Origin of the sequence: Dyella sp. 2RAB6 (assembly GCF_052115385.1) — a bacterium.
GTDB lineage: Bacteria > Pseudomonadota > Gammaproteobacteria > Xanthomonadales > Rhodanobacteraceae > Dyella_D.
Map to the genome: position 1 here is coordinate 230,687 of NZ_JBFRGP010000002.1, position 57,671 is coordinate 288,357.

The window sequence follows — 57,671 nt, forward strand, 5'->3', positions numbered from 1 at the left end:
CACGCGTGGCTCGCGCGGCAACGCGGCCCAGGTGAATGGCGAGTACCGCCTCAACCCGGATCACTCGCTGTACGGCGCCTACACCTACTCGGTCGACACCACCGCGCTGTACAACGATTCCAGCCTGCTTGCGCAGACGCCGGACGGCCTGACCCTGGGCCAGCGCTGGCGCGTGAACGACAAGACCAACCTCTATAACGAGAGCCAGTGGCTGAAGTCCGGCCCGGATACCGGCATCGGTCATACCTTCGGCATGGATTTCTATCCGAGCCTGGGTTGGACGCTGGGCTTCACCCTGCAGGACGGCCAGCTCGACGCGGCCAGCGGGGCAGGGCGCGTCAACCGCCATGCGGGCAGCCTCAATGCCGGGCTGACCGATGCCTCGACCAGTTGGGCGAGCAAGCTGGAATACCGGCGCGACCGCGGTGCCGAGCAGCGCGACCAGTGGGTCACCACACATCGGATCAGCTACAAGATCAACGAGTCGTGGCAGGTGGCCGGACGCATCAACTGGTCGCGCACCAGCGACAAGGTCGACCCGACCAACAACGCACGCTTCAACGAAACCAATGTCGGCTTCGCCTGGCGTCCGTGGAACAGCGTGCGCTGGACGGTGCTGGGCAAGTACACCTATCTGTACGACCTGTCTTCGCCGGGCCAGACCGAGTCCGACAGCTACTACGACCAGCGTTCCAGTGTGTTCTCGCTGGAAGGCGTGTACCGGCTGGATACGCAGTGGGAGTTCGCGGCGAAGCTGGCCACCCGCGAGGGCGAGGCCCGCGCTGGCCGCGGCAGCGGCGCCTGGTACGACAACCGCGCGACGATGATCGCCGGGCAGGCCCGCCGCTACGTGATGGGCGGCGTCAGCGTGATGGGCGAGTACCGCGTGCTGCGCGCCTCGGAAGGCGGCACCCGCAAGGGTTGGCTGGCCAGCGTGGACTACGACGTCAGCAAGCACTTCCGCATGGGGCTCGGCTACAACTTCACCGACTTCAACGACGATATGACCAAGCTGGGGTATCGCTACAAGGGCGTGTTCCTCAACGTCGTCGGCTATTACTGAGCGAGCTTGATGCCCAGGCGCCATGCCTCCGTGCAAGGAGGCATGGCGGGAAAGACGTCCGTCCCTGTCTTCCTCGCGTGCGCCTGGGCGTCTTTTTTTTTTGCCATTCGATGCTCTCCGCCGCAGGCCTGGAGACTTGGACGTCTAATTGCCATCGGCAACGCGTCACGCATCCGCGAAATACATCGCACCACAGCTCGATGTTGCATCGCAGCTTGATCTCTCGCACCCGCCCATCCAATGTTCGGCCCTGATCATATTTGTATGATTAACTGACTAACGGGATGTCGAGGGGCATTCCAGTCCGATCGCTGGCCTCGAGCATCTCGGCCTGGTCGGGAAGCAGAGCAGGGCAATCGTTGAGCAGCAAGGTGCCGATGGCGCCGGATGAGTGGTCGCGCCTGCGGCGCGCCACCGCGCATCCGCGCATCACGGCGAGTTTCCCCGGACGGGCGGCGCGTCTCCCTCCCAGCTTTACCGCGCGCCGCCCGTCGTTTTTTTGTCGACCGTCGTCTGGAGAGATTCGATGAAAGTGTGTTCCGCAACGATGACCCGCCTCGCCGCGTGTGTCGCGGTGACCTTCGCCACCGCTGCGTTCGCCGACGAGGTCAAGCCGGAGTGGTCCAGCGCCGCCGTGCCGCAGATGGGTTTCAACAACTGGAATTCCACCCACTGCCGCGACGAGTTCAACGAGGACATGATCCGCGGCGTGGCCGACAAGATGATCAGCAGCGGCCTGCGCGACGCGGGCTACCGCCATATCAATCTCGACGACTGCTGGGCCGACTGGCAGCGCGACAAGAGCGGCAACCTGCAGCCGAACCTCAAACGCTTCCCGCACGGCATCAAGGCGCTGGCCGACTACGTGCATTCCAAGGGCTTCGCATTCGGCCTGTATTCCAGCGCCGGCACCAACACCTGCGAGCCGCACGAGGCGAACCGCGGCTTCCCCGGCGGGCTGGGTCACGAGAAGCAGGACGCCGCGTTCTTCGCCTCGGTCGGCGCGGACTACCTCAAGTACGACAACTGCAATAACGAGAAGAAGCCCGCCAAGGAACGCTACAGCGCGATGGGCGAAGCGCTGCGCGCCACCGGCCGGCCGATCTTCTACAGCCTGTGCGAATGGGGCGAGAACAAGGCCTGGCTGTGGGGCGCCGATCCCAAGGTCGGTGCCTCGTCCTGGCGCACCACCGGCGACATCAGCGACAAGTACGACTCGATGCTGAAGATCTTCAAGGAGAACGTGGTCCTCGACGCCTACGCCGGCCCCGGCCACTGGAACGACCCGGACATGCTCGAAGTCGGCAACGGCGGCATGACCGACGTGGAATACCGCTCGCACTTCAGCCTGTGGTCGATCATGGCCGCGCCGCTGCTGATCGGCACCGACCTGCGCAAGATCAGCCCGTCCGCGCTGGAGATCCTGTTGAACAAGGAAGTGATCGCGGTCGACCAGGATGTCCTGGGCAAGCAGGGCAAGCAGGTGCGCGATGCCAAGGGCATCCATGTGATCGTCAAGCCGATGAAGGATGGCAGCAGTGCGGTGGCGGTCTTCAATGAGGGTGGTGCGGCGCAGGACGTGGCGGTGAGCGCGCAGGAGGCAGGGCTGAAGGCCGGGAAGTACCGGATGCGCGATCTGTGGAAGCATACCGATGCGCAGGGCGATGGCTCGATCAAGGTGAAGCTGGAGCCGCATGCGACGGTGATGTATCGGATCTCGGCGATGTAAGTCGCCCCTATGGGCGCCGGCGTTGGCGTAGGTTGGGGTGAGCGCAGCGAACCCCAACACGGCGCCTGACGGGGCATGGCCGTTGGGGTTCGCCGCACTCGCCCCAACCTGCGCCGGTCGCGGCGGCTTGAAAAAGTTGGCAAGATCGCGCCGGATTACACCCTCGCCACCCCGCCAAGGACGCGCCCTCCATGAGGAAGTCGAACGTCGTTCGCAACTTGTATGGACACGTGATGCAGGAGATCGGCCAGCGCATCGTCAGCGGCAAGGTGCAGCCAGGCGAGGTGCTGCCGCGCGAGGAGACCCTCGCCGAAAGCCTCAACGTCAGCCGCACCGCGCTGCGCGAGGCGATGAAGGTGCTTTCCGCCAAGGGCTTGATCGAATCGCGTGCCGGCGTCGGCGCGCGCGTGCAGGAAGAGCGCTACTGGAACCAGCTGGACGCCGACGTGCTGGCCTGGCGCTGCGCCTCGATGCCCACCGACGACTTCATCGACAAGCTGGTGGAGATGCGCGAGGTGATCGAGCCGGCCGCGGCTGCCGCAGCGGCGCGCCGTCGCACCGAAGCACAACTGGCCGAGATCCAGTCCGCCTATGAGGCGATGGATACGGCGCAGACCCTGGATGCCTGGGCCGACGCCGACCTGCGCTTCCACGAGGCGGTGCTGCAGGCCACCGGCAACGAGTTGTTGTCCTCGCTGTTCGCGGTGATCGACACCGCGCTGGGCACCTTCTTCGTGCTGTCCGCGCGCAACGCCAGCAACTTCAAGTATTCGCTGCCGCACCACCAGAAGGTGCTGGAGGCGATCCGCCGCAAGCAACCCAAGCTGGCGCATGCAGCCATGCTCGCCATGATCGCCGACTCCCAGGCCAACCTGCGCAGCGCCCGCGGCAAGGCGCGAAAAACCAAGGCGTGAGCTTGGGTGCAAGGGCCGCTGGGTGGCTCGTGCGGGCGATCGACCGGTGTGCCTGAGCGTTCGGAGCAGTTCGGGTACGCGGATCGGCATCGTCGCTCCTGATGAGTTTTTATGTCATGCACGGCATGCGCTTCTGCCGCTGACCCAATGGAAATCCGCACGGGCAGGTCGAGCCGGAGCATTGCCTCGCGTCTCGCCAGCCAGTCTTTAATCGCTTTGTATCGACTTGTCGACATCCGTGCCGCTGCGCTCGCCTTAGCTTTGTGAGCGCGCCATGCCCGTCTCTAAAAAGATCAAGATGAATCGACGGATGTACCAGTAAGTGAACTTACGCACACCTTGCGACGGTAATAAATTTCGTATGATGATTGGACAAGGGACAGGGGTGTCTCGCCGCACTGGCTAACGACACCGGCATCTGCCGGCCGCCGTCCGACGTGTTTGAAGACACTGGCGCTCGTATGGAACAGCGCCGGAGGGGGACTGTGAGCTCTTCAACTGGCAAGGCTGTCGTGTTTAGACGATCCGTAACGCAGGTGTCGCGAGCCATTCGCCTCGCGGGTATTTGCGTGCGCTTGAAACGCCGCTTCACGCCGCTCGCGTTGAGCCGCGTCGACCAGGCGCGACCACCGCCGCTCCACTAGCCGGCCGTACGCCGGCACCACCACGCGCGCTGCGCCGCGCCTTCCATCTTTCCGTCGCCGGTGGCCGCAGGCCGCCGTGTGGATGCTGCTTGCTTTCGACAGGGGACAATCAATGAATCGTGTATTCCGCATCGTGTGGTCGCGGACCTTGAACGCCTGGGTCGTCGCTTCCGAACTGGCTGGCCGGCATGGCAAGGGGCATGGCCGTCCCGGTGCTGCGGGTGCGGATGCGCGTAAGCGGTCGACGCGGTCTTCCGTGGCGACCTGGACCTTGCGCCTGGGCGTGCTCGCGGCGTTGTATGCGCCACAGGTGCTGGCAGCGGATCGCTATTGGGACGTCAACGGCGGTTCGGCCGGCAGCGGCGGCAGCGGCGATTGGGACACGATTTCGCAGTATTGGAATGCCGCCAGCGATGGCGTGGCCGGTCCGTTCTATACCTGGAACAACGCCGCGATCGACAACGCGATCTTCGCCGGCACCGCGGGCACCGTCACGCTGAAGACGCCGATCACGGCGAACACGCTGACCTTCAGCCTCGCCGGCTACGTGCTCAACGGCAGCACGCTCAACCTGGCCGGCACCACGCCGACCATCGCGGGCAGCGCCACCATCAATTCGGTGATCGCCGGTACCGCGGGGCTGACCAAGTCGGCGGCCGGCATCCTGGCCTTGGGCGGGGCCAACACCTTCAGCGGCGGCATCAACCTCACCGGCGGCACGCTCGCCGTCACCAGCGACACCGCCCTCGGTGCCGCGAGCAACGGTGTCACGATGGCTACCGGTACCACGCTCTCGGCCAGCGGCGGCCAACTCGCTTCCACGCGAGTGGTGACGTTGACCGGCGGCACGGCCACCCTGGCAGGCAATGGCGTCGGCTATGCCCGTTTCACCGGCACCGGCAACGTGAACGCGAGCAGCGGCGTCGTCATGGGCAATGCCGCCAGCGATTACGACGGCGTGACCAACTTCTATAGCGGCGGCACGTATGGTTTCACCTCGATCGGCAATATCGGCGAGGCCAGCTCGTTCGGTGCGCCGACGACGGCTGCCAATGGCCTGATCATCGTCCAGTCGGGAAGTGGCCTCGGCGGCACCTTGAACTACAGCGGCGCCGGCAACACGTCCAATCGCGATTTCCGCTTCACCAATACGTCCGCCGCCGGAACGGCATTGCGCAACGTCGGCACCGGCACGCTGGTGCTGACCGGGAACATCGCCTTGACCGGCGCCTGGCTGACCGGCCACAACATGCAGGCGGTATCGGGCGACATGCAACTGCTTGGCACGATCAGCGGTACGTCGGACCGCGTCGTCGCGTACGGTGGTAGCGCGGGCCGCACCATCGCGCTGGGCGGCTCCAACACCTACACCGGCCCGTCCACCATCAACACGATCACGGTGATCGCGCCGGTGCTGGCCGACAGCGGTACCGCCAGTTCGTTTGGCGTCAATACGCTGGGCAATCTGAACCTGCAGAACGGCATCCTGCGCTACGTCGGTGCGGCGACCTCGACCAACCGCACGCTCACCTCCGACGGCACCAGCGCGTTCTACAACGATGGCACGGGTGCGCTCGCGTACACCGGGCAGATGGCTTTCGTCACCGGCGGCGTCGACACGCTCACCCTGGGTGGCAGTTACGCCGGCACCAATACGGTGAGCGGCGCCATTTCCAACACCGGCAACCTGGTGATCAACGGCAGCGGCAATTGGTTACTCAGCGGTGCCAACACCTACGTGGGCACCACCACCGTGCAGGCCGGCACGCTCACCGCGGGCAGTGCCGATGCATTCGGTACCTCGAAGGGCCTGATCGTCAACGGCGGTGCGCTGAATCTCAACAACTTCTCCGTCAGCACGCCGTCGCTGGCCGGTACGGGCGGCACGCTGAACCTCGGCAGCGGTACGCTCACCCTCAATGCCACCGCGGGCAGTGCGGCGTATGCCGGCAGCATCGCCGGCACCGGCGGCCTTACCAAGATCGGCGCGAGCACGCAGACGCTCACCGGCGCCAACACCTATACCGGCGCCACCACGATCGGCGGCGGCACGCTGGCGCTGGACTTCACGGCGGCCGGCGCACCTGCCAGCAACATCATCAGCGGCAGCTCGGTGCTCAACCTGGGCGGCGGTACGCTGTCGATCAAGGGCAAGGCCGGGGCGAACAGCCAGAACTTCAACGGCCTGACCGTCAGCGCCGGCAGCAACCGCATCAGCACCACCGCCGGCGGCACGCTGAGCGTGGGCCTGGGTGCGATCAACCGCAGCGGCGGCCTGCTCGATTTCGGTTTCAACACCGGCGCCACCATCACCACCACCCATGCGGACGGTGCGCTCGGCGGCTGGGCCACGGTCAACGGCACGGACTACGCGCAGGTTACGGGCGGCGTGATCACCGCCTTTACCTCGTATGCCAACAAGGACAATGCGGCCCTGTGGCTCAACGGTGACATCGTCAGCGACGAGGGCGGCAATGCCAACACGCCGTACTTCGGCACGGTGAACGGCGACGTTGCGCTCGGTGGCCTCAAGGTCACCGCGCCATCGAATTCGGCGGTGAACATCGGCGCAGCCAATACGCTCAGCGTGGACGGCAGCATCATCGTGTCGCCCTCGGCCAATAATGCCGCGCAGACCTTCCAGGGCGGTTCGATGACCGGCGGCGCCGGCGGCAGTCCGCTGGGCGTGCTGCAGAACAGCGGCGGCAGCTTCAACATCCTTGCCACCATCGTCGATAACGGCGGCGCCACCAGCTTTATCTCCGGCGGCTCGGGTACCGGCTCGGTGGTGCTGAAGGGCAACAACACCTATACCGGCGCAACCACGGTCAGCGGCGGCACCTTGCAGTTCAACAGCGTCGCCAACGGCGGCGCGGCGAGCGCCATCGGCGCGTCGGGCAATGCCTCGTCCAACCTGGTGATCGAGAACGGCACGCTGCGCTATATCGGCGCCACTGCCAGCAGCGATCGCGGCTTCACCCTGGTCAACGGCGGGCCGTCACGCACCATCCAGGTCGACGGCAACGCCAACCTCGCGTTCGGCGGCGTGGTCACCAGCCCCGACGATGCCGGTTTCATCAAGACCGGCACCGGCACCTTGACGCTGTCGAACGCGGCCAACGATTTCGTCGGTGCGGTCACCGTCGGCAACGGCACGCTTTCCGTCGGTACGCTGGCCAATGGCGGCGCAGCCAGCGGCATCGGTGCGGGCACGAGCGATCCGGCCAGCCTGGTGCTGCAGACCGGCGGTGGCCTGCAATACACCGGCGCCACCGCATCGACCGATCGCGGCTTCACGCTCGGCTCCGGCGTCGGCCGCGTCGACGTGGCGCAAGTGGCCACCACGCTTACGGACAGCGGCACGGTGATCGGTGTCGGCAGCTTGACCAAGGAGGGCGCCGGCACCCTGGTGCTGTCCGGGACCAATACCTATAGCGGCGGCACGACCGTCAACGCGGGCACCCTTCGCGCCGGTTCCAACCAAGCGTTCGGCGGCATCGCCACGGGCGCGGGCGCGGGCCGCCTGACGGTCAATGCCGGCGCGACCGCCGACCTGGCCGGCAACAAGGTGTGGGTGGGCGGACTGTGGGGCGCAGGCAACGTCACGCTCAGCACCGGCACGTTGCAGATCAACAACACCGGCAGCTTCACCGGTGCCATCAGCGGCACCGGTGGCGTGTCGGTGGCCAGCTCCACGCAGACCATGAGCGGCTGCGGCAATACGTATACCGGCGCCACCCTGCTCAGTTCCGCCACGCTCAGCGTCGACTGCCTGGCCAACGGCGGCCAGGCCAGCGGCCTCGGCGCGTCCAGCAGCGCGCCGGGCAACCTCGCGCTCAACACCGGTGCAGTGATCTACACCGGCGCCAGCGTGAACATCGACCGTGGCATCCAGCTCGTCGGCAACGGTGCGCTCAACATCGCCAATGCCGCCACCACGCTGGGCGTGAGCGGCATCATCCAGGGCGGCGGGCAGTTCCAGAAGCAGGGGCCGGGCACGCTGGTGCTGAGCGGCGCCAACACCTACACCGGCGGCACCTATAACCGCGGCGGCGTGCTGCGCGCCGGTATCGCCAATGCGTTCGGGCCCGGCTATATGGCGGTCGACAACAGCGCGGGCACGCTGCTCGATCTCAACAGTTTCAACACCAGCCTCAGCTATTTCTATGGCGGCGGCGCGGCCGGCGGCAACATCGACCTGGGCAGCGCCACGCTCACGGTGATCAACGGCGCCAGCAGCCAGGCCGCGGCTACTTACGCCGGCGTGATCAGCGGCAGCGGCAAGCTGGTCAAGAACGGCGGCGGTATCGAGTACCTGTCCGGTACCTCCAGCACCTACACCGGCAGCAACACCGTCAACGCCGGCCAGTTGCAGGTGTTCAAGCTCGCCGACGGCGGCAGCGCCAGCTCCATCGGCGCGTCCAGCGTCGGCGCCGGCAACCTCGTGCTCAACGGCGGCACCCTTATGTACGTGGGTGCCGGCGACAGCACCAACCGCTTGCTGACCCTGGGCGCCTCCGCCAGCAGTGCGCTGGATGCGTCGGGCACCGGCGCGGTGCAGTTCAGCAATACCGGGGCGCTGGTCTTCAGCAGTCCCAACACCACGCAGACCGTCACCCTGACCGGTACCAGCACCGACAACAACAGCCTGGCGCTGCAGCTTGCCGACAACGGCAGCGGCAAGACCTCGGTGCGCAAGACCGGCACCGGTACCTGGATCCTGCGCAACCCGGCCAGCACCTATACCGGCGTCACCACCATCATCGGTGGCGTGCTGGGCGTGGACAAACTCGCCAACGGCGGCCAGGTCAGCAGCCTCGGGCAGTCGTCCAACGCCGCCGCCAACCTGGTGATCGGCAGCGGCGCCACGCTGCGCTATACCGGCGCGGGTGACACCACCGACCGCCTGTTCACGCTGTCCACCGGCTCCAGCGTGATCGAGTCCTCCGGCACCGGCGCAATCGTGTTCGCCAACACCGGCTCGGCCGCCTACGCCGGCACCGGCAACCGCACGCTGGGCCTGGGCGGCAGCAACACCGGCCTCAACGTGATGGGCGGCAGCATCATCGACGCCTCCGGCGGCATCACCACGTTGGCCAAGAACGACGCGGGCACCTGGGCGCTTACCGGCACCAATACCTACACCGGCAATACGGTCGTCAACGGCGGCATCCTGCAGCTCGGCGCCGGTGGCACCACCGGTTCGATCGCCAGCGCCAACGTGATCGTCGCGGCCGGCACGCTGGCGTTCGACCGCTCCGACAGCTCGACCGTGCCCGGCACCATCTCCGGCGCCGGCAATGTGCTGCAGCAGGGCACGGGCACCACCGTGCTCACCGCCGCGAATACCTATACCGGCGGCACCACCATCGGCGCCGGCACGCTGCAGCTCGGCAACGGCGGTGCCAACGGCAGCATCCTCGGCGACGTGGTCGACGACGGCACGCTGGCCTTCAACCGTTCGGACGTCTATACCTTCGGCGGCCTGGTCTCCGGTATCGGCGGCGTCACCCAGCTCGGCAGCGGCACCACCGTGCTCACCGCTACCAACAGCTACAAGGGCGCCACGGCGGTGCAGGCCGGCACGCTGCTGGTCAACGGCGACCAGTCCGGCGCCACCGGCGCCACCAGCGTGCAGAACGGCGGCACGCTCGGCGGCAAGGGCATCATCGGCGGCGACGTCAACGTGGCCAACGGCGGCGCACTCAATCCGGGCGACGCCGGCGCGGCGGGCACGCTTACCGTCAACGGCAGCCTGGCGCTGAATGCCGGCGCCGCGATGAATTACCAGTTCGGCCAGGCCAATGTGGTGGGAGGTGCGCTCAACGACTTGACCGTGGTGCACGGCAACCTCAACCTGGACGGCACGCTCAACGTGGCCGCCACGCCGGGCGGCAGTTTCGGCCCCGGCTTGTATCGCATCATCAGCTACGACGGCACGCTGACCGACAACGGCCTTGCGCTCGGCAGCACGCCGTCGGGCACCTTCCAGGTGCAGACCTCGGTCGCGCACCAGGTGAACCTGCTCAACAGCGGCGGCCTCACGCTCAACTTCTGGGACGGCCCGGCCGGCCACGCCAACAGCACCATCGATGGCGGCACCGGCGTGTGGCAGAACTCCGCCGGCAACGACAACTGGGCCGACCAGACCGGCCAGTACAACGCGCCGTATACCGACGGCGAGTTCGGCATCTTCATGGGCGCGCCGGGCACGGTCACCGTGGACAACAGCCTGGGTGCGGTGACCAGTTCGGGCATGCAGTTCGCGGTGAACGGTTACACCATCGCCGGCGGCACGCTGACCTTGAGCGGCGTGTCGAACATCATCCGCGTGGGCGACGGCACCGCCGCCGGCGCGGGCATGACCGCCACCATCGCCGCGACGCTGGCCGGTACCGATGGTGTGGTGAAGGACGATCTCGGCACCCTGGTGCTGAGTGGCGCCAACACCTATACCGGTGGCACCACGGTCAACAGCGGCGTGTTGCAGGTCGCTGCCGATGCCAACCTTGGCAATGCCGCGGGTGGGCTTGCCTTCGATGGCGGCACGCTGCGCAACATCGCGGCGATCGCTTCCACGCGTGCGGTGACCATCAACCAGGGCGGCGCGACTTTCGAGACGCAGGCGGACCTCGGGCTTGCCGGCACCGTCACCGGCGCGGGCGCGTTGACCAAGACCGGCGCCGGCAAACTGACGCTATCCGGCAACAACAGCTACACCGGCGGCACCATCGTCAATGCCGGCCGCGTCGTGGTCTCCAGCGATGCGAACCTGGGTGATGCGAGCGGCGCCCTGACGTTCAACAACGCCACGCTGGAGAACACCGCCGCCTTCACCTCCGGGCGCAGCGTGACGCTGAACAGTGCGGGCGGCAGCTTCCAGACCGACGCCGACCTGACGCTCAACGGCGCCATCGGCGGCGCGGGCTCGCTGACCAAGACGGGCGCCAGCACCCTGGTGCTCGGCGCCGACAACAGCTACACCGGCAATACGCTGATCCAGGCCGGCACGCTGCAGGTAGGCAACGGCGGTACCAGCGGCTCGGTCCAGGGCGCGGTGGTCAATAACGACACGCTGGTCTTCAACCGTAGCGACACCTTTGCGCTCGCTGGCCAGATTTCCGGCAGCGGCTCGCTGGAACAGCAGGGCAGCGGCACCACCGTGCTGAGCGGCAACAACAGCTACGGCGGCACCACGGCGGTGCGCGCCGGCGGCCTGTTCATCAACGGCGACCAGAGCGGCGCGACCGGTGCCACCTCGGTGGATGCCGGCGGCACGCTGGGCGGCAAGGGCAGCATCGGCGGCGACGTGACGCTGGCCGACGGCGCCACGCTGAGCCCGGGCGACCTGGGTAGCGCACCGGGCACGCTCACCGTCAAGGGCAAGCTCGGCATGAGCGACGCCAGCAATCTCAACGTCAACCTCGGCCAGGCCAACGTGGTCGGCGGACCGCTCAACGATCTCGTGCAGGTCAACGGCGATCTCTCGCTGGACGGCACGCTCAATGTGGCGGTGTCCTCCGGCGGCAACTTCGATCCGGGCATCTACCGCATCATCGGCTACAACGGCACGCTCACCGACAACGGCATGAATATCGGCGCGGTGCCGTCGCCGGATTACTTCCTGCAGACCTCGATCGCTCACCAGGTGAACCTGGTCAACACCGCCGGCCTCAACGTCAACTTCTGGGACGGCAACGGCGCGCGCGGCGACGGCCAGGTGCAGGGCGGCAACGGCATGTGGCAGAACAACAGCGGCAATGACAACTGGACGGTGACGGACGGCAGCATCAACGCGCCGTACCAGGATGCGTCGTTCGCGATCTTCAGCGGCACCGGCGGCACGGTGACTGTGGACGGCAGCCTCGGCGCGGTAAACAGCGGCGGCATGCAGTTCGCGGTGGACGGCTATCGCGTGCAGGGCGACAGCATCGCACTGGGTGCAGCACCGACCATCATCCGCGTCGGCGACGGCACCACCGCCGGCACCGGCATGACGGCGACCATCGCCTCGGTGCTTACCGGCACCGGCGGCATGACCAAGTCCGATCTCGGCAGCCTGGTGCTGGCGGGTGACAACACCTACAGCGGTGGCACCACCATCACCGGTGGCGTGCTGCAGTTGGGTGAAGGCGGCAGCGCCGGCTCGATCGTCGGCGACGTGGCCGACAACGGTACGCTCGCATTCAATCGCTCCGACAGCTACGCGTTCGGCGGTCTCGTGTCAGGCTCCGGCGCGCTGGTGCAGAAGGGCAGCGGCACTGCCGTGCTGACCGGTGCCAACAGCTACACCGGCACCACCGCGGTGCAGTCCGGCACGCTGCTGGTGAATGGCAACCAGGTGGCCGCCACCGGCGCCACCACGGTGCAGAGCGGCGCCACCCTGGGCGGCATGGGCACGATCGGCGGCGATGTCACCGTCGCCGACGGCGCCACGCTCAGCCCGGGCGATGCCGGTGCGGCCGGCACGCTCACCATCAACGGCAACCTCGCGCTGGGCGCCAACAGCAAGCTGGCCTATCAGCTCGGCCAGGCCGGCACGCCCGGTGGCGCGTTGAACGACCTGGCCGTGGTGCATGGCAACCTCACGCTGGACGGCACGCTCGATGTCACGGCCGCACCGGGCGGCAGCTTCGGTGCCGGCGTGTACCGTCTCTTCAGCTACGACGGCGCGCTGGCCGACAACGGCCTGGCGCTCGGCAACGTGCCCAGCACGGATGCCTTCGTGCAGACCTCGATCGCCCACCAGGTCAACCTGGTGAACAGCGCCGGCCTCACGCTCAGCTTCTGGGATGGCCCCGGCCATGCGAACGATGGCGCCATCTCCGGCGGCACCGGCAGCTGGCGCCTGGCCGACAACGACTACTGGACCGATGCCAGCGGCGCGCTCAATGCGCCGTACACCAACGGCGCATTCGCCGTGTTCGGCGGCACCGCCGGCACGGTGACGGTAGACAACGCCAACGGCCAGGTGAGCGCATCCGGCTTGCAGTTCCAGGCCGACGGCTACCGCGTGACGGGTGGCGCGCTGGCGCTGGCCGGTGGCGCCGCCACCATCCGCGTGGGCGACGGCACCGCGGCCGGCACGGGCATGACCGCCACGGTCGATGCGGCGCTCACCGGCAGCGGCATGCTGGTGAAGGACGATCTGGGCACCCTGGTGCTGACCGGCGCCAACACCTATGCCGGCGGCACCAGCGTGCATGCCGGCACGCTGCAGGTGGCGAGCGACGGCAACCTCGGTGCGTCGTCGGGCAATCTCTCCATCGACGATGGCACGCTGCACACCACCGGCAGTTTCGTCACCGGCCGCACGGTTGGCCTGGGTGGCGCGGCCACGATCAATACGGACGACGGCAGCACGCTTGCGCTCAACAACGGCATCGGCGGCACTGGCAGCCTCACCAAGGCGGGCAGCGGCACCCTGGTGTTGGGCGGTACGTCGAACTACGGCGGCGCCACGACGGTAGCGGCGGGTACGCTCGCCGCTGCCGTGGACAATGCATTCAATGCTTCCTCGGCGTTCACTGTTCTGGGCAATGCCACGCTTGATCTGGCGGGTCACGCGCAAAGCGTCGGCGCGCTGAGCAATGCGGGCACGGTGCATTTCGGTACGGCGCCGGGCACCACGCTGACCGTAAAGGGCGATTACACGGGGCAGGGCGGCACGCTGTTGTTCAACACCGTCCTGGGCGACGACAGCTCGGCCACCGATAAGCTGGTGGTCGCCGGCAGTACCTCCGGCAACACCACGGTGCGCGTCAACAACGTGGGCGGCGCCGGCGCGCAGACCACGCAAGGCATCAAGCTGATCGACGTGCAGGGCAGCTCCAACGGCACGTTCGCCTTGCAGGGCGATTACGTATTCCAGGGCCAGCAGGCGGTGGTGGCCGGCGCGTATGCGTATCGCCTGTACCAGGGCAGCGCCAGCGCGAACGATGGCGACTGGTATCTGCGTTCGGCGCTGGTCAATGGTTCCACCGGTCCGACGGATCCGGGCAATCCCGGCAATCCGCAGCCGCTGTATCAGCCCGGCGTGCCGCTGTACGAGGCTTATGCCGGCATCCTGCAGCAGGTCAACACGCTGGGTACGCTGTTCCAGCGCACCGGCGATCGCCTGTGGACCGGTGTCCAGTCGGAAGACAATATGAAACCTGGCGAAGGCCTGTGGATGCGCGTCGAAGGCGGCGACCAGAGCTTCAAGCCCCAGACCAGCACCAGCGCCACGCGCTATGACCTGTCCAGCTGGAAGGCCGAGGCCGGCATCGACACCACGCTGAGCGAAGGCGAGGGCGGCAAGCTGGTCGGCGGCGCCACGCTGCAATACGGGCGCTATCAGTCCAGTGCAAGCTCGGTCTATGGCCAGGGCCGCCTGAAGACGAACAGCTATGGCATCGGCGCCACGCTTACCTGGTATGGCGAGAACGGCTTCTATGTCGATGGCCAGGCGCGCTGGTCGAGTCTCGACACCGATCTGCGTTCCACCACGCTTGCGCAGTTGTTGAAGGACGGCAACAAGGGCAACGCGTATGTGGTGGGTGCGGAAGCCGGCCGGCGTTTCCGCCTGGGCGACCAGTGGTCGCTGATTCCGCAGGCGCAGTTGAGCTATGGCAAGACCAGCTTCGACAGCTTCGACGATGCGTTCGGCGCGCACGTCGCGCAGCAGAAGGGCACGACCACCACCGCACGCGCGGGCGTGATGGCGGATTACCGCAGTGCGCGCCAGGGCGAGTCCGGCTCCGTCGCCACCCATGTCTATGCGATCGCCAACCTGTACAGCAACTTCGGCGGCGACGCGCGCGTCAATGTGGCCGGCACCGACTTCACCACGCGCAACGAACGACTGTGGGGTGGTTTTGGTCTCGGCGGTTCGCTGGACTGGGCGGATGGCCGCTATTCCGTCTACGGCGAAGTGCAGGCTTCGACCGGCCTGAAGCATTTCGGGGATTCGCATGCACTCAATGGGACGTTGGGTTTCCGCATGCGCTGGTGATGGCCCGAAGCCCCTCTCCCGGATGGGAGAGGGGCTGTTCTTTGCGGCAGAGGCGGGCGGCGCAGGGTTCTTCATAAGCCGCGCCCGGATGCCCTGATCGAACGCAGCCCTCCCGCCTTTGCGATCCGCATCACGGTCGCTGGCGTCATAACGGCGCAACGATAGACAACGTTGTCATCGCCGTTCGACGGGCGCTGTTGTTGGTATTCCTGCTTATCCCATCCATGCCCCGAGCGGCATGGGTGCGTGAGGCTGCGCGCGGACAACGGGAAAGAGGGGAATCGTTGTCATGCCGCCGGTGTCCAGCACCGCCCATCAGCCTTTATCCGGAGATACGCCCATGCCTGGGAAGCAGCATCTGGCGAAGTGGTCCACCCTGAGCTTGCGCGCGATCGCCGCGGCCGCCATGGCCGTGTCGTCCGCCGCCGCGCATGCGCAAGCGCAACCGGCCTGCAGCGCCGCCTGGAATGCCTCGACCATCTACGTCGGCGGCGACCAGGCGAGCGAGAACGGCGTCAACTACAGTGCCAATTGGTGGACCCGCGGCGACGATCCCGCCACGCATAGCGGCGCATCCGGCAGCGGCCAGCCGTGGACTGTCGTTACCAACTGCGGTGGCTCGACGAATCCGCCGCCCCCGCCTCCGCCCCCGCCGCCGCCGGTTGGCAGCACCTCGGGCACGCTCAATTTCCATCTGCTGCTCGGCGTGGGCAGCGCGCAGGATCAACTGGTCCTCACCGGCGACAACTACACCGACCTGATCGTGTCGAACCTCATTGCCGGCGTGATGTACGGCCACCTGGTACAGCAGTACTACCCCGGCCTGCAGTTCAACAAGGACTACGTCTACGGCTCGGTGCTGGCGCAGCTGCTGCAGGAGAACCTCGCGACGCAGTACTACGTCGGCACCGGTCCGTTGATCGATCCCTCGCCCGACCAGCAGGCGGTGATGGGCGTCGGGCAGGGCGGTCCGTACCAGATCAACAACTATGCCGCCGACATGGTGTCCGGCAGCTATGCGCCGGCCGGCCATTCGCTGATCAACTACATCGCGATCCAGAAGAACATCGGCTACACCATGGCCACGGCCGCCACGCAGTACAGCAAGCCGACGCCGGCTTCGTTCAACAACAAGTACTACGGGCCGATCCTGACGGCGTATTTCCATTACAACGATTTCGTCGCGTTGATCGTGACCGGCACCGGGACAGGTGGGTGGGTCACGCCCTGGCAGCCGGCATTCAACAATGCGCTGGCCAACTTCAAGAGCTTGCCAAACAACTTCTTCGACGTGCTGTTGAACGTGGCCTACAACCAGGGCTATTACGGCGGCCTGGTAGGCAGCTATAGCCGCCTGGGCGCAACGGCCACGGCGGCGACGGTGGCCTCGGTGGATGCCTACAGCTCGATCTGGGGTGTGCAGGATACGTATCGCCAGTATCCGTATCAGGTGCGCTATTACCTTGATCAGCTATACGACAAGCCGATCCCGACCACGAGCGCCACTACCCTGGTGACGCCCACCAACCACGTGTATGTCAGCGCCGGCACGCTGGGCAGCGTGTTCTCCAACGTATTCCAGACCCTGGCCTACGCGAACCAGGCCGGTACGTCGTCGAGCTATATCTCGGCGGCGCAGGCGCAGGCGGCGTTCAATACCGCGCTGGGCCAGGCCGGTGTGGCGGGTACGGCGAGCCTGGACATCAGCAACGCGACGGATCGGGCGAAGCTGTTCAGCGTGCTGGAGTTTGCCATCGGCAATCTGGAGAGCAGCCTGGGCATGAAGTTCAACGCGACGACGCAATCGCAGTTGTAAGGCGCAAGCATGCTGTCGATCCACGCTCTCCCTGGCGGGAGGGCGTGGTTTTTCAGCGGGAGCGTGACGTGCGAGGCGGCTTGGGCGTCGCTTCCCGTTCGACATACGGCGTGCCGGCGAGCGCGGCATTGACGCCGGCAAAACCCCGCTCCATCACCCCTGCGAGCGCCTCGCCAACCTTGCGCTTGGTACGGAACGCACGCAGCGCCTCGCCATAAGCCACCACCAGCGTGCCCATCAGCATGCTCGCCGCCAGGCGCGCCTCCGGATCGGTATGCGGCCGGCCCAATGCATCGGCCAGTATCGCTGCCAGGTCGTCGGCCAGCGTTCCCTGCAGTTCGCGCGCGCGGATGGTGAGCGCGGGGCTGTCCGCGACGGCGCTCCAGAACTGGATGGGACGCCGGTTGATGCGGAACATCGGGTGCTGCTCATCCACCAGTGCGCGCATCAGCGCCTGGAACACCAGCACGGGTGGCTGCTCGCCACGCGCGGCGATCGCCTGGCGCACCAGTTCGCGGCCTTCGTCCTCGCGATCGAAGACCAGGTCTTCCTTGCGCGGGAAGTAGTTGAACACGGTTTTCCTGGCGACCCCGGCTTCGAGCGCGATCTCGTCGATCGATACGTTTTCGAAGCCGCGTTCGAGGAACAGGCCGGTGGCCACGTTCGAAATCATCAGGCGCGTCGCCGCTTTCTTGCTGTCCCGCAGACCGGGTGGATTTGACATGGCCGGGTGCTCTCCGTAAAACTTACACTCAGTGTAACAATTTGCCGGGGCGATCGATACCCCCGATCGGCTTGGCGCTCATTCGAGGACATCGCTTTGATCCATGACGTCATCATTGCCGGAGCAGGCCCTGTCGGCCTGTTCCTCGCCTGCGAGCTGCGCCTCGCGAAGCTTTCCGTGCTGGTGCTGGAGCAGGCCGGCGACCCGCGCTCCCCGCTGAAGCGCCTGCCGTTCGGCATGCGTGGCCTGTCCGCGCCCACCATCGAAGCGTTCTACCGCCGCGGCCTGCTGGACGAGCTGCCGGCGCTGCAGCTGTCCAAGGACGGCGCCAACCACACCGCCGCTGCGCATTGGCTGGGCCAGTCCCGCCGGCCGGCCGGACACTTCGCCGGCATCCAGTTCTACCAGGACCGGATCGACAGCTCGAAGTGGCCTTACCGCTTGCCTGGTCCGGCCGGTACCAACGTGATGGCCGAGATGGAATCCCTCGAAACCGTGCTGGCCGCACGTGCAGACGCCATGGGCGTGGAGATCCGGCGTGGCGCCGGGGTCGAAGGTTTCGATCCGTCGGATGAAGGCGTAGCCGTTCGCGCCGGGGGCGAAACCGTGCATGGGCGCTGGCTGGTCGGTTGCGACGGTGGCCGCAGCCTGGTGCGTAAAGCCGGGGGTTTCGAGTTCGTCGGCACCGCTCCGGAATTCACCGGTTACTCCATTGCAGTCGAGCTGGCCGATCCGGAGCAACTCCAGCCCGGCCGCCATTACACGTCCACCGGCATGTACACCTATACGCCGCCCGGGACGATCGCGATGGTCGATTTCGATGGCGGTGCGTATCACCGCACTCAGCCGATTGCACTCGAACATGTGCAGGAGGTGTTGCGTCGCATCTCCGGCACGGACGTCACCGTGACGTCCCTGCACCTGGCCAGCACCTGGACGGACCGCGCCAACCAGGCCACGAGCTACCGCAAGGGACGCGTGCTGCTCGCCGGCGACGCCGCGCATATCCATTCGCCTCTCGGCGGGCAGGGACTCAACCTGGGGTTTGGCGATGCCATGAACCTGGGATGGAAACTCGCCGCCACGATCCGCGGCGATGCGCCGGACGGACTGCTCGACACCTACACCACCGAGCGGCACCCCATCGGCGCCCAGGTGCTGGACTGGTCGCGCGCGCAGGTTGCATTGATGCGGCCGAGCCGAAGTTCGCGGGCGCTGGAAGCGATCATTCGCGACCTGATCGATACGCGCGATGGTGCGACGTATTTTGCCGAGCGCGTGTGGGGTGTTGCGCTTCGCTATGAGCTTGGCGATGGGCATCCGCTGGTGGGGCGCAGTGCGCCGGATATCGAGCTGGTGGATGGAACGAGGCTTGGCGAATACCTGAAAGCAGGGAGAGGCTTGCTGCTCGATTTTGACGCCAGCGCATCGCTGCAAGCGCTGGCGCAGCGCTGGAGCGGCCAGATCGATTATGTCGCCAGCGCAGCGCAGGACAGTCTGGGATTGACGGCGGTGCTTATCCGGCCCGACGGCTTCGTGGCATGGGCTGCCGAGGGTGTGCCGATCCCTGACGAAGCGGCGAAAGCTGCGGCCCGATGGTTCGGTGAGTCCGGTACGGGACGGCCGGGTTAATTCATCGCCGCTGAAACGCTGCCCGCAGGGCCGAGGCGGCATTGCCCGACTCGGCTTCTTCATCAAACGACTTTCGGGCGGCGGCGATGAGTTCCTTGTTCGCCTCCGCCCACATCACCAGCTCCATCACCGGCCCCAGCAACCCCTTCGCCAACTCCGTCAGCTCGTAATCCACCCGCGGCGGAATCGTTGGATACATTGTCCGCGTCACCAGCCCGTCGCGCTCCAGCGCCCGCAATGTCAGCGTCAGCATGCGCTGCGAAATCCCCGTCACATCCCTGCGCAGTTCATTGAAGCGCCGCGGCCCGTCGCGCAGCATCGCGATGACGAAAACGCTCCATTTGTCGGCGATGCGGTCGAGGATGTCGCGTGTCGCGCGGCAGTTGTCGATGGTGGGGCGGGGCGTTTCGGTGAATTCGATGTGCGTCGGTGACATGCATGTGCCTTCTTGTGGGACGGGGAGCAGCGTCCATACCATCCACGGTGTGGTTCGGTAACTCACGAATCATTAGTTACCTGGTTCCCATTCTATACCGAAGGAATATTCAATGACTTATAAGAAGACTATCGCCATTTTTGGCGCTGGTCCGGGCCTCGGCGCGTCTCTGGCGGCCCGGTTCGGAAGCGAGGGTTATCGGGTGGCGCTGGTGGCGCGCCGGGCCGGGCCGCTGCAGGAGCGAGTGGCTCAATTGGCAAGCGCTGGTATCGAGGCGGCGGCGTTTGCCGCAGACCTTGGCCAGCTCGATGGCATTCCCGCGCTGGTCGGGGCCATCGAGGAGCGCTTCGGCGGAATCGATGTTGCCGTGTACGCGCCGTTGCCGACGATCTTGAGTTTCGTTGCGGCGACGGAAGTGTCCGCAGCGGCCCTGCAGTCTGCCGCTGACCTCTTGATGTACGCGGCGGTCGAGGTTTCGCGTGCGGTGCTTCCCGCGCAACTGAAACGTGGCGATGGCGCGGTGGTCATCGTCGGTGGACTCTCGGCCGTGCACCCGGTGCCCGGGCTCGCGGCGATCGGCCCACTGATGGCGGCGGCGCGCAACTACGCGCTGGCGCTGAATGCGGAAGCGAAAGGCCAGGGCGTCTACGCCGGCTCGGTAAGCATCGGTGCGATGATCGACCGTTCGGCTGGCAAGCTTGCGCTGGAAGCGCGAGGGATCAAGCTCGAAGGGGATATCCCCAGCATGGATCCGGACGACATCGCGCAGGAGATCTGGACGCTGGTCACCCGGCGCGATCGAGCCGAAGCGATTCTGCCGCCACTGCCTTCGGCGTGAGTTGGATGGCTGGTTGCTGAAAGCGAAGCGCAGGGCGGGCCCGCTTGTTTGGCGTGGCTCGCTCTGCAAACTCTTGCCATTACTCAACGCACGGCAACGCCACGTGCCAGCTTCGCCAGCGTACGCAGCAGCGGTTCGTACATATGTTCCGGTGTGTTTCCGTAGCCCAGCACCAGACCGTTGTCGGTCGACTTGGGCTTCATCGCGAACGACGACAGCGCGAGCGCACCCATTCCATGTGCTCGCGCCGCGCCCACCAGTTCGCGATCCGGGTAACGCGGGGGCAGCCGGATCATCAGGTGCAGGCCGCACGGTCCACCTTCGACGCGATGCTCGATGGAGAAGAAGCGTTCCAAGGCCTCCAGCAGCGCATGCCGCCGATCGCGGTACAAGCGCCGCATCCGGCCGAGATGGCGCGCGTATTCGCCGCTGTCGATAAAATCCGCGAGCGCAAGTTGCGCATGGCGTTGCGCGCCGCGCTGCAGTTCGCGCAGTGCGGCGGCGACGGTCGGCATCAATGCGCCCGGCAGTACCACGAAGCCGATCCTCAGCGCAGGGAACATGGTTTTGCTGAACGAGCCGACGTACAGCACCGGCGCATCGGAGACCAGGCCTTGCATCGCACCAACCGGTTCGCCGGTGTGGCGGAACTCGCTGTCGTAATCGTCTTCGATCACCCACGCGCCATGGCGGCGCGCCGCCTCGATCAGTGCCAGCCGGCGGGCGACTGAGAGTACGGCGCCGGTCGGGTATTGATTCGATGGCGTCGTATAGATGATCCGCGGCGACGGCATGCGTGCATCGGCGTCGTCGACGCATAAGCCTTGTGCGTCGACGCGGACCGGCACCACCGCCAGATCGCCGGCATGCATCGCGGTCCGCGCGCCGCGGTAGCCAGGATCTTCGATCCACGCCAGATCGCCTGGATCGGTCAGCAGTTGCATGCATAAGGTGAGCGCATCCTGCGCACCTTCGGTCACCACGATCTGCGCGGGCTCGCAGTGCACGCCGCGGGTCACGGCGAGATGCCGGGCGATGGCTGCGCGCAAGGCGGGTTCGCCGGCCGGGTCGCCGTAGCCCAGCGCAGCCGGACCGGCGTGCCGCGCCGCGCGGTCGAGCGCACGGCGCCAGGCGCTGGCCGGAAATTGCGCGAGCGCAGGTACGCCGGGACGGAAGTGACCGCCTTCGTGCGCGGGTGGCGTGGCGGCGCGTGGCTTGAGGTTCGCCACCCGGCGCGCGACCACCGGCAGCGCCGGGGCCTGTCTGGCGCGCACCGGCCGGGTCAGTTCGGTGACGCGCGTACCGCGTCGATCCGACTGTACGAATCCCTCGGCCAGCAGCTGCTCGTACACGGCCATCACCGTATTGCGCGAGATCCCCAGCGCATCCGCCAGCGCGCGCGTGCCGGGCAGCGGGCTGCCGGCCGGCAAGGTGCCGCCGAGCACCGCCTCGCGCAGCCGCTGCAGCAGTTGGCGTTGCAGCGACGGCGCGCTGGCGGCGCGCGACAGCGGAGCGTCGAGCGGCTGTTGCCGACTAAGACGGGGCGTGCGGGCGGGCAGGGAAGGCATCACGGGCTGGCACCATAAAATGGACTTGATCTGGCACTTTTCATGGTACCTATGGCTGCCTACGATCTCCACTCGCGCCGGCCTGCCGCCGGCTCCCATCGAGCGAGACCGCGCCTTGCCCCACACCACCAACGCCTACGGACAACCCATCGGACTGCCGCTGCCCGACTGGACGCCGCGCCCGCGTCCCGAACGCGTAACGCTCGACGGCCGCTACTGCCGCCTCGAACCGCTCGATGCGCCACGCCACGCGGCCGAACTCCATGCCGCCTATGTCACCGCGCCGGACGCACGCGCCTGGACCTACATGGCCGCCGGCCCGTTCGAGGACGAGGCGAGTTACCTCAGCCATGCGCACAAGGCGGCAGCGAGCACGGACCCGATGCATTACACGGTGATCGACCGCGCCACCGGCCGCGCGATCGGCACCTTGGCGCTGCTGCGGATCGATCCCACGCATGGCGTCATCGAGGTGGGCTGGGTGGCTTTCGCGCCCGCGCTGCAGCGCACGCCCGCGTCGACCGAGGCCCAATACCTGCTGATGAAATACGTGTTCGACGCGCTCGGCTACCGTCGCTACGAATGGAAATGCGACGACCTCAACGCACCCTCGCGCGCCGCCGCGGCGCGCCTGGGCTTCCAGTACGAAGGGACGTTCCGCCAGGCCATCGTCTACAAGGGGCGCAACCGCGACTCCGCCTGGTTCGCCATGCTCGACCGCGACTGGCCCGCACTGGCGGCCGCCTTCGACGCATGGCTGGAGCCTGGCAACTTCGATGAGCATGGAGCCCAGCGCCGCTCGCTGGCGGCGATTCGCGCGGAGCGGGCGTAAGGCAGGCATCACCCGCAGGCGGTGGTGGATCCATCGGCCCCTCTGCGGATTAGCAACACTCCTGTGACAAAATCCGCCCACGCCTGCCTCGCCCCGAGGCACCTGGGGCTTCCGCACGAATGAAACACGCTAGTCACGCCTTGCTCGCGCGCTGTGCCCTGCTGGCGGCCCTGCTATGCCTCAACGCCTGCGCCATGGTGGGCGTCAGCCGCATCAATGCCCACGATTCGGTCAGCGAACAGCGCGGCGACGTGATCAGCACGGGGCGCCTGAGCGACCAGAGCGTGCAATCGCTCAACGTGGTGGCGCTGGCCGCGCGCGACTGCGAGCGCGCGTTTCCGGCCTGCGTGGACACCGTGCTGCATTCGCCGGGGCTGGACGACGAGCAGCGGCTTTCCGCGCTGTCCGAGCTGTGGCTGGGCCTGGCCATCCGCACCGACCGCAGCAGCCACGACACCCAGATGAGCGACCAGGCACTCGATGCCTATCTGCAGGCGGGGCGCTATGCCTATGCCTATCTGTTCTATACCAGGCGCCAACCCTCCGAGCGCTCGTTCGAATTGCGCCAGGTGCGGGTGATCGGCTTCTACAACTTCGCCGTGCAGCGGGCGATGACGCGCTTCTTCCAGGAGCTGCCGCGGCTGGAGCGGCATGCGAGGTACGCCCAATTGGCCGGCTGGAACGTCACCGGCAACGAGCCGGCGGTGCGCTGGGCGGGGGCGGCTACCGATCCGGCCGAGTTGATTCCCGCCTCGACGCTGCGCTTCAACGGCGTGCGCAACGTGTACCGGCGCGACGGTTTCGGTTCGGAATTCGTGGCGGTGGCGCCGCCGGATGCGCCAGGCAACGACGTGCCGTGGCGCGATCCCGACTATGTATCGATGACCGGCGCGATCCTGTTCGACGGTGCCAATTTGAATGACGTGCTTGCGACCAAGCAGGCAACGGTGCAGGTCGAAGACCCTTACCACGAAGACTCGATGACCATCGCGGGGCATCAGGTGCCGCTCGCCGGCAACTTCACCGCTGCGTACGGCGTGTGGCTGGCGCGTTCGGGTTTTGCCACGCAGTCGATCCGCTCGCTGCTGGGCCGGGAAGGCGGCATCCAGACGCCGCGCGTGCTGCTGATGCAGCCCTACGATCCCAGCCGCATGACCATCGTCATGCTGCACGGCCTGGCCAGCAGCCCGGAGGCATGGATCAACGTGTCCAATGAAGTGATGGGCGACGAGGATCTGCGCCGCAACTATCAGGTGTGGGAAATCTATTACCCGACCAATGCGCCGATCGCGGTCAATCTTGCCAATATCCGCAAGGCGCTGGACACCACCTTCCAGCATTTCGATCCAGGCGGCCAGGCGCGCGCTTCCAACAACGTGGTGCTGATCGGTCACAGCATGGGCGGCGTGCTTGCACGCCTGCTGGTGTCGTCCAGCGGCGACAAGTTGTGGAGCCTGATGCCGGCGCGCGACAACCTGTCGAAGGCGAAGCAGCAGCGCCTGCGCGAGCGCCTTGCAACCTACCTGCAGTTCACGCCGATGCCGCAGGTATCGCGCACGGTGTTCCTGGCCTCGCCGCACCGCGGCACGCCGTATGCGCAGAACACCATCGCGCGCTGGATGGCCAACCTGATCCGCCTGCCGGCCAATGTGCTCAAGGAAGTGGCGAACATCACCGACCTGCTGAAGGAAGGCGAAAGCGGCACGCCGGTGCGTATTCCCAACAGTGTCGACAACCTCAGCGACAAGGATCCTTTCATTGTCGCCGCGGCGGATCTGCCGATGTCGCCGAAGGTGCGCTACCACACCATCGTTGGCGTCTATACGCCGCCGGGGCCGTTGGCCGACAGCAGCGATGGCGTGGTGCCCTACAAGAGCGCGCACCTGGACGGCGCCGAATCCGAGCTGGCGGTGCCTTCGTGGCATAGCGTGCAGGAGACGCCGGCGGCTATCCTGGAGTTGCGCAGGATATTGCGGGTGCACGTCGCGGCGACTGGCGGTTCGACGCCATAAGCGCTGCCGCTACAACCTTCCGTAAGAGAGGATCGAGCATGAGCGCGAACTTTCCCGCCGCGGTCCCTGAAATGCCCGTCGGCGATATCGCAAAGGCCATCGATTATTACCGGCGCTGCCTGGACTTCACCCTGGACTGGGGCGGCGTGGACCACGGCGGCATTGCCGGCATCTCGAAAGGCGAATGCCGCCTTTTTCTGACCGACGCCGATTTCCGCCAGGCCTACGGCAATGCAGCGCCCATCCTGCTGTGGATCAATCTGGAAAGCAGGGAGGCGGTGGATGAACTTCACCGTGCATGGAACGCCAACGGCGCCACGATCGTGGCGCCGCCGGAATCGAAACCATGGCAGTTGCACGAGTTCACGGCGGCCGACCCGGATGGCAACCTGCTGCGGGTCTTCTACGATTTCTCGTGGGAGAGCGCTTGACGGCTGCTTGAGCGCAGCCGTCGATATCGCGGCGGCGCGACGGGTCAGCCTCTGCGCGCGGGCAGGAACCGGCTGTTGCGCAGCAAGCCTGCCGACACCAGCGACACCAGCACTCCGATCGGGAAGATCTCGACAAAGGTCATCGGCAGGCGGAACAGCGGGTTCGCGTACTGGACCTTGAACGCCTCCATCTCGGTAGTCAGTTTCGCCAATGCCTCGTCGCTCGCGCCCTTGGCCTTCTGGCTCGCGATGATGGCGTTTGCGTAGGAGCTGGCAAAATCCATATGCATCATCGACTGCACCGCTTCCCACGCGGCTACGTAGAAGATCCCGGCGATGAAGCTGATGCCCAGCCCGACCCCGAGCGCCGGCCAGAAGCCGATGACTCCGCCCCGGTCCACGTCGCGGTGCCGCTTGATCCCCACGAACACCGCGCTCAGGGCGATCAGCATCGTCGTGTAGCCGACCACCATGCCGTATTTCAGCGGCGGCATGCCGGAGAACAGCACGAAGGTGGCCAGCTCGAAGCCGCCGACGACCAGGCCGGCGATCACGCCATATTTCAGGATGGTCCGTAACACGGTGCTGCTCCTCAGCGATGAATGGTGCCGCCATTGGCCGCGATCCGGCGCCGCCGGGCAATCGCCCGAATGGATGATTTGCGCCTGCTCATGCGAAATAAGCCGGGCTCAGGGCACGAGGCCCAGCTCGCGGGCTCGCCGGATGGCGTCGGTGCGCCGCTTCGCGCCCAGCTTCTCGAACAGGCGCGCGACGTGCGTCTTGACCGTGTTCGGCGAGACGTGGAGGTGCGCGGCGATCTCCTTGTTGGAGTGGCCGGCGGCCAGTTCGTGCAGTACTTCCAGTTCGCGCCCGCTCAGCCCCAACGCCATCTGCGCCTTGGGGTTGCCGTCGAAGGCGGCCGCCGCCGGCGCCGCGAAGACCCGCACGCCCAGCACGATGCCGAGCACCAGGAAGGCGGCGGCGACCAGGAACAGGTAGATGTCGCCCGAATGCATCCGCGCCAGGCGCTGGTAGTCGAGCCATTGCAGGGCGAGCGTTCCCGCCGCCAGCAGCGCCCCATAGCCGAGCACCCGCTTCCACATCGTTGTCCCCCGTCTCCCCGGACGGGGCATCTTAGCGCCGGTCCACGGGTGGCAAGGCCCGGGCCGCGGTCACTTGCCCGCGATCACTTGCCCGCGATCATTTCCCCAGGGCGAGCAGCAACTGCTGGCGTCCGGCTTCCAGGATCTCGCTGGCCAACGCGGGATCCGTTTCGGCTACCGCGCGTGACAACACCAAGGCGCCCACCAGCTGGCTGAAAAGCGCGGTGGCCTGCTTGCGCCGCTGTTGCGGGTCGTCGTTGTCGAGCAGGCTGGCCAACTGCTCGATATTCCACTTCAGGCCGTCGGTATACGACTGCCGCGCTTCCTCGCTCAGCCGGCGCACGTCGCCGGCGTACGCGGTCAACGGACAGCCCTGTTCGATATTGGCCAGGTGTTCCTGCGACAGGTACCACTCGACATGCCGCTTGATCGGCGTGGCCTTGGCGGCTTTCGACGCCTGCACACCGGAGTTGAACAACGTAGCGCCGTCCTCCATCGCCTTCTCCATCACCGCGGCGACCAGGGCGTCCTTGGATTTGAAGTGGTTGTAGAAGCCGCCCTGGGTGAAGCCGGCGGCCTTGGTCAGCTCGGTCAGCCCGACCGCAGCCACCCCGCGCCGGCGGAACAGCTTTTCCGCAGCTTCGACAATAGCCTTTTTGTTTTCAATGGCTTGCTGCTTGGTAACGCCCATGGGCGCGCTCCTTGGCGGTGGCTGTCTATCGGACCGATTCAAAAATACGATGGTGATCGCCATTGACAATCGGTCGGACGGGGCCCAGTCTGATCAACATCAATGGTGATCGCCATTGAGATTCTACTCCGGCATGGGCCGATTCCTTCAAGGCATGGGGACATGCCAGGAGACGAAGCGACCGAAGCCGAATCCCCAAGCCAGTTGCCGATGTCCGGCGACGGTTTCCCCGCACAACTTCCTGCAAGGACTTTCCCCATGAAACTCACCGGCAACACCATCTTCATCACCGGCGGTGCCTCGGGCATCGGCCGCGCGCTGGCCGAAGCACTGCATCAACGTGGCAACAAGGTCATCATCGCCGGGCGCCGGCGCGGACATCTGGATGCGGTGATCGCCGCCAACCCGGGCATGGAGGCGATCGAGTTGGATATCACCGATCCGGCCAGCATCGAACGCGTGGCGAAGCAGTTGATCGCGCAGCATCCCGCTTTGAACGTGTTGATCAACAATGCCGGCATCATGCAGATCGACGAGGTCGGCGGGAAAATCGACGACGCCTTGCTCACTGCCACCATCGATACCAATGTGCTCGGCCCGATCCGCATGACCTCGGCGTTGATCGAACACCTGAAGACGAAGCAGGGCGCCGTCGTCGCGTACACCAGTTCCGTGCTTGCCTTCGTACCGCTGGCAGTAAGCGGCATTTATTCCTCGACCAAGGCGGCGCTGCACTCCTACGTGCTGTCGCAGCGCTTCATGCTGCGCAACTCCGGCGTGCGCGTGCTGGAAATCGCACCGCCGTGGGTGCGCACCGAGCTGTTGAACAGCCAGGAGGCGGAGCAGGCGATGCCGCTGGACCAGTTCATCGCCGAAACGATGGAAGTGCTGGGCACCGACGTGGACGAAGTACTGGTGGAAGGCGCCAAGCCATTCCGCGCCAATGTCGGGCCGAACGAGCATGGCTTCGTCAATGGCTTCAATGAGCAGGCGCTGGCGCTGTTCGGCGCAGCCTGAGTCGGCGTAGCTGCGTAAATGCAAAGGGCCGGATTCTCTTCATCGAGGATCCGGCCCTTCGTCGTTTTATCCGGATGGCGCATGCTGCGCTTCGCCTTGCCCACTGACTTCTGGCCCATAGGCGCGGGCAAGCGGCGAGGTGTCCAATGCCGGCTTCAGCTTCCCCCGATTTCCGGCTGTCGTGCTCGTGAACATCCACTTGGGAGGGGATATGCGTTCATCACTCGGATTCGCGGCGATCTGCGTTGCCTTGATCGCCGGCTCGGCGCAGGCGAAGGAAGTCGGCGACTACAGCAAGTTGCCGAAAGACCTCGCTGCCGCCGCCACGGCGTATGACATCGCGCAATTCAAAGCCGACAAGGCGGAACTCGAACGGGTTCTCGCCGACGATTACACCTTGGCCGGCACCAGCGGAAAGAACCAGACCAAGGCGCAATTCATCGCCGACCAGACCGCACCGGGCAACAAGACCATCTCGGTCGATCTCTACGACCAGGTGAGCAAGGTGTGGGCCGACGGTGCGGTGCTTGCCGGCATGGTGGATGCGAAGGGCAGCAACCAGGGCAAGGAATTTACCTTCCGCGGGCGCTTCGTCGACGTGTGGGCCAAACGCAATGGGCGTTGGCAGGTGATTTATACGCAGATCCATCCGGTCCAATAAGCACGCTTTCATCCGCGCGACGTCATGCAAGGCCCGCTGCAAGAGCGGGCCTTTTTTTATCTCGCGACGTGATCCAGCCAATCGTTTCCGGCATGGCTTGTATTTAAATATACTGTATGTATAGTCAATATAATTCCCGTGCAGGAGCGAAGCGATGTACTACGTACTGGTGATAGCCATAGCTCTCCATGTCCTGTCCGCCGTGTTCTGGGCAGGCAGCACCGCCGCGCTGGCGCGCACCGGCGGCAGTGAAGCGCGGCGGCTGTTTCGCCCGCAGATGGGCGCGGCCATGGTCGCCATCCTTACCGGTGGTTATCTGTGGCATGTCATGCACCAAGCTGCGGTCGGCCCGATGGAGCGCAGCCTGATGATCGGTGCGTTGAGCGCGCTTGTGGCGCTGCTGGTGCAAGTAGCCGTGGTGGGCGGTGCTTTGCGCAAGGCGCAAGTCGACGGCGGCATGGCAGCGTTGCCTGCGCGTGTCGCCATCGCTCATCGCATCGCCGCCGGCCTGCTCATGATCGCTGTCGTGACGATGGCCGTAGCACGTTACGTCTGATCTGCTCTAATCTCGCCGCCCATGCGCTATCCCACTCTCGTGTCATTTCAAAAGCTCGGGGCGGCAACAGCCGCCCTGTTCGTAACGGCGTTGGTTCTTGCGGCACCGGGCCAGGCGATGCCGGCGCCGGGCCAGCTCGATGCGCCATGGCAAGCGGGCAAGGCCGATTGCAGCCGCGATGCGCCGCCGCCGATCCAGGTGCAGCGCTACAACGCCGATTGCAGCCGCGATGCGCCGCCGCCGATCCAGGTGCAGCGCTACAACCAGGACACCTACGTCCTGCGCGAAAACCCCTGCATCACCGACGAAGCGCCCTTCATGTACTTGCTGGTGGGCACGTCGAAGGCGCTGCTGATCGACAGCGGCGACGTAGCGGACGCCAAGGTCGCGCCGCTTGCATCGACCGTGGCGTCTTTGCTGCCCACGGTCGGCGGATCGAAGCTGCCGCTGGTCGTCGTCCACACGCATGGCCATCTCGATCACCGCGAAGGCGATGCGCAATTCGCGTCGATGGCTGACGTGCAGGTCGTCGGTTCGGACCTGCCGAGCGTGCAGCAGTACTTCAAGTTTCAGCATTGGCCGGACGATGTCGCGCAGCTCGATCTGGGCGATCGCATCGTCGACGTCATCCCGACACCAGGACATCACCCGGCGCACGTGAGTTATTACGACCGCTCCACCGCGCTGGTCTTCTCCGGCGATGCCTTCCTGCCGGGCCGGCTGCTTATCGACGACACCGCAGCGGCGCGCCGCAGTGCCGAACGGCTGGTGGCCTTCCTGCAGGAGCGGCCGGTCGCGCACGTCATGGGTGGCCACGTCGAAATGGACAAGCACGGTGAGCTGATCCTCGGCGGCACCGAGCGCGTCGATGAAAGGCCACTCGAACTGAGCAAGCAGGATCTGTCGACGCTGCCGCATATGCTGGCGGACTACAACGGCTTCTACAGCCGGGAAGGCAACTACGTCATCTACAACCAGAACCGCGTGCTCGGTGTGCTGCTGGTGGTGGCCTTGGCGCTGCTGGTTGCGGTGGCCGCCGGCATCCGCACGCTGTTCCGGCGACGCAGGCGCCGTCTCGCCGCCGCATGACCTGCAGCAGAAAACCCGCCTCGCAGCGGGTTTTCTTTTAGCCATCTATCGGCTCACTCGATCGAGCTTGTTGATATCGCGCGATGCCCGTCGAAGGCTTGGCCAGCGTCAGCCGTGCGCAAGAATTTGGATCGCTCTAATCGAAAAAGCAGGTTTTCTCGCTGCTCCGCAAGATTCACAACCAAGTTCGCACTTCTTTGCGTAAACCGCAGATTGTCACGTTTCATTGACCAGCCCGCGTGATAGCGTCCCCCCGCTGTCGAATAGGGGCTCGACGGCATCTCAAGTAACTCGTTTTGCACAGAAGCGCATCGCCGGTGCGGCGTAGGTTCTTGCCTATTTTCCACTAGGCAGGAATGGGGAGGGTTTGCTTCTCACAATCGTATTCGCAAGCAAACGTTCCTGTTTTGGGGAGTGTTTCGCGCTGCCCGGTGGTTTCTCATAACCCTTTGGAGAACACCGCAAATGAATAGTGCAAAGATGGGGCAAAAGCGTGCATGTCTGTGGCTCGCCGTGATGGGGCTGATCGGCGTAACCAGTGTGCATGCGGCAGATATGAAGAAACTGCAGGCGCAAAGCCTGGGCGTCACGCCGAGCAATCAGCTCGCCGCGAAGCTGGGCCTGAGTGCCGACAACACCTTCGTCGCGCAGGGTGCGGCCAAGACCGTACGCGGCACGCAGATGGTGCGCATGCAGCAGTACTACAAGGGCGTGCCGGTGTATGGGCGCAGCATCGCGGTCGAGCAGGACGTGGCCGGCAATGCGCTCACCGCCGACGGCGCCGTGTTGCAGAACGTGCAGGTCGATCTGGGCTCGGTCACCCCGCGCCTGAACACGACGCAGGCGCTGTCCGCGCTGCGTGCCACCAAGGGCTTCCTGCCGACCACGGCAACCGCCCCGCGCAATGAGCGCGCCGACCTCTACGTGTATCCCGATGCGAGCGGCCGCGCGCGGCTGGTCTATCTGACCTCGTACGTGGTCGACAGCCCGAACGCCTCGCGGCCGACGGCGCTCATCGACGCCAATACCGGGCAGGTCATCAAGCAGTGGGAAGGCCTGACCAATGCCAATGCCACCGGTCCCGGCGGCAATGCCAAGACCGGCATGTACCACTACGGCACGGAGTATCCGTACCTCGACGTGACGCAGTCGGGCACCAGCTGCACGTTCCAGAATGCGAACGTGAAGACCTACAACATGAACCATGCCACCAGTGGTGCGGGCACGCTGTGGAGCTTCACCTGTTCGAACAGTGACGAGGCGGATATCAATGGTGCCTATGCACCGATCAACGACGCCCACCACTTCGGCGGCGTGGTGCATGACCTCTACCAGAGCTGGTTCGGCGCTCCGCCGCTCAACCAGGTGCTGGTGATGAAGGTGCACTACGGCAGCAGCTACGAGAACGCGTTCTGGGACGGCAGCTCCATGACCTTCGGCGATGGCGCGACCACGTTCTATCCGCTGGTGTCGCTGGACGTGACCGGTCATGAAATCAGCCATGGCTTCACCGAGCAGCACTCCAACCTGGAATACAGCGGCCAGTCCGGCGGCATGAACGAGGCCTTCTCCGACATGGCTGGCGAAGCGGCGGAGTACTTCGACCGCAGCGGCAACAACGACTTCCTGGTCGGTGCCGAGATCTTCAAGTCCAGCACCGGCGCGTTGCGCTACATGTGCAACCCGACCCAGGATGGCTCCTCGATCGACAACGCCGCCGACTATTACGACGGCCTGGACGTGCACTACTCCAGCGGCGTCTACAACAAGGCGTTCTGCGTACTGGCCAAGACCACCGGCTGGAATACCCGCAAGGCGTTCGAAGTGTTCGAAGGCGCCAATGCGGTGTACTGGACCGCGACCTCGGACTACAAGGACGGTGCCTGCGGCGTGGAGAAGGCGGCGGTCGACAAGGGCTACACCAAGGCGGACGTGACCGCGGCGTTCACCGCCGTGGGCGTGAGCTGCTCGGGTGGCGGCGGTGGCGGTACCGCGCTGCAGAACGGCGTGCCGGTCACCGGCCTGTCGGGTGCCACGGGTGCGCAGCTTGCCTACACCGTGGCGATCCCGGCCGGTGCGAAAAACCTGAAGGTGGCGATCTCCGGTGGCAGCGGCGACGGCGACCTGTACGTGAAGTTCGGCTCCGCGCCGACCACGTCCAGCTACAACTGCCGTCCCTACAAGACCGGCAACAACGAGAGCTGCAGCTTCACCACGCCCTCGACCGGTACGTACTACGTAATGATCCGCGGCTATACGTCCTTCTCGGGCGTGACGCTGAAGGCGACCTGGACTCCCTGATGGGCATGACGCGATCACCGCACTGGTGGCGGTGAATCATGCGCTGAAGTGAGTTGCGCGGCCGGTGGGTGCCATGCACCCACCGGCTTTTTCGTATACGCGGTCCGGCTCAGCTGCGCGCGCGGCGCAACCTGTAGGTCAGCACGAATACGATGATCGACACGGTCAGCACCACCGCCGCCGGGATGGCATGCGGGGATTCACCGGCGGCGATGATGGTGACGACCGCCGTCCCCATCACCACCGCGCCGATCGTGGCGCCCACGAGGCGCGTGGCGGGGATCAGCAGCAGGATCGTCGCGGTCAGTTCGCACGCCGCAGTCAGATAGTGGAACCAGGAGGGATAGCCCCAGCGCTCATAGCTGGCCGTGGCCTTGGACGAGATAAACAGGTTTCCCCAGGCGCCGAGAGTAAAGCCTGCCGCGAGGAGCCAGGCCAGCCCGGTGCTTGCGATCCGGGTGAATTTATTCATGGGTAGATAATCCAGTGATCTGCCGAGGCGCCGCGATTATGCGGTAGTGCATCGGCAATTCAATGCTGCGATCCGCGGCGCCTGCGGCCGGTCACCTGGAGTTGGCGGCGACCACGGCGGCAACGACACTGTCCACGCGGTTGCCGTCGACGGCGATAGCGGTGCCGTCGAAGCTGCTCTGCGCCAATCGGGTCAAGCTGCTGCCCGGCGGCATTTCCACGGCCAGCCGTGCGCCGCGCTCCCACGCCGCGCGCATGCTGTCCAGCCACAGCACGGGGCGCGCCATATTGCGGGCGAGGTCGGCGGCGATGTCGTCGGGGCGCAACAGCGGGCGCGCCAGGTTGCCGCTGAGATAGGTGATGCGCGGCCGTGTCAGCGGCAGATCCTCGAAGGCGCGCGCGAAGGTCTCGGCCGGCGCGTCGAGCAGCGCGCAGTGCGAAGGCACGGCCACGCACAGGCGCCGGCTGCGTCGTGCGCCGCGTTCGCGCGCTCGTTCGGCGGCGATGGCCATGGCTTCCTCGCTGCCGGCAATGACGAGCTGGGTGTCGCTGTTGATATTGGCGAGATACACCGGCAGGCCATCCGCACGCAGCTCCGCGAGCAAGGGTTCCAGCGTCGGCGGCATCAGGCCTTCGATAGCGGTCATGCCATAGCCGTGCGGGTAGGCCTGCTCCATCAAGCGTCCGCGCAGGGCCACCAGGCGCAACGCATCGGTGAAGTCCAGCACGCCTGCGATGACAGCCGCGGGAAACGCTCCCACTGACAGGCCGCACACCATGCCTGGCAACGTGCCCATCGTGGCGAGCAGGCGTGCCGCGGCGACGCCGGCGATCAGCAGGCACAACTGCACGGCCTCGGTCGATTGCAGGCTGGTTTCGTCGTCGAGCGAGTCGCTGGAGCGCCCGAGCACCTCGGCGGCGTGATCCAGCGTTTCCCGCACGCTTGGCGCAGCGGGCAGGCGATGCAGCATGCCGGGTCGCTGCGCGCCTTGGCCGGGGAAGGTGAAGAGCACGCTCATGGCGCGGCTGCGCTCCAGGGATCGGCGACCAGGCGCGGGCCGTGCCGGGTCTTCAGCATCACCAGGCCACCGCGCAGCCATTCGGCCAGCGCGAAGCCGCCGTGGCCGATGTCGATCTGTACATCCACCCGCAATGGCAACTCGTCGAAACGGCGCGACAGTCGTTGCAGGATGGCCGGATCCGGCGCGTGCGGAATGCGCAGCAGCAGATCGAGGTCGCTGGTCTCGCGCAGCACCGGCAAGCCGGTGGCTATGGCGAAGCCGGCGCCGCCGGTGATACCCCATGGCCACGGCAGTTCGTCGAGCAGCGGGGCCAGCGTGCGCAGGGCGCGCCGGCAGACATGCCCGGCCGCATCGCCCCAGGGCTCCCACGCGCGCGTGCGGGCCAGGATTTCCGGCGGTGTGCGTCGCGTAATGGCGCTTGTCGGCAGATAAGCCGCATGCCGCTGATGACGCTGCATGCCGCGCAGCCCCACCGGCACCAGGCCCGGTGATGTCTGTTCGCGGCGCACCACCAGCGGTGCGCTTGAAAGCCAGGCCGCATCGACCCAGCCGGGCAGGGGCGAAGGCGATCGCAATGCATCGAGCGCGCCGGTAGTCCACAGCAAGTCGTGCGGGCGCGGCGCTTCGCGTTCCACCACCACCGATGGGCGCACGACGGCCATCATCTGGTCACTCCACCAAGGCCTTGGTCGCCAGGAACAATACCGATGGTCCCAGCAGGCAGCCGAGGCCGGTGTGGAACGTGGCGATCAGTGCACCGTACGGAACCAGCCGCCGGTCGGTCGCGGCCAAGCCCGCGCTCACGCCGCTCACGGTGCCGGCCAAGCCGCCGAAGATCATCGCCGAGCGCGGCGTGGACAAGCCCAGCGCACGCGCCGCCACCGGAGTGAAGATCATCACGATGATCGCCTTGACCAGCCCGGTGGCGATGCTCAAGGCCATCACGTCCGAACTGGCGCCGATCGCCGCACCCGTCACCGGGCCGACGATATAAGTGACCGCACCGGCACCGATGGTGGTCATGCTCACCGCATCGCGATAACCCATGGCATGCGCGATCGAGGCGCCCACGATAAACGGCAGCAAGGTGCCCAGCAGCAGCGAGACCACGCCGATCAGTCCCGCCTTGCGCGCCTCGTCCACCTGCACCTCGAAGGCGGTGGCGACGATGGCGAAGTCGCGCAACATGGCGCCTCCCATCAGGCCGATGCCGGCGAACTGCGTCAGGTCGGCCAGGCCCTGCCGGCCGCCGGTCTGCGTGCCGCCCCAATAGGCCAGCAGCAAACCGATCAGAATCGCGATCGCCGAGCCGTGCACGCGCCCGAAGGTAAGCTTGCGCGACAGCAGCACGGATGCCCACATCACCAATCCCACCATCGCGAATGCCGCGACGAGCCCGTTCTTGTTGAGCATCTTGTCCAGCATCTCGATCATGGGCGCGTCCTCAGCTGAGCCGTTGTTCGGTGGTGGTTTCGGGCAGCGAGGTGTCGTCGCGGCCCATGCGGGTGAGCAGCGCGATACAGCCGCCGCACACCAGTACGGCACCCAGTGCGGCCAGCACTGCCACCGGGCCGCCACGCAGCGCGGCAACCACGTCCTGCTGTGCGGCCATCGCCACCACCACGGGGATGTACATCGCGCCCCAATAGCCGACACCGGCCTCGGTTTCCTTGGGGAGGGCACCGCAGCGATGCAGATAGATGCGCGCGGCAATCAGCAGCAACATGGCGATGCCGACGCCGCCGACATTGGTGCCTACGCCGATCAGCCGTCCGAGCACTTCGCCGAGCAGCAGGCCGATCAGATAACACAGGGCAAGCAGGGTGGTTCCGTAGACGATCACATGTACCTCCACGCGCCGCGGCGCGCCATGAGTGGAAGACGAGGCGCTAGCGCCACTGCGCGCGCAGCCGTGCACGCACCTCAGCCGAAGCCTTGCGCAAGGGGCCGTGCAGGCGGCTTTCCAGGCCGGTGGAGGCGTCGTTGCGGATATCGGCGACGGCGTCGCGCAATGCGCCTGCCACCTTGGCGATGGCGTCCGCGCCTGGCTCGCCGGAGTCGGCGACGTCGAGCAACTTCCATAACAGGCCCAGCGACGCATAGCTGTGGATGTCGTAGGCCATCGGCGGAATATCGGCGGCGAGCGCGTCCAGTTCGTCGACGCTGCGCAAGGTGATGCGCGCCGCTGCGTCGCGGCCCATGGCATGCACCATCACCTGCGGGTCGTTCAGCGCGATCAACCGGTTGGCCTGATAGCCGTGCGCGAGGAAGGCGCCGGACATGGCCTTGCCGACCAGCAGCGCGACGATCGGGTGGCCGTGCAGGCGCGCCGTGGCGTAGGCATCTGCCGCGGCGGCCAGCGCCTGGTGGATGCCGTAGGCTTCTTCGTTGCGGCCATAAGCCTGGCTCGGTGTGTCGATCACGGCGACGATCGGGCGCTGCCGCTCGCGTTCGCAGTCGGCTTCGATGGCATCGCGTACGGCCTTCGCCAGCGACCATCCTTCGATCAGGCCGGTTTCGCCGTGGCGGGCGCGGGGGAACGGGTTGTGCGGATCGGGCACAACGGCGATATAGCGTGCGCTGTCATCGCCGAGCGGTGCGTCGGCGACGCGCAATGACGGCGCGTAGGTGGCGAGCGGTTCGGCGCCGGCGGTCAAGGCCTGCCACCATGCGTTGCCGCGTTGACCTGGGGTGTTCATGCGCGCAGCTCCTGGCCGAACACGGCGATGACGTCGGCGGGTGTCGCGGGGCGGCTGCCATCGATCTTCGACAGCGGCGGCAGGAAGGCTTCGTGGCGTTCGCTGCGGCAATGCGTCGGGCACCCGTCGCGCATGCACGCCAGCAAGGCCTGGCGAATATCCGCCGCATCGTCTTCCACGTAACGATCGGCCAGCCCGCTGCGATAGCGCTGCTCGCCGCCGGTCAGGCCCCAGATCGTGGCGCGGTCGCGCGCATCGAACTCGGCGACACCGGCCTCCTGTTCGATCACGGCGGGGCCGTTGAGGCCAAGACGCGCTTCGCGGGTGACCAGCAGATAGCTGCACAAGCCAGCGGCGATCGACATGCCTCCATAGCAGCCGACCGGCCCGGCGACGATGCCAACCACCGGTTGGTAGCGGCGCAGGTCGACGATGGCGGCCTGGATCTCGGCGATGCCGGCCAGGCCGAGGTTGGCTTCCTGCAGGCGCACGCCACCGGTTTCGAACACGATCGCGGCGCGGGTAGGTATGCCTTGGCGGTTGTCCTCGGCCGCCAGTTCCAGGCTGCCGGCGATCTTGGCGGCCGAGACTTCGCCCATGCTGCCGCCCTGGAACGCGCCTTCGATGGCGAGCACGACGGCCGACGTGCCATCGAGCAAGCCGCGCGCCACCACCAGGCCGTCGTCCGCCTGGGTGACGATGCCTTGCCGCGGCAGCCACGGCGAAGCCAGTCGCTCGAACGGATCGATCAGTTCGCGAAAGCTGCCCGGATCGAGCAGCGCGCGGGCGCGAGCGCGGGCGTTGAGTTCGGTAAAGCTGTTGCGGGCCAGCAGGCGTTGCACTTCCATCGGGTCAGCCCTCCTGTTCGAGCGCGTCGAACGCCTGCGCGATGCGCAGACCCACCACGCCGGGCGTGGCGCCGAAATCGTTGATCTGCAGGCGCACCGCCGGCCGTGTCGGTTCGGCGAACAGGCGCGCGAACAGCGCGGTCCAGGTGCGTTCCATGCCTTCGACCGACGTGGTGACTTCGATGGTGATCCGCCGGTCGGTGGCCGGTTCGAGCAGCACTTCGAGATCGCCGGAGGCGACCACGCCAGCCAGCGCCCGGCCACGCGGCGGCGGAGCGGCAGGGAAGGTAAAGGCGAGGGTTTGCATGGACAGTCCTCTCAGTAGCGGGAGATGCGGTCCAGCAGCAGGCTGGCGGCAAGAAGGTCGGCGGCACCGCCGGGGGAGACGTGGCGATGGAGCAGTTCGCGATCGAGGCGGCGCAGTTCGCGGCGGCCGGCGAGCGTGGCGCAGCCGTGCGCGAACGCTTGGCGCGCGCCGGTTTGCATGGCTTGCAGTGCGGCTGTTCCGCCGCGCGACAGCACGCAGGTGTCATCGAGCGTGGCCATGATCGCCAGCAGTGCGTCGAGGCGTGCCGCAGGTTCAGTGCCGCCTTGCGCGCGCGTGTTCCGCAACGCCGGCAAACCATGCTGGATCACATGCGGAAAGCCGGCTTGCGCTTGTCCACGTGCGCCGCCGACACCGTAGCGTTGGCAGGCGCGTTCGCCGGGGTGGCCGGTGAGTTCCGGCGCGTGGCGGTCCGCCATGCGGGCGAGCAAGCCGGCGCGCGCGGCGATGGCCGTGGGTTCGAGATCGTCGGGTGCCTGCGCCGCGGCCACGCTCAGCAGGCCCAGTGCCCAGATTGCGCCGCGATGCGTGTTGACGCCGCCGGTTGCAGCGAGCATGGCGGCCTCGGCTGCGCGCCCCAGCACACCGATGCGTTCGCGCAAGTCGATGCTTGCGGGTTGGCGATACGCAGCAAGCGCCATCGCCTGAAAACCCGGCCGCAACGCATGCGCCGAGCGGCTCAGCAGTTGCCAATGCATATCGCCGTGCGCGCCGCGATGACGCGGATCGACCAGCCCCGGTTTGGGCGCAAGCATCACTTCGTCGATCAGCGCGCCAGTCACCTGGTCAGCCAGCCAGCCGGTGAATTGCGCTTCCGTCGTCGAAGCTGCGGCTATCGATGAGCGGATGGCGATCTCCATCACCAGCTCCGATAGCGCGCCGGCGGCTGATAAAGCCCGTCGGACCAGGCGACCAGCTCCGCCATGTTCTTCGCCGCGAGCAGCGAGCGATCCGCTTCGCCGGGATGGATGCCCAGATCCTCGGGCAGCGCGACCAGCCCGTCGCTGCGGAACTGCGCCAGCGCCTGCGGATCGCTTTGCAGTCCGATCGGCGTCACGCCGGATACCGCGGCGATCATTGCCTTGCGCTGTTCCACCGACTCGGCCTTGTACAGATAGGCAATGCCTTCCTCGGTCAGCACGTGGGTGACGTCGTCGCCATAGATCATCACCGGCGCCAACGGCATGCCCGCATCGCGCCCCACCGCCACCGCATCCAGCGACTCGACCACGCTGGGCCGCCCGCCCGCCTGGAAGGTTTCCACCACCTGCACTACCAGCTTGCGGCCGCGTTCGAGCGGATCGTCGCCCTGGATCAGATCCAGCCAGGCCGGCGTGGCATGGCGGCGGCCGTGCGGGTCGTGGCCCATGTTCGGTGCGCCACCGAAGCCGGTCAGGCGGCCGCGCGTCACCGTCGACGAATTGCCCAACCCATCCATCTGCAAGGTGGAGCCGATAAACAAGTCAACCGCGTACTGGCCCGCCAACTGCGCCAGCAACCGGTTGGAGCGCAAGGAGCCGTCGCGCCCGGTGAAGAACACATCCGGCCGCGCCGCCACATAGGCCTCCATGCCCAGCTCGCCGCCGAAGCAATGCACGCTGTCCACCCAGCCGCTTTCGATCGCCGGGATCAGGGTAGGGTGCGGATTGAGCGCCCAGTGCCGGCAGATCTTGCCTTTCAGGCCCAGGCGTTCGCCGTAGGTGGGCAGGATCAATTCGATCGCCGCGGTGTTGAAACCGATGCCATGGTTCAGCGACTGCACCTGGTGGCGTTCGTAGACGCCGCGGATCGCCATCATCGCCATCAGGATCTGGATCGGCGTGATCAGGCGCGGGTCGCGGGTGAACAGGGGTTCGATAAAGAACGGCTTGTCCGCCGGCACCACGAAATCCACCCAGGAGCCGGGAATATCCACACGCGGCAGCTCGTCGACGATCTCGTTGACCTGGGCGATCACGATGCCGTCGCGGAACGCCGCCGCTTCCACCAGCGCCGGCGTGTCCTCGGTGCTTGGGCCGGTATAGAGATTGCCTTCGCGGTCGGCGCTGTAGGCGGCGACCAGCACCACGTTCGGCGAGAGATCCACGTAGAGCCGCGCGTACAGCTCGATATAGGTGTGGATCGCGCCGATCTCCAGCAACCCGTCTTCCAGGCATTGCGAGATGCGCAGGCTTTGCGTGCCGGCGAAAGCGAAATCCAGCTTGCGCGCGATGCCGCGCTCGAACAGGTCCAGATGCTCGGCGCGGCTGACGCTGGGGATGATCATGTGCAGGTCGTGCAACTTCGCCGGATCGACCTGGGCCAGCGCGCGCGAAAGGAAATCCGCCTGCTTCTGGTTATTGCCCTCCAGCACCACGCGGTCCCCCGGGCTGATCAGTCGTTCCAGCGCCTCGGTCAATCGCGCGGTGGGCAACTGGTTGCCATCGGCCAGGTCGCTCACGGCGGCGAGGCGGCGCTGCTTCTCGGTACGGCGGGTGGTCCAGCGTGTCGGGGCTGCGGAGGGGGCCGTCATCGGGTGGCTCTGGCGGAAAAGGCGAGGGCGACTTTAGGTGGCGCCCGGTTGCGCTTCAATCAAGCTAAGCGTAATTTCATTAGCTTGAGGCTAATGATTGCCGATGGCTGGGAGCTTGGCATGGCCATCGACGATGGCTTCACCCTGAAGAAGCTCGAGGTGTTCCTGGCCTTCATGCAGCTGGGCAATATGCCCAAGGTGTCGGAGCGGCTTTCCTACAGCGTGGTCAGCGTGCATCGCGCGTTGCACTCGCTGGAACAGGCGGTGGGGTGCCCGCTGTTCAAGCTCGACGGTCGCAAATTGATACCACTGCAGACGGCCTATGCGTTGGCGGAGCATGCACAGCGGGCGTTGCATGAAGCGGAGGAGGGAGTGCGGCGTGTGCGGGAGATTGCCGGATTGTCGGCGCCGCGCCTGAAGGTCGGTTCGCTCTATTCACTCACCACCCGCACGATGCCGCCGCTGCTGGTGCGCATGAAGTTGCGCAACTCGGCGTTGGATATCGATCTGACACTTGGCTCCAACCGGTTGTTGCTGGAGCAACTGCGCGAAGGGCGGCTGGATGCCATCGTGATTGCGCTCAGCCAGCCGGTGGACGACGACCAGTTGCTGGCCGTGCCTTTGTTCGAGGACAGCATCTTCTTCGCCGTGCCCGCCGATTCACCTTATGCGCGACGGAATTCGCTCGATCTGGCCGAGGTGCGCAACGAGAAGTTTGTCTGCCTGGAAGACGACTTCGCCACCGCCGCGAGCTTCCAGCAGGCGTTTCGACGCGCGGGCTATGAACCGCAAGTGGCAATGCGTGTAGGTGACATCTTCTCGCTGACCAACCTGATCAGCGGCGGCGTCGGCTATAGCCTGCTGCCGGGCCGGATGGAGTCCTTCAATCCGCGCGTACGGCTGATTCCGCTGGTGCCGCCGTATACCTCGCAGCAGACCATCACCTTGCTGCTGCCGCGCAAGCGCGAGGGCGATCCATACTTGGTCACCTTGGCGGAAGAATGCCGGCGCCTGGCCGCGCTCGGGGGTGCATAACCCTCGTCGGCTTGCCTGCCATTCAATAAAAGCTGTCCCCAGCTTCCAGCTATGTCATGCGCATTCGAAGCTTGAGGGGATTACTTTCTTGTCTTTCCTACAAAGCCGAGCGCCCGCACCCATTCCGCATCCCTCCGCGTCGTCTCCACCCGCTGCTTCCGATAATGCCGCTCGGCCCGGTCCTGCACGTAGGTCACCCAGCGCCGGAACCAGCGGTCGCTGTGCTGCATATCGCGTATCAACCAGGCCATGACGCGGCGGCTGGCCGCCGGTGCGAAGCGTTGGAACAGATCGTCTTCCACGCTGATGATGGCTTCGGTGGTGCCAGGGTCGCCCTGGCGCGCACTGCGGCCGAAGAGCTGCCGGTCTACCCGTGCCGACTCGTGAAACTCGGTAAGGATCACGTGCAGGCCACCGCCGGCCTCGACGTCCTTGGTGAGCTTGATGTCGGTGCCACGGCCAGCCATGTTGGTGGCAACGGTAATCCGCCCGGGCTGTCCGGCGTCGCCGACGATCTCCGCCTCGCCCTTGTCCTGCCTGGCATTGAGCACGATGTGTTCGACGCCTTCTTGCTCGAACAGACGCCCTAATATTTCCGAAGCCTCGACCGAACGCGTACCCACCAGCACGGCGCGGCCGTTCTTCGCCAGTTCGATCGCGCGCCGCGCCACCTCTTTCCATCGCTGCGGGCTGTCGGCGCAGACGCGGTCGGCCAGGCGCTGGCGGCGGCTTGGCTTGTGGGTGGGGATGCGCGTGACTGGCAGGCCGTAGGTCTGCTTTACCTCGGTGGCGACTTCCTGCGCGGTGCCAGTCATTCCGCTCAGCAACAGATAACGCCCGAAGAAGCGCTGGTAGGTGATTTGCGCCAGGGTCCGCCGCTGCCCGGTGATCTCGCAGCCTTCCTTGCACTCGATCATCTGGTGCAGGCCGCGCTCCCAGGTACGGTCAGGCATCACGCGACCGGTCGATTCGTCGACGATCTGCACCTTGTTCTCGGCCAGGATGTAGTCCTGGTCGCGAGTGAAACAATGGACGGCCGACAGCGCCTTCTGCACGAACTCGTCGCGCCACAGCGGCGAGCGCCACAGCCCGCCGAACGAGGCAGTCAGCTCGCGCACGCGTTGCCGTCCCACCTCGGTCAGCCAGATATCCCGCCGCGGCCCCTTGATGTAGTCGGTCCCGGCATCGAGCGTATGGGCCAGTTCGACGGACTGCGTGTAGACCGCCGGATCGAGATCGTCCGGCAAGGTCTCGGAGATGATCAGCGGCGTGCTGGCCTCATCGATGAGCACGCTGTCGGCCTCGTCGATGATGGCGAAATGCAACCCGCGCAGGATCGGCGGCTCGCCGCGCATACCACCGGCAAGCTCGCGCAAGCGCTGCTGGGTGGCGGAGATCTCGCCCAGCGCAATGCAGTCCTTCAGATAGTCGAAGGTCAGTTCCTTGTTCGACACATACGCGATGTCACAGGCATACGCCTTGCGCCGGTCCGCCACCGCCATGTCCTGCAACACCACACCGGCACTCATGCCGAGAAAATCGAACAGCGCGCGGTTGTGCTCTGCATCGCGCTCGGCAAGGTAGTCGTTCACCGTGACCACGTGCACCGCCGCGCCGGTCGCCGCCGCGGCGCAGGCGGCGAGGGTGGCGGCCAGGGTCTTGCCTTCGCCGGTGGACATTTCCGCCAGGCGCCCCTGCAACAAGGCACGGCCGGCGAGCAACTGCACATCGTGGTGCCGCATCCCCAGGGTGCGACGGGAGGCTTCGCGGATCAGCGCGAACGCATCCGGCAGGATCGCGTCGGTAAAGCCTTCGAGATGCATGCGATGGGCAACCGCGCGCAAGCGCTCGCGCACGACTTGATCGGTGGCGGCACGTGCGGCTTCTTCGCGCGCTGCAGTGGCCGCGAGGAAGTCGCGCACGCGCCGCCGGTCGAAGCGGGGCAGGCTGTCCAGCATCGCGCGCAAGCGGTCTTCCCAGCGCGAGCGCTTGGCATCCAGCCGCTCCAGATAAGGCCCATCGCCCAGCCGCAGATCGCGATCCGCCAGCAGGGCGCGGACGTCAGACACCGAAATGCCCCAGGAAGACCTGGCGCAGGCGCCGCAAACCTTGCCGCGCCAGCGATTCGCTGCCGTGATCGAAGCGCACGTGGACGCGCTCGCCGAACGGCGGCGCCGTGCCGGCGGGCAGGGCGACATCGACGATGAATACGCGTTGCAGCGTCTTCAGCCCATTGCTGTCGTTCGGATTGGTGGGAATCGCGCCGCCACCATTGAGCCCAAGAGCCGCCGTGGGCAACTCGTCCACCGCCCCGGGAAAGCTGCGCACGACATGGGACTCGCGCATGTCGCTCAGCGAATCGGCCAGGCGCAGTTGCACCCCATGCAGGCGCTGATGCACCAGGTCGATATCGTCCTGAAGCACCACCACCCGCACCATCAGGTCGCGCGGCGTCAGCACATAACCGAGCAGCTCGCCCTTCTTGTAGTAATGGCCGGGCATGTCCTGCGGCGTCGCCGCGATCAGGCGGCCATCGCCGCCGGCATGGCCGATCAGGCGTGCCGCGCGCAGCTCGGCGCGTTCGAGCACTTCGCGTGCCTCGGCCAACTGCCGGCCACTGACCTGGGCTTTCACCGGATCGATGAATGCATCCGCGTCATAGCGCGCCTGCGCTTCATCCAGCTTGGCCTGGTCGACCGCCAGCTCCGCCTGCAACTGCGGGTTGTCCATCAGATAGACCGGCTGGTCGCGCCGCACGGACTGCTCCGGCGCCGTCATCCAGGTATGGAAGAAACCGTTCTCCTGGGCATGCAGCATGGAACGGTCCGGCAGCCACACCACGCCCTCGGCGCGCGTATGCAGCGGCACCGGCACGAACAGCAGCACGGCGAGCACGACGCTAACCGCGAGGGCGGTCCGGCGATAGGCGCGGGTGCGCACACGATGCAACGCACCGGCGCTGCGCAGATGCTTCAGCCCCTTGCGGATCGGTCCCACCAGCAGTCCGTACGCACTCCAGCACGCCATCAGCACGCCGACGATGAAGTACTTGCCCGCCACCAGGAAGATCACCGAGAGCGTGACCGTGGTGCGGTAGAACCAGGCCAGCGGCGCGTAGAAGAACAGCCAGCGCTGCTCCGAAGGTGTTTCGTCCGGCTTCACCGCATCGGTGGAGCCGAAGGCATAGCGGTCCAGCAGCCAGGTCCACCACGCAGTGCCGCGCTGGGCCAGGTTGGGCATCTCGATCAGGTCGGCCAGGATGTAGTAGCCGTCGTAGCGCAACAGCGGGTTGCCGTTGACCAGCAGGGTGGAGACGCCGCCGATCACCATCACGTTGAACGCCACCGCGCGCAGCACGCCGGGTTCCGCCGCCAGCCAGACGTACAGCGCCAAGGCCGCCAGGAACAACTCCACCAGCATGCCGGCGGCCGCGACCAGCGCACGGCGATACTTCGACGGGAACGCGGCAGAGGACGAAGCCTCCACATACGGCACCGGCGCGAAGATCAGGAACATCACGCCCAGCTCGCGCACCGCGCCGCCCCAGCGCTTCACCGCGAAGCCATGCCCCAATTCGTGCAGCAGCTTCACCACTGGATACACCGCCAGCATCACCAGCAGGTTGCTGGAGGACAGCACGCGATCGGACAGGTTATGCGTCAGCTCGCCCCAATGCTGCGCCGCCAGCACCATCGCCGGCAGCATCACCGCCAGCCACAGCAGCGCGCCGATCGGGCCGAAGCACCACGAGGTGTAAGGCGACAGGCGGGTAAGGAAGCGGTCGGGATTGAGCAGCGGCAGCTTCACGCTCATCGGGTTGGTCAGCCACTGCCGCACGGTTTCGGTGCGCTTGCGCTTGTGCCGGTCCAGTGCATCGGCGGAATCCGGCGCCACGTCGGTCTGCAGCAGATCCGCGCCATGCAGCTGCACCAGCAGATCGACCACTTCCGGTTGCGTGCAGGCATCGCGCGATTCGGACGTGTTGGCGCGCTCCCACAGTGCCTGCACCGTCTGCCGCCCGTCCATGCCGGCGATCAACGCATACGCCGCGGTGGACAGGCGATAGACGCGTCCGCCGGTCTGGTCCTGCACCACGTACCAGGGCCGCCCGCGAAACACCACGCGCTGCACGGTGGCATACGGCATCAGCCGCGGCCGCAACTGCGCCACGCTATGCCAGGAGGGGCTGAATGGACTGCGCGCCATGGCCTAGAGGCCCCAGCTCCACAGGTTCAGGCGCAGCCAGTCGAACAGGCCGTGCAGCAGCACCCAGCCGAGCTTGTGCTGGCCGGCGCCGATCTTGCCGACGCCTTCCATGCCCGGCAGCAGCAGCGGCGAATCCTGCTGCAGGCGCGCTTCGACGCGGTAGAAATTGCGGCCGTCCTGCGCGGTGGCCACCGGCATGATCTTGGCCACGGTAAAGGGCATCGCGTCGCCGGCCAGTCCGGTGATCATCAGCTGGCCGTGCTGGCCTTCGCGCACCTGGGCGATATCGCGCTCGTCCACCTGCAGGATGATGCGGTAGCTGTGCAGCGGCGCGATCTCGAACAGCTTCTTGCCGGCTTCCAGCGGCGTGCCGATCTGCTGGCTCAGGTCGCCGGTGACCACTACGCCGTCGTAGGGCGCCAGTATCTTTACGCGCGACAGCTTGTCGTCGAGCAGATCGAGCTGCGCCTGCGCCTCGCGCATCTGCGCGCCGACCACTTGCATTGCGGTGAGGTCGTGCCCGGCCATCGCTTCGCGCAGCTTGTTGTCGTACTGGTCACGCTCGCTGGCCCACTTGGCGCGCTCCACGCGCAGGTCGTGATCGTCGAGCTGGGCCAGCGGCTGGCCCTTGGCGACGGTGTCGCCGGCGCGCACGAAGCTGGCAGAGAGAAAGCCTTCGAATGGCGCGGCGGCGACGCGCTGGATCTCGCCCTCGGTAACGGTCTTGGCGGAGACGCGATACGGCACCGGCAGGAACACCAGCAGCGCCAGCACCAGCGCTGCGGCCAGCGCGCCGACCTTCCACAACAGATAACGCGGCCCCAGCAAGGCGGCCAGGAAGCGCCGCGCTTCGTCGCGCAAACGCTGCCACGAGCCGCGCTCCGCATCCACGCGTTGGGCGATCACTGACGCCAGCAGCGCGCCGAAGGTTTCCATCCACTTGCGCTCGTCCTCGCCGAACGGCGTGGGCGCTTCGCGCTCGATGGTCACCACCGCCACGCACTTGGCCTGCTGGGTGATCGGCAGCGAGAGCAGGCGGCCGGCGCCGGTGCGCTGCAGGAGGGCGGTATGCGCGCGGAAGCTGTCGGGCGCATCGTGCTCGGGTGCCGCCGCTTCCACGGCCTGCGCCAGATCGCAGGCCTCGTTCATGGCGGCGATATAGGCATGCACCAAGGGCGAGGATTTTTCGAACGTAGCCGCCTCCGACAGTGCCGCCAGCTTCACTTCGCCATGGCGCATCAGGCCGATCGCCACGCGCGTGCCGCCGAAGCGCCGGCGCAGCTCGTTGCTCAAGTCGAACAGCGCCTGCTGGAAGCGCTCGTGGCGCAATGCGATGGCGACGGCCTCCAGCACGCCCAGCGAACGCACGCTGGCGGCCAGTGCGGCATCGTGCTCGCGCCGCGCGAACAGATTGCTGAGCCAGGCGCTGCCCCAATGCAATTCGCGCAACAGCAGCGGCAGGGTTTCATCGTGCGCGCTCAGCTCCAGCACCACCGAGCCGGCCATGCGGTCGTGCACCGTCAGCGGCGCGGCCACATGCCACAGGCCGGCCGGCTCCGCGCAGGGCTGCACCACCACGCGCCGTTCGGCCAGCGCGCGTTGCACCGCTTCGCCCATGCGCGCCATATCGCTGTTGGCCTGCGGAAACACCGCGATCGGCACGAAGTTCTGCCCGTTCGCGGATTCCACCAGGATCGCCGCCTGCGCGATCACCGCGAACTTGTCGCGCAGCACCGCCAGCCAGGCGTCGCAGAATTCCGCCGAGGTGCGCGCGGTGATGAAGCGCGTCCAGCCGTCCAGCGGCAAGGGCGTCGGCGCGGAAGGATCGGGCGTGACGGGCAGGGCGTTCATCGCGGCGCGCGCTCCGGGTTGAGCGAGGCGGTGGTGTTCATGCGCGCCGGCACGAAGCACTGATCCAGCTCGTCGATATCGGCCACGCTCAGGCCGCCGAGCGTGGCCCTGAGCTTGATGTACGACGTGAGCTGCTGGTAGCGGCCCTTGCGCATGTCGCGGCGCGAGGCGGCGATCTGCTGCTGTGCGGCCAGCGTGTCGGCCGCGGTCTTCAAACCGCGCTCGCTGCCGCGCTCGGCCACCGCCAGCGCACGCTGGGCGGAGGCGATGGCGATGCGTGCGGCATGCGCCTTGGCCAGGCCCGCGCGCCAGGCGAGAAAAGAACTTTTCACGTTGAGGACGGCCTGCCGCCGCGCGGCTTCCAGGTCGTCGCGCGCCTTGTCGCGCAGCGCCAGCGCCTCGGCCACCTTGGCCGACTGCGTGCCGCCGGAATAGATCGGCACGTTGAGCTGCAGGCCCACGGTGAAGGTGCGAATGCCGTAGCCGGCCTGGCCGGGAAAGTTGCCGACGTTCTGGTCGGTGTTGCCATAGCTGGCCACCATGTCCAGCGTCGGCTGGTGGCCGGCGCGCTGCTTGCTCACTTCGTCTTCCGCCGCGGCGACGGCGCGCGAGGCGGCGCGCAGGGCCGGGCTGCTGCTGTCGACCTGGCTGAGCCAGGCGTCGAGGTCGCTGCCGATCAGGTCGGGCAGTTCGAGCTGGTCGTCCAGGAAGGGTTGCTGCAGGTCTTCCGCCGGACCTACCCATTGTTCGAGCGCGGCCAGCTTGGTGGCGTGATCGGCCAGCGCCGACTCGGCATCGGCCGCGGCTTCCTCATACTTGGCGTGCGCATCCTCGGCTTGCGGCTCGCCCTGCGCGCCGAGTTCGACGGCGCGGCGCGAGATATCCCACTGCGCACGCAGGGCATCGCGCTGCGCGGCGGTGAACTCCACCGCATCGCGCGCTTCCATCAGGTCGAACCAGGCCGAGGCCAACTTTTGATAAAGCTGCTGCTCGGTGTCCTTGAGCTGGTACTCGGTCTGCCGTTCCACTTGCTCGGCCTGGTGCAGGCTGGCGGTATTGGCCGGGCGCCACAGCGGCTGGGTCAGGCTGAGCTGGCCGGTGTCGCCGTGGTAGCGGTCGTGCAAGGTGTGGGTGACCTTGTCCAGCGTGTCGTAGCGGCGGCGGTTGCCATTGCTGCTGGCGGTGGCGGAAATCTGCGGCAGCATCGCGCCGAAGGCCTGGCGCGTGCGCGCCTGCGAGGCGTCGAGGCTGGCCTTGGCGGCGCGGTAGCCGGGCTCGCTGTCGTGGGCGATCGAGAACAGTTCGCCGAGCGAAGTGACGTTGTTGGCCGCGAAGGCAGGCAACACTACGAACAGACTTGCGCACAGCAGGGCCAGGGGCAGCGCGCGGCCGGGCATCGGCGATCTTCCGAGACGTACCGGAACCTGCTCTCTCGCATCATGACTTTCGCGTCGCACCTCAAATCCCTTCGCTGTGCCCTGAGGGAGAGGACGGTCCGTCATGGACCGCAACGGCCAGGCGCGCACCGGAAATCGCACGGTGCGGGCTGACGTTATTTCCAACGATTTCCCCCTGAAGCACGGGCATTTTGGCATTGGCCCGGGGGTGTGCCAAGGGCTGGGATGTTCAGGTTTTCGCAAGGTCTTGCGGTGGTGCCTCGCGGCACTTCGCACGCACGGACTTGCGCTACCATCCCGCCTCATTCACCAGCGCGCGGCGCATCCAGCGCCAGTCTCAGGGGGAGTCATGAAGCGCATCATGGGAGCGGCCGTACTGGCGGTCGCCTTGGCCGGCTGTCACACCACCGGCCAGAAAATCACTTCGCTCGATCCGGGCAACAACCGCGACCAGGTGGTCGCCACGCTAGGCCGTCCGGACGCCTTGAGTACGATGGGCGACTTCGAGGTCTACACCTATCTGGCGCGCCATCGCTCACGCGTGTCGGTGACGCACACCGACTACACCGTGGTGATGAAGGAAGGGCACGTGGTGCAGTTCGGGCCGGGCCTGGCGCGGCGCGAGGGTTTGCACAATGTGGTGATCGTGCCGCCGGAATCCTGAGGGCAGGGCGATGCATTGGCATCGCCGCGCCGCGTTTTCTCAATGCGATGGTTGAGCCGCCGGCCCAGGCGATGGTTGAGCCGACGGTTCGGGCGATGCCTGGTCCGTCGGCTGCGGCGACACCTGGTAAGTGGGAAAGCCTTCGGGCACCCGCTCGTCGCGTGGCACCGCCTTGCCGATCAGCTTCGGATCCGACAAGCCTTCGACCTGGCCGGGCGTCTGCCCGTCGCACAGGTGCGTTTCGCTATGGCCGCGGTTCTCGACCAGCACGCCGCTGCTTTCGTAGCCGCCGGGAGAGCTCGTCTCCGAGAAAACCGTGAAACGGGTCCGGCCGTCGCTGAGATGCAGATAGTTCAGCGTGCCGCCTGCGCCATTGCTCGCACGGTTGCCGCTGGCGAACAGCCGCGGCGGCACGGGTTCGGCCTCGTTGGGGAAATCCGCTTCCAGATTGCGCTCGGTACCGTAGCGGTAGCGCAGTTCGTCGTAGGTGTCGTTGCCGGGTTTGCCACAGACGGCGATCTGCTTCTGGCCGGAGGAGCAGGCGAACAGCGTGGTCTGGCCGGCGGGGCAGAGGCTGCCTTGGGTTGGCGTGTCGGAAGGAGATTGGGCACGCGCATCCGGGAAGGCTGCCAGGGCCAGGCAAATCAACGCGGGTGCAAGTGCTCCCGGGTGATACTTGCGATCCATTTTCATGGCGTGCTGTCCTTTCCTCGTGTTTCAGCAATGCTGAAGGTTTGCCTGCCGGCACGTGCCGAGCGCGCTGCTCAACCGCCTTCGCCGGCAAACATCTGCGCCTCGACCCGAGGCCAGGTCGAAAACACCTGGATGACCCGTGCCTCGCCCTGACGGTTGACGATCGCTTGTGGCACGCCGCCAATGTTGATCAGTTTTTCCGGCCAGTCGGGCAGCTTGCCCGCATAAGCAAGCTTGCCGTCGGCGACCGAGAATACATAGGTCGGCCGATTGCCGTCGCGATCCTTGCCATGGGCTACGAACACCAGAGACCAGTCCTTACCGTCCACCGCCCTGGCGTGGCCAAGCTCCGCAGCAGTGAGATGGAGGCCGGCCGCTGCAGCTGCTGCGATGCCGGCATCTGCAGACATGGCCCCTCGCTCCAGCTCGTTCAGTTCGCGCCATGCCGCGTTAGCCGCCGGCTTGGCCGACACCAGGAAATAGGTGTCGGATGAGGACTTGATCGCCTCCTGCGGAACTTCCACTTGTATCGCCGAACCGTTCTCCATGGCCTTGGCGGAAAGGCAGGGACTGGAGCGGCCATTGATCCATATCTGCTTGCCGTGCGCGCAGGCCTCGACGAATGCGGCACGCGTCAGCGGCGTGACCTTGAACGAGCGTAGGACCAGATGGTCATGGACGATATTGCCGGAAAGCACCAGGAACGCGCCGTCGAAGCCGGAGTCGCCATCCATGTCGGCGGCATGCAGGCCGCAGGTGCTCATCATCAACCCCAGGGCGAGTACCCATCGCATCACCTGCCGCCTGACTGTACTTGTCACGAAACGTTCCTCTGGAAAGCCTGATGGTAAGCAGCGAGGCCGCGGGTATGCACCCGCGGCCTCCTTCGCTCAGTTCACTCGCTTGATCGACAGCCCGCTTTGCGCTGCGAGGTCGTCCGGCGCCAGCAGCGGATCCGCGAGCAGGGTGTTCCACCAGGCACTGCCGACGTTCTCCGCGTTGCCGATCGCCGATGTGCCATAGCCCTGCCAATCGATCGACTGTGCCGTGTCGCTGGTGGTGCTGGCACGCAGGACCACGATATAGCCGCCGGTGTTGGCAGACCATCCATAGGTTTGCGCACTTGCGGCCACCATCACGCTTTGCCCGTTCCAGCAACCGCCGCTGGCCACCACGTTGAGGCTGACCGTCGCCGTGGCACTGAGCTTGCCATCGCTGACCGTGTACGAGAACCCGTCGGTGCCGGTATAGCCATGGGCCGGACGGTAGGTGTAGCTGCCGTCGTAGTTGCGCGTCAGCGTGCCATGCGATGCCTTGCCCAGGGTCAGCGTCAGGCAGTCGCCGTCCACGTCGCCGATCAGGCAGCCGAAGTCGATGCACACGCTGCCGTCCTTCTGCAGCTGGAAGCTGGCGTTGCGGGCGGTCGGCGCGTGGTTCACCGGCGCCACCGTGATGCACACCATCGCGGTGTTGGAATCGACCGTGCCGTCGTTGTCGCGGTAGCTGAAGCTGTCGGTGCCGTACCAGCCCTTATTTGGCGTGTAGGTGTAGCTGCCGTCCGGGTTGAGGCCGAGCGTGCCGTGGCAGGGGCCGCAGACGATGCGTGCGGTGAGCTTGTCGCCGTCCGCGTCGCTGTCGTTGGCGAGCAGGTCGATGCGCACCGGCGTGCCGGCATTGGTGGTGGCCTGGTCGTCGCGGGCGACGGGCGCGTGGTTCGGCGCCAGCACCGTGATGGTCACGGTGGCCGGGGCCGACTTCAGCTGGCCGTCGTCGGCGACGTACACGAATGTATCCATGCCCACGAAGCCCGCCTGCGCGGTGTAGCTGAAGCTGCCGTCCCAGTTGCGCGCCAGTGTGCCGTGCCTGGGCGTGGCGGTGACCGTGGCGTGCAGGCTGTCGCCGTCCACGTCGGTGTCGTTGGCGAGCACGTCGATGCGCGTGGCCTGGCCGGTGCGGGCGATGACCGCATCGTTATTGGCCACCGGTGCCTGGTTCACGTGCGCCACGCGGATCCACACCATCGCCGGATTGGAATCGAACTGGCCGTCGTTGGCGGCGTAGGTGAAGCCGTCCAGGCCGTACCAGTTCGCATCCGGCGTGTAGGTGTAGGTGCCGTTGGCGTTGAGCGCCAGGCTGCCATGGCTCGGGCCGCACAGGATGCGCGCGGTGAGCGGGTCGCCGTTGATGTCCCAGTCGTTGGCGACCGGATCGATCTTCACCGTGCTGTTCTCGTTGACGTAGGCCGCGTCGTCGAAGGCCAGCGGCGGCAGGTTCGGGCCCAGCACCGTGATGGTCACGGTGGCCAGGTTGGAATCCGCCTTGCCGTCATTGGCGACGTAGGTGAACGTGTCGGTGCCGGTGTAGCCGCAGTCGGCGGTGTAGCTGAAGCTGCCGTCGGCGTTGTGCACCACCGTGCCGTGTTTCGGCCCGTTGACCATGCGCGAGCCCAGCGCGTCGCCGTCGGCGTCCGTGTCGTTGGCAAGCACGCGGATGTTGGCGGTCTGGTTGTTGTGCACGCGCGCCGTGTCGTTCGCTGCCACCGGGGCCTGGTTGGCGGAAGCCACCACCAGGCGCACCGTTGCCACGTTGGACAGCGACTTGCCGTCGCTGGCCTGGTAGGTGAGCGTGTCGGTGCCGGTCCAGTTGCCGCTGGACACATAGTTCAGGCTGCCGTCCGCGTTGCGGGTAAGCGTGCCGTGCGCCGGACCGGACACGATCACCAGCGACAGTGGATCGCCATCGGCATCGGTGTCATTGGACAACGGATTGAAATTCAGCGGCAGGTTCTGCTTGCCGTCGAACGTATCGTCGTTGGCCACCGGCGCATGGTTGGTGGCACGCACCGTGATGGTCACCGAGGCCAGCGCCGAATCGACCACGCCATCGTTGGCGACGTAGCTGAAGCTGTCGGTGCCGCTGAAGGCCGCGTTCGGCTTGTAGGTCAGCGTGCCATCCGCATTCACGGTAAGCGTGCCGTTGGCCGGCTGGCTGACGATGCGTGCGCTCAACCCTGCGTTGGCGGCGCGGCCGGAACCGGCGTTGACGCCCGTGCTGTTGTCGATGTCGCTGTCGTTGGCCAGCACGTCGATGGTCACCGGCACGCCCTGGTCGGTGGCGGCGGTGTCGTTCACCGCGACCGGCACGTGATTTACCGGCGTCACCGTCAGCACGATGGTGGCCACGTTCGAATCGACCGTGCCGTCGTTCACCTTGTAGGTGAAGCTGTCGCCGCCGGCGTAGTACGTGGTCGGCGTGTAGGTGTAGCTGCCATCGGCATTGCGTACCAGCGAGCCATGCGCCGGACCGCTGACGATCGCCACCGACAGCGGATCGCCGTCCACGTCCTTGGCATGGCTGCGCGGATCGAGCGCGACGGCGCCGTCCTCGGCCACCGTGGCGCTGCCGTCCTGCGCCGTCGGTGCGTGATTCACCGGCGTCACGGTCAGGGTGATGGTGGCCACGTTGGAATCAGCGGTACCGTCGTTAACCTTGTAGCTGAAGCTGTCGCTGCCGCGGTACAGCGCATCCGGCACGTAGGTGAAGCTGCCATCCGCGTTCTGGGTGAGCGTGCCGTGCGCCGGGCCGGTGACGAGGATGGCGGTGAGTGCATCGCCATCGACGTCGTGGGCATCGCTGCGCGGGTCCAGCGTCAGGCTGCCGTCCTCCAGCAAGCTGGCGTTGGCATCGGCTGCGGTCGGCGCGTGGTTGATCGGCGTCACGGTCAGCTTCACCGTGGCGACGTTCGAATCCACCGCGCCGTCGTTCACCTTGTAGCTGAAGCTGTCGTCGCCGCGGTACAGCGCGTCCGGCACGTACTGGTAGCTGCCGTCGGCCAGGCGGGTGAGCGTGCCGTGCTGCGGGCCGCTGACGATCACCGTGGTCAGCGCATCGCCGTCGACATCGCTGGCGGCGTTGCGCGGATCGATCGCCAGCACGCCTTCCTCGGCCACCGTGGCGTTGATGTCGGCAACGGTGGGTGCGTGGTTCACCGGATCCATGGTGAAGGTCAGCGTCGCCACCGCCGAGCTCAGCTGCCCGTCGCTCAGCTGGTAGCTGAAGCTGTCGGTGCCGCGGTACAGCGCATCCGGCGTGTAGGTGAAGCTGCCGTCGGCGTTGAACTGCAGCGAGCCGTGCAGCGGGCCGTTGACCAGGGTTGCCGTCAGCGCGTCGCCGTCGACGTCGGTGCCGTAGCTCAGCACCTGGCCGCTGTAGGCCTGTTCCTCCGGCGTATGCAGCTGGGCGTTGACCGCGATCGGCGCGTGGTTGACGTGGATCACCACCAGGCTGACGGTGGCCACCGGGGAATCCGCGGTGCCGTCGTTGGCCACGTAGGTGAAGCTGTCGTCGCCGTAGAACAGCGCGCCCGGCGTGTAGGTGTAGGTGCCGTCAGCGTTCTGCGTCAGCGAGCCGTGCTGCGGCTGGTTGACGATGCGGTAGGTGAGCGTGTCGCCGTCCACGTCGGAGCCGAGCGGACGCAGGTCGATGATCGCATTGCCATCCTCTTGCAGCGTCACGTTGAGGTCGTTCGCACCCGGCGCATGGTTCACGTGCGCGATGGCGAGATCGACCGTGGCGAGGTTGGACTGCGCCTTACCGTTGTCGAGCAGGTAGGTGAAGCTGTCGTTGCCGTAGTACAGCGCGTCGGGCACGTAGGTGAAGCTGCCGTCGGCGTTGAAGGTGAGCGTGCCGTGTGCGGGCCCGGTGACCACGGTGGGCGTGGCGCCGGTGGCGTTGACGTCGTTGCCCGTCACGTTGAAGTTGACGGCGCTGTCCTCCTGGTCCTGCACCAGGTCGTCGTTGGCCTGCGGCAGGCCCATCAGGGCCACGTCGCTGACGGTGACGTGGCTGCCGGCGGGGCCGAAGCCGATCAGATCGAACGACAGGTTCACTGCGGTGCCGGCGGCGATGCCGCGCAGGTCGACCAGGTAGGTGCGGCTGCCGTCGGCGTTGGTGACGTAGCTGACGCCCTGGCCGAGATACGCCGTGCCGTCGCCCTGCAGGTTGAGCATCGATGCGGTGTGGCTCAGGCCGATCGCGCCGCCGAGCGAGGCGCCCGTGGCCGCATCGAGCAGGGCGGCTTCGAAGGCGTCTTCGGGCATGTCGCCGGGATTCTGCAGGGCGATGCCGCTGACGGTGAAGCGCAGGAAGGCGTTGTCCGCAGTGACCACGAAGGCCTGGTTGATGCGGGACTGAGTGGTACCGCTCTCGTAGAGAGTGGCCTGGCCGGTGCCGACCGACACATTGCCGCTCGCGGTCCAGTCGGACGAATCGGTGAACTGCCCGTTGCCCAGTGTGGCGTAGACGACGGGCTGCTGGCCCGCCTGGGGAACGGACGAAGCCGCTGCGCCGCCAGTACCGGGGGCAACTTGCTGGGTGCCGTTGACGGTTGCCTGCAGGGCGGCGGCCGCTGCCGCCTGCTTGGCGATCAGTGCCTGGATCGCCTGCAGCGACAAGCCGGCCGGGAGACGGCGCACGCCGGGTTGCAGCGTGGTCGACATGATGTCGTCCGCCGCATCGGATACGTCGCTCAGGCCGAGTAGGTGGCCGTACTCGTGCAGCACCACGGTCAACAGGTCGTACTTGCCTACGGCAGCGCTGCCGGGCCTGGCGACCCACACGCCCGGATCGGAAGTCGGCAGGAAGTCGTCGTTGTTGCCTATGTCGGTGTAATACCAGCCTACGTTAGCCGCGGTCGGATCGATGCTGATGGCATGCTCGATCGTCTGGCCGAGGAGGCCGCCCTGCAATGGCGCGACCTCGCTCTGCGACTGCGCGGCGGCGCTGGCCAAGGCGGTGCCACCCACGCCCCACAGTTGCGAGGCCGAGCCGAGGATCTGCGTGATGTCGTGCTGCAGCTGGTCGGCGTCGATGCCGACCGTTGCGCCGGAGCCATCGGGCTGTCCGATCGTGCCCGCTTCCTGATGGCCGCCCCAGGTCGCCGTGAATGCCTTCGCCGCGGGCGGGGAGGTGGTGACGTGGAAGTGGTTGTAATGGCTTTCCGTCACGCGCACAAAATCGCTGCCCAGGCCGAGCGTGGCAACCAGCTCATTGATGCCGATCTTGATGTCGGCGAACTGGTTGAGCGTTTCGCCGATGAACATGAAGTCCAGAAGGCCCGAGAAGAGCGAGGACTTCATGGCCTCGTTGACCATCGGAATGGCGTTGTAAAGGAAGTTGTTGCTGGACGACAGCAGCATCAGCGAGGCGATGTCATTCCACATGGCCTGCTTGTCTGCGTTTACTCGCGCATTGCTCGACCACGTCACGCCGTTCCAGTACGTAATGATCTGCTGGACCGTGGGTTTGATGACATGGCCCTGGGCGTCGTGCTGCACCGGCATGTCCTGCACATTGGCATTGGTGTATGCGCCAGGATGGGCGTGAGCCGAAACAGAAATGGCCTTGATGTCCTCGGCCATGCCCACGTCAAAGGCCATGCCTACGTCGTGGCTGCCGTGCGCTGCGGGCGTATGGAAGTAATTGGAATCGGCTACGCCGTTGTAATAGAGCTGCGGATTGATCTGCATTCCCGCATTCGTCTGCGCCTGGGCCGTTTTGTGCCACGCCAGCATGTCGTCGCGGATCCAGCTGGTGCCGAAATGCTCGAGATTGTCCTCGCGCTCGTCGGTCATCCAGCTGGTGCCGGCGCTGTCCCGGGCGCGGCCAGTTGTCGGGCTGTTTACATCGTAGGAGCCGCCCAGCGAAGTCCAGATGTCCATCCAGTGCGGAGCGTTCCACGCGTTGAGATAGCTGAAGAAGTGGCTGTCGGACGCGCCGATGGAGAAATTAGTCAGATAGGCATGAAGCTCTCCACGCGCATGCGCACCACCGGCCCTGTCCCGCCCATGGTGATTGTCGAGATGGGCGGCCGTATCGCCGTTGTAATTGACGACCTTGT

40 protein-coding genes (2 of these 40 running past the window's edge) are annotated in these 57,671 nt (G+C 66.4%); 17 read left to right on the top strand and 23 right to left on the bottom strand.

What is annotated here, in order from left to right; genetic code table 11:
- From AB4083_RS04970 to AB4083_RS04990, 5 genes are all read left to right on the top strand, one after another.
- Positions 1-1,063, top strand: the 3' end of a protein-coding gene (locus AB4083_RS04970) for a hypothetical protein (RefSeq protein ID WP_441606645.1). It extends 2,489 nt beyond the left edge of the window; only the last 1,063 of its 3,552 coding nucleotides appear in the window; its start codon lies off the left edge, out of view; the stop codon is at positions 1,061-1,063.
- 526 nt (positions 1,064-1,589) lie between these two features.
- The gene (locus AB4083_RS04975; RefSeq protein WP_441606646.1) at positions 1,590-2,792 is read left to right on the top strand and encodes a glycoside hydrolase family 27 protein; all 1,203 of its coding nucleotides are present in this window, start codon (positions 1,590-1,592) and stop codon (positions 2,790-2,792) included.
- A gap of 191 nt (positions 2,793-2,983) precedes the next feature.
- Positions 2,984-3,706, top strand: coding sequence for a FadR/GntR family transcriptional regulator (locus AB4083_RS04980; RefSeq protein WP_441606647.1), 723 nt, complete (start codon positions 2,984-2,986; stop codon positions 3,704-3,706).
- Positions 3,707-4,462: 756 nt separating this feature from the next.
- A complete protein-coding gene (locus AB4083_RS04985) occupies positions 4,463-15,343 on the top strand; it encodes an autotransporter-associated beta strand repeat-containing protein (RefSeq protein WP_441606648.1) in 10,881 nt (3,626 codons plus the stop codon).
- Positions 15,344-15,683: 340 nt separating this feature from the next.
- Positions 15,684-17,159: a carbohydrate-binding protein gene (locus AB4083_RS04990; protein ID WP_441606649.1), complete on the top strand. Its 1,476-nt coding sequence runs from the start codon at positions 15,684-15,686 to the stop codon at positions 17,157-17,159.
- A gap of 52 nt (positions 17,160-17,211) precedes the next feature.
- On the opposite strand, the gene AB4083_RS04995 is transcribed toward AB4083_RS04990, so the two are convergent.
- Complete coding sequence (locus AB4083_RS04995; protein WP_441606650.1) at positions 17,212-17,883, bottom strand: TetR/AcrR family transcriptional regulator; 672 nt, start codon at positions 17,881-17,883, stop codon at positions 17,212-17,214.
- A 96-nt stretch (positions 17,884-17,979) separates the two neighbouring features.
- Between AB4083_RS04995 and AB4083_RS05000 the strand changes: the two genes are divergently transcribed.
- Entirely contained in the window at positions 17,980-19,515 is a 1,536-nt protein-coding gene (locus tag AB4083_RS05000; protein ID WP_441606651.1) for an FAD-dependent monooxygenase, read from the top strand.
- Between the two features lies 1 nt (position 19,516).
- Here the strand turns inward: AB4083_RS05000 and AB4083_RS05005 are convergent, their stop codons facing one another.
- On the bottom strand, positions 19,517-19,951 hold the full coding sequence (locus tag AB4083_RS05005) for a winged helix-turn-helix transcriptional regulator (protein ID WP_441606652.1): 435 nt from the start codon (positions 19,949-19,951) through the stop codon (positions 19,517-19,519).
- A gap of 112 nt (positions 19,952-20,063) precedes the next feature.
- On the opposite strand from AB4083_RS05005, the gene AB4083_RS05010 reads away from it, so the two are divergent.
- Positions 20,064-20,789, top strand: coding sequence for an SDR family NAD(P)-dependent oxidoreductase (locus AB4083_RS05010; protein ID WP_441606653.1), 726 nt, complete (start codon positions 20,064-20,066; stop codon positions 20,787-20,789).
- A gap of 83 nt (positions 20,790-20,872) precedes the next feature.
- Here AB4083_RS05010 and pdxR read toward each other — a convergent pair whose 3' ends face one another.
- Positions 20,873-22,456 (bottom strand): MocR-like pyridoxine biosynthesis transcription factor PdxR, encoded by a 1,584-nt coding sequence (gene pdxR, locus AB4083_RS05015; protein WP_441606654.1) that lies wholly within the window; start codon positions 22,454-22,456, stop codon positions 20,873-20,875.
- 16 nt (positions 22,457-22,472) lie between these two features.
- Between pdxR and AB4083_RS05020 the strand changes: the two genes are divergently transcribed.
- The 3 genes from AB4083_RS05020 (at position 22,473) to AB4083_RS05030 (ending at position 25,632) form a co-directional block, all read left to right on the top strand.
- Complete coding sequence (locus AB4083_RS05020) at positions 22,473-23,189, top strand: GNAT family N-acetyltransferase (RefSeq protein ID WP_441606655.1); 717 nt, start codon at positions 22,473-22,475, stop codon at positions 23,187-23,189.
- A gap of 119 nt (positions 23,190-23,308) precedes the next feature.
- Positions 23,309-25,201 carry an esterase/lipase family protein gene (locus AB4083_RS05025; protein WP_441606656.1) on the top strand — a complete coding sequence of 631 codons (1,893 nt, stop codon included), beginning with the start codon at positions 23,309-23,311 and terminating at the stop codon, positions 25,199-25,201.
- A 38-nt stretch (positions 25,202-25,239) separates the two neighbouring features.
- The gene (locus AB4083_RS05030; protein ID WP_441606657.1) at positions 25,240-25,632 is read left to right on the top strand and encodes a VOC family protein; all 393 of its coding nucleotides are present in this window, start codon (positions 25,240-25,242) and stop codon (positions 25,630-25,632) included.
- A 44-nt stretch (positions 25,633-25,676) separates the two neighbouring features.
- On the opposite strand, the gene AB4083_RS05035 is transcribed toward AB4083_RS05030, so the two are convergent.
- From AB4083_RS05035 to AB4083_RS05045, 3 genes are all read right to left on the bottom strand, one after another.
- Entirely contained in the window at positions 25,677-26,213 is a 537-nt protein-coding gene (locus AB4083_RS05035; RefSeq protein ID WP_441606658.1) for a DUF4199 domain-containing protein, read from the bottom strand.
- A 108-nt stretch (positions 26,214-26,321) separates the two neighbouring features.
- Positions 26,322-26,735: a response regulator transcription factor gene (locus AB4083_RS05040; RefSeq protein ID WP_441606659.1), complete on the bottom strand. Its 414-nt coding sequence runs from the start codon at positions 26,733-26,735 to the stop codon at positions 26,322-26,324.
- A 97-nt stretch (positions 26,736-26,832) separates the two neighbouring features.
- A complete protein-coding gene (locus AB4083_RS05045) occupies positions 26,833-27,426 on the bottom strand; it encodes a TetR/AcrR family transcriptional regulator (RefSeq protein ID WP_441606660.1) in 594 nt (197 codons plus the stop codon).
- Between the two features lie 258 nt (positions 27,427-27,684).
- On the opposite strand from AB4083_RS05045, the gene AB4083_RS05050 reads away from it, so the two are divergent.
- The 5 genes from AB4083_RS05050 to AB4083_RS05070 all read left to right on the top strand — a co-directional run bounded on the left by AB4083_RS05050 (position 27,685) and on the right by AB4083_RS05070 (position 33,050).
- Positions 27,685-28,443: an SDR family oxidoreductase gene (locus AB4083_RS05050; RefSeq protein WP_441606661.1), complete on the top strand. Its 759-nt coding sequence runs from the start codon at positions 27,685-27,687 to the stop codon at positions 28,441-28,443.
- Between the two features lie 211 nt (positions 28,444-28,654).
- Positions 28,655-29,104 (top strand): nuclear transport factor 2 family protein, encoded by a 450-nt coding sequence (locus AB4083_RS05055; protein ID WP_441606662.1) that lies wholly within the window; start codon positions 28,655-28,657, stop codon positions 29,102-29,104.
- A gap of 154 nt (positions 29,105-29,258) precedes the next feature.
- Positions 29,259-29,660, top strand: a complete 402-nt coding sequence (locus tag AB4083_RS05060) for a hypothetical protein (RefSeq protein ID WP_441606663.1) — start codon at positions 29,259-29,261, stop codon at positions 29,658-29,660.
- A gap of 117 nt (positions 29,661-29,777) precedes the next feature.
- Complete coding sequence (locus tag AB4083_RS05065; protein ID WP_441606664.1) at positions 29,778-30,749, top strand: MBL fold metallo-hydrolase; 972 nt, start codon at positions 29,778-29,780, stop codon at positions 30,747-30,749.
- A 555-nt stretch (positions 30,750-31,304) separates the two neighbouring features.
- Positions 31,305-33,050: a M4 family metallopeptidase gene (locus AB4083_RS05070; protein WP_441606665.1), complete on the top strand. Its 1,746-nt coding sequence runs from the start codon at positions 31,305-31,307 to the stop codon at positions 33,048-33,050.
- Positions 33,051-33,159: 109 nt separating this feature from the next.
- On the opposite strand, the gene AB4083_RS05075 is transcribed toward AB4083_RS05070, so the two are convergent.
- The 10 genes from AB4083_RS05075 to mdcA all read right to left on the bottom strand — a co-directional run bounded on the left by AB4083_RS05075 (position 33,160) and on the right by mdcA (position 40,927).
- Positions 33,160-33,522, bottom strand: a complete 363-nt coding sequence (locus AB4083_RS05075; RefSeq protein WP_441606666.1) for a DoxX family protein — start codon at positions 33,520-33,522, stop codon at positions 33,160-33,162.
- A gap of 91 nt (positions 33,523-33,613) precedes the next feature.
- Positions 33,614-34,540, bottom strand: coding sequence for a malonate decarboxylase subunit epsilon (gene mdcH / locus AB4083_RS05080; RefSeq protein ID WP_441606667.1), 927 nt, complete (start codon positions 34,538-34,540; stop codon positions 33,614-33,616).
- Positions 34,537-35,208 (bottom strand): malonate decarboxylase holo-ACP synthase, encoded by a 672-nt coding sequence (locus tag AB4083_RS05085; protein WP_441606668.1) that lies wholly within the window; start codon positions 35,206-35,208, stop codon positions 34,537-34,539. The genes mdcH and AB4083_RS05085 overlap by 4 nt, the downstream gene beginning before the upstream one ends.
- Before the next feature lie 4 nt (positions 35,209-35,212).
- Positions 35,213-35,977: a malonate transporter subunit MadM gene (gene madM, locus AB4083_RS05090; RefSeq protein WP_441606669.1), complete on the bottom strand. Its 765-nt coding sequence runs from the start codon at positions 35,975-35,977 to the stop codon at positions 35,213-35,215.
- A gap of 10 nt (positions 35,978-35,987) precedes the next feature.
- The gene (gene madL / locus AB4083_RS05095; RefSeq protein ID WP_441606670.1) at positions 35,988-36,386 is read right to left on the bottom strand and encodes a malonate transporter subunit MadL; all 399 of its coding nucleotides are present in this window, start codon (positions 36,384-36,386) and stop codon (positions 35,988-35,990) included.
- 46 nt (positions 36,387-36,432) lie between these two features.
- Positions 36,433-37,242 carry a biotin-independent malonate decarboxylase subunit gamma gene (gene mdcE / locus AB4083_RS05100; protein WP_441606671.1) on the bottom strand — a complete coding sequence of 270 codons (810 nt, stop codon included), beginning with the start codon at positions 37,240-37,242 and terminating at the stop codon, positions 36,433-36,435.
- Positions 37,239-38,090, bottom strand: a complete 852-nt coding sequence (locus tag AB4083_RS05105) for a biotin-independent malonate decarboxylase subunit beta (protein ID WP_441606672.1) — start codon at positions 38,088-38,090, stop codon at positions 37,239-37,241. Before AB4083_RS05105 ends, mdcE begins: the two co-directional genes overlap by 4 nt.
- Before the next feature lie 4 nt (positions 38,091-38,094).
- Positions 38,095-38,397 (bottom strand): malonate decarboxylase subunit delta, encoded by a 303-nt coding sequence (locus AB4083_RS05110; RefSeq protein ID WP_441606673.1) that lies wholly within the window; start codon positions 38,395-38,397, stop codon positions 38,095-38,097.
- 11 nt (positions 38,398-38,408) lie between these two features.
- A complete protein-coding gene (locus AB4083_RS05115) occupies positions 38,409-39,275 on the bottom strand; it encodes a triphosphoribosyl-dephospho-CoA synthase (protein ID WP_441606674.1) in 867 nt (288 codons plus the stop codon).
- Entirely contained in the window at positions 39,275-40,927 is a 1,653-nt protein-coding gene (mdcA, locus tag AB4083_RS05120) for a malonate decarboxylase subunit alpha (protein WP_441606675.1), read from the bottom strand. Before mdcA ends, AB4083_RS05115 begins: the two co-directional genes overlap by 1 nt.
- 93 nt (positions 40,928-41,020) lie before the next feature.
- On the opposite strand from mdcA, the gene AB4083_RS05125 reads away from it, so the two are divergent.
- Positions 41,021-41,962 carry a LysR family transcriptional regulator gene (locus AB4083_RS05125; RefSeq protein WP_441606676.1) on the top strand — a complete coding sequence of 314 codons (942 nt, stop codon included), beginning with the start codon at positions 41,021-41,023 and terminating at the stop codon, positions 41,960-41,962.
- An 80-nt stretch (positions 41,963-42,042) separates the two neighbouring features.
- Here the strand turns inward: AB4083_RS05125 and AB4083_RS05130 are convergent, their stop codons facing one another.
- From AB4083_RS05130 to AB4083_RS05145, 4 genes are read right to left on the bottom strand one after another with little or no spacing between them, the layout of a single operon-like run.
- Positions 42,043-44,031 carry a preprotein translocase subunit SecA gene (locus AB4083_RS05130; RefSeq protein ID WP_441606677.1) on the bottom strand — a complete coding sequence of 663 codons (1,989 nt, stop codon included), beginning with the start codon at positions 44,029-44,031 and terminating at the stop codon, positions 42,043-42,045.
- Positions 44,024-46,168, bottom strand: coding sequence for a hypothetical protein (locus AB4083_RS05135; protein WP_441606678.1), 2,145 nt, complete (start codon positions 46,166-46,168; stop codon positions 44,024-44,026). Before AB4083_RS05135 ends, AB4083_RS05130 begins: the two co-directional genes overlap by 8 nt.
- 3 nt (positions 46,169-46,171) lie before the next feature.
- Complete coding sequence (locus tag AB4083_RS05140) at positions 46,172-48,019, bottom strand: HlyD family efflux transporter periplasmic adaptor subunit (protein ID WP_441606679.1); 1,848 nt, start codon at positions 48,017-48,019, stop codon at positions 46,172-46,174.
- Positions 48,016-49,416, bottom strand: coding sequence for a TolC family protein (locus tag AB4083_RS05145; protein ID WP_441606680.1), 1,401 nt, complete (start codon positions 49,414-49,416; stop codon positions 48,016-48,018). Before AB4083_RS05145 ends, AB4083_RS05140 begins: the two co-directional genes overlap by 4 nt.
- Before the next feature lie 349 nt (positions 49,417-49,765).
- On the opposite strand from AB4083_RS05145, the gene bamE reads away from it, so the two are divergent.
- Entirely contained in the window at positions 49,766-50,080 is a 315-nt protein-coding gene (gene bamE, locus AB4083_RS05150) for an outer membrane protein assembly factor BamE domain-containing protein (protein WP_441606681.1), read from the top strand.
- A gap of 39 nt (positions 50,081-50,119) precedes the next feature.
- Here bamE and AB4083_RS05155 read toward each other — a convergent pair whose 3' ends face one another.
- From AB4083_RS05155 to AB4083_RS05165, 3 genes are all read right to left on the bottom strand, one after another.
- Positions 50,120-50,773, bottom strand: a complete 654-nt coding sequence (locus AB4083_RS05155; RefSeq protein WP_441606682.1) for a hypothetical protein — start codon at positions 50,771-50,773, stop codon at positions 50,120-50,122.
- A 71-nt stretch (positions 50,774-50,844) separates the two neighbouring features.
- Positions 50,845-51,594 carry a hypothetical protein gene (locus AB4083_RS05160; RefSeq protein WP_441606683.1) on the bottom strand — a complete coding sequence of 250 codons (750 nt, stop codon included), beginning with the start codon at positions 51,592-51,594 and terminating at the stop codon, positions 50,845-50,847.
- Between the two features lie 69 nt (positions 51,595-51,663).
- On the bottom strand, positions 51,664-57,671 hold the end of the coding sequence (locus tag AB4083_RS05165) for an Ig-like domain-containing protein (protein WP_441606684.1). The gene runs 31,579 nt beyond the window's last position; the window shows 6,008 of its 37,587 coding nt (coding positions 31,580-37,587); its start codon lies beyond the right edge, outside the window; its stop codon occupies positions 51,664-51,666.

What these genes read in the sequence shown, in the direction of transcription:
- AB4083_RS04975 (WP_441606646.1), top strand. Translation starts at nt 1,590, where the DNA reads ATGAAAGTGTGTTCCGCAACGATGACCCGCCTCGCCGCGTGTGTCGCG.
- AB4083_RS04980 (WP_441606647.1), top strand. Translation starts at nt 2,984, where the DNA reads ATGAGGAAGTCGAACGTCGTTCGCAACTTGTATGGACACGTGATGCAG.
- AB4083_RS04985 (WP_441606648.1), top strand. Translation starts at nt 4,463, where the DNA reads ATGAATCGTGTATTCCGCATCGTGTGGTCGCGGACCTTGAACGCCTGG.
- AB4083_RS04990 (WP_441606649.1), top strand. Translation starts at nt 15,684, where the DNA reads ATGCCTGGGAAGCAGCATCTGGCGAAGTGGTCCACCCTGAGCTTGCGC.
- AB4083_RS04995 (WP_441606650.1), bottom strand. Translation starts at nt 17,883, where the DNA reads ATGTCAAATCCACCCGGTCTGCGGGACAGCAAGAAAGCGGCGACGCGC.
- AB4083_RS05005 (WP_441606652.1), bottom strand. Translation starts at nt 19,951, where the DNA reads ATGTCACCGACGCACATCGAATTCACCGAAACGCCCCGCCCCACCATC.
- AB4083_RS05010 (WP_441606653.1), top strand. Translation starts at nt 20,064, where the DNA reads ATGACTTATAAGAAGACTATCGCCATTTTTGGCGCTGGTCCGGGCCTC.
- pdxR (WP_441606654.1), bottom strand. Translation starts at nt 22,456, where the DNA reads ATGGGAGCCGGCGGCAGGCCGGCGCGAGTGGAGATCGTAGGCAGCCAT.
- AB4083_RS05025 (WP_441606656.1), top strand. Translation starts at nt 23,309, where the DNA reads ATGAAACACGCTAGTCACGCCTTGCTCGCGCGCTGTGCCCTGCTGGCG.
- AB4083_RS05030 (WP_441606657.1), top strand. Translation starts at nt 25,240, where the DNA reads ATGAGCGCGAACTTTCCCGCCGCGGTCCCTGAAATGCCCGTCGGCGAT.
- AB4083_RS05040 (WP_441606659.1), bottom strand. Translation starts at nt 26,735, where the DNA reads ATGTGGAAGCGGGTGCTCGGCTATGGGGCGCTGCTGGCGGCGGGAACG.
- AB4083_RS05045 (WP_441606660.1), bottom strand. Translation starts at nt 27,426, where the DNA reads ATGGGCGTTACCAAGCAGCAAGCCATTGAAAACAAAAAGGCTATTGTC.
- AB4083_RS05050 (WP_441606661.1), top strand. Translation starts at nt 27,685, where the DNA reads ATGAAACTCACCGGCAACACCATCTTCATCACCGGCGGTGCCTCGGGC.
- AB4083_RS05055 (WP_441606662.1), top strand. Translation starts at nt 28,655, where the DNA reads ATGCGTTCATCACTCGGATTCGCGGCGATCTGCGTTGCCTTGATCGCC.
- AB4083_RS05060 (WP_441606663.1), top strand. Translation starts at nt 29,259, where the DNA reads ATGTACTACGTACTGGTGATAGCCATAGCTCTCCATGTCCTGTCCGCC.
- AB4083_RS05065 (WP_441606664.1), top strand. Translation starts at nt 29,778, where the DNA reads ATGCCGGCGCCGGGCCAGCTCGATGCGCCATGGCAAGCGGGCAAGGCC.
- AB4083_RS05070 (WP_441606665.1), top strand. Translation starts at nt 31,305, where the DNA reads ATGAAGAAACTGCAGGCGCAAAGCCTGGGCGTCACGCCGAGCAATCAG.
- AB4083_RS05075 (WP_441606666.1), bottom strand. Translation starts at nt 33,522, where the DNA reads ATGAATAAATTCACCCGGATCGCAAGCACCGGGCTGGCCTGGCTCCTC.
- mdcH (WP_441606667.1), bottom strand. Translation starts at nt 34,540, where the DNA reads ATGAGCGTGCTCTTCACCTTCCCCGGCCAAGGCGCGCAGCGACCCGGC.
- AB4083_RS05085 (WP_441606668.1), bottom strand. Translation starts at nt 35,208, where the DNA reads ATGATGGCCGTCGTGCGCCCATCGGTGGTGGTGGAACGCGAAGCGCCG.
- madM (WP_441606669.1), bottom strand. Translation starts at nt 35,977, where the DNA reads ATGATCGAGATGCTGGACAAGATGCTCAACAAGAACGGGCTCGTCGCG.
- mdcE (WP_441606671.1), bottom strand. Translation starts at nt 37,242, where the DNA reads ATGAACACCCCAGGTCAACGCGGCAACGCATGGTGGCAGGCCTTGACC.
- AB4083_RS05105 (WP_441606672.1), bottom strand. Translation starts at nt 38,090, where the DNA reads ATGGAAGTGCAACGCCTGCTGGCCCGCAACAGCTTTACCGAACTCAAC.
- AB4083_RS05110 (WP_441606673.1), bottom strand. Translation starts at nt 38,397, where the DNA reads ATGCAAACCCTCGCCTTTACCTTCCCTGCCGCTCCGCCGCCGCGTGGC.
- AB4083_RS05115 (WP_441606674.1), bottom strand. Translation starts at nt 39,275, where the DNA reads ATGGAGATCGCCATCCGCTCATCGATAGCCGCAGCTTCGACGACGGAA.
- mdcA (WP_441606675.1), bottom strand. Translation starts at nt 40,927, where the DNA reads ATGACGGCCCCCTCCGCAGCCCCGACACGCTGGACCACCCGCCGTACC.
- AB4083_RS05125 (WP_441606676.1), top strand. Translation starts at nt 41,021, where the DNA reads ATGATTGCCGATGGCTGGGAGCTTGGCATGGCCATCGACGATGGCTTC.
- AB4083_RS05135 (WP_441606678.1), bottom strand. Translation starts at nt 46,168, where the DNA reads ATGGCGCGCAGTCCATTCAGCCCCTCCTGGCATAGCGTGGCGCAGTTG.
- AB4083_RS05140 (WP_441606679.1), bottom strand. Translation starts at nt 48,019, where the DNA reads ATGAACGCCCTGCCCGTCACGCCCGATCCTTCCGCGCCGACGCCCTTG.
- AB4083_RS05145 (WP_441606680.1), bottom strand. Translation starts at nt 49,416, where the DNA reads ATGCCCGGCCGCGCGCTGCCCCTGGCCCTGCTGTGCGCAAGTCTGTTC.
- bamE (WP_441606681.1), top strand. Translation starts at nt 49,766, where the DNA reads ATGAAGCGCATCATGGGAGCGGCCGTACTGGCGGTCGCCTTGGCCGGC.
- AB4083_RS05155 (WP_441606682.1), bottom strand. Translation starts at nt 50,773, where the DNA reads ATGAAAATGGATCGCAAGTATCACCCGGGAGCACTTGCACCCGCGTTG.